Raw genomic sequence first — 57,671 nt, forward strand, 5'->3', positions numbered from 1 at the left:
TAGGTGATGCAAAAGCTACTAGTGCAAAAAAACAAAACATGTTTCAAAGGTCAATAAAATCTTTATCAGATGTTTTTGTAGATATTATTCCTGGATTATTAGCTGCAGCATTATTAATGGGGATAACATCATTGTTAAGTCAAAAGGGCATATTTGGAGGACAATCAGTAATTGAAGTGTATCCAACATTAGCAGGATTTAATAGATTTATTCAAATTTCATCTACAGGTATATTTACTATATTACCATTATTGGTTGCATATTCATCAACTAAGAGATATGGTGGCTCTCCAGTATTAGGGCTAGTTATAGGTGCAATAATGATACATCCAGATCTTGCAAATGCATATGCTGCTGCAAATGGATCAGCTAAACCAGAAGTAATTAATTTATTTGGTCTTAATGTACAATTAGTTGGATTTCAAGGTGGTATTATAATTGCCTTAATGATAGGCTTTGTTACAGCACAATTAGACAAGTTCTTTAATAAAAAAATTCCTGATATGATTAAATTATTCTGTGCTCCAATATTAACAGTAATAATATCAACATTCTTGTTATTTACAATAATAGGGCCACTTGGTCGTGGATTAGCTTATTTAGTTACATCATCATTACTATGGTCAGCCAATAATTTAGGTATATTTGGATATATGTTATTTGCAGGAATTCAACAAATCATAGTAATAACAGGATTGCACCATGTTATAGGAGCAGTTGAGGCACAGTTAATAGCAGATACTGGAAGAAACTTCATTATGCCGTTAATGTCAGTAGCATTAATAGGTCAAGGTGGAGCAGTATTAGGATTCTTAGCTTTAAATTGGAAAGATAATAAAGCAAAGCAAATTTGTATTTCGGCTTTTGGATCTATACTTTTTGGAATATCAGAACCAGCAATTTTCGGTGTGACTTTAAAAAATAAATTTCCTTTAATAGCAGGTTGTTTAGGAGGGGCTTTAGGAGGTGCAGTTGTGTATCTTACTAAAATTGCAGCAGTAGGCTTTGGAGCAACAGCTATACCTGGACTTACTATAGTTGCAGCTGAAAATAATGGACATGTAAATTATATAATAGCACATATAGTTGCATTAGTTTCAGGTTGTATATTTACTATTGTATACGGAAAATTAAAAAAGTAATTAATTAAAATTGGTAAAGGAAAAAGGTATAAACATGTATAAAGATCCTAAATATAAAACAATATTTGAAGCAACAGAAAAAGAATTAGAAATTTTAAAAAGTAAATCTGTTAATGATCCTTGGAAACCTATATATCATATACATCCAGAATGTGGTTTGTTAAATGATCCTAATGGACTAGCGTATTATAATGGAAAATATCATGTGTTTCATCAATGGTATCCATTTGGTGTTATACATGGAATGAAACATTGGGCACATTTAGAATCAACTGATTTGGCAAATTGGACAAGGCAATCAGTGGCGCTTGTCCCTATAGAATCATATGAATCTCATGGAGCATATTCAGGTAATTCTATTAAAGTAGGAGAAGATTTATACCTATATTATACTGGTAACATAAAATATGATGAAGAAAGAAGAAGCGCAACCCAATGTTTAGCTATTATGAATAAGCATGGAGAAATTAAGAAATATGAAAAAAATCCTGTGATTTCTCATATACCAGATGGATATACAGGACATGTGCGGGATCCAAAGGTATTTAAAAAGAATGGTATCTATTATATGATACTTGGAGCACAACGAGTAAATAGAACAGGAACATTTATTATGTATAAATCAAATGATGGTTTCGATTGGAATTTACTTGGAGAATTAAAAATGTTAAATTTCGATGATGAAGAGACTTATATGTGGGAATGCCCTGATTATGTAAATATTGATGGAAAAGATGTAATGATATTTTCTCCGCAAGGATTAAAGCCAGAAGGAGATAGATATAACAATATTTTTAATGTTGTGTATACAATTGGAACGTTAGATATAGGAAATTTAACATTTAGCGTGGAAAGTTGCCAAGAGTTAGATAGAGGATTTGATTTTTATGCAACTCAAAGTTTTAGTGATAAAAATGAGGGGAAAATTATGTTTGCATGGGCTGGTCAAGGAGAATTTAAATACCCTACCGACAAAAATATGTGGGCACATTGTTTAACATTCCCTAGAAGATTAAATTTAAAAAATGGAATTTTAATTCAAAATCCAAGCAGTGCACTTGAGTTATTAAAAGAAAAAACAACTCTTGATAAAGGTGCTTTTGAAGGCAAAAAAGTGATTAAAAGTGGAAATAATACCTACCATCTTAAAGCGATATTAAATATTGAAAAAGCAAATAAATTTGGATTTAATTTATTTTCATCAAATGAAGAAAAATTAATTATTGAATTTGATAAAGAAAATCAAAAGGTTAAATTAGATAGGAGTCAACTAAATAATAAATTTGCTGAAGACTATGGAATGATAAGACAAGCTGAGTGCAATTTTAAAGATACAATAGAATTGGAAATTTTGGTGGATAATAGTATTGTTGAAATATTTATAAATGGGGGGGAAGTAGTTATGACAACAAGAGCTTTTCCATTAGATAATTCCACTAATATAGAATTGTTTGGTGATTATGAAATTAAATATGAGTGCAGTAAAAGTACACTAAAGGCTTCTATAAAATAAAAGATAAAATAGGATATTACTAAATAAAATTTTAGATGCAAAGTAATTAAGTAAATATATTAAAATTAACAGATAATTTATAGAAATCTTATAATTAGTTTAAAAGTAGTATAGTTAAAAATTTGTTTGGTGGATTTCAGAAGTCACGCTTCGCCTCCACCATAAAATCCACGACCATTTGTATGCGGCTTAAATAGCTGATTACAGGTGGTCGTGTTTATTTGTTTTTACGGGGTAGCACTACAATAAAAAATACTAAAATTTAAAGCTTAGATTTTTATGGGTATGTTATTTTATAGAAACAATTTGTTGATTTGCTCTAAAAAATTTTCCATATCCTTTAATTCTTTCCCAATATCAATTTTGACTTGTTTTTTAAAGTGTTCTTATTAACTTTCGAAAATGGAGAGGTAAGATTGTTTGATATGAGCCCATATTTAGAAAAAGTTATATTTAGATTTAACGTATCAAAACATAATTTAAAGATAGGTTAGGTAAGCTCGAAATAAAGAAGAAAATAGAATAAACATTGAATTTGCTATGTTTAATATTTTTTCTACTTGGGATATAATATTAGGGTATAAGAGGTTTTGTTAGATGGAGGATGAAAAATGAAAAAATTATTTATACGGAAAATTTCTGCTGTTTTTATACTTTTACTTATGTTCATAAGTTTATTTGGATGTACAGCAACAAATAAAGCTGCTGTAAATAAGCAGCAGGATAACCCTGTGGAAACTACAAAATCAGAAGATAAAAAAATGGATTCTGGCCAAAATGGAGATTCAAAAAATAAAATAATAATTAATGATTTTCAAGGCGTTGCAGATTATATACATAAAAATGGAACTTTGCCTGAAAATTTTATAACAAAAGCACAAGCTGATAAACTTGGATGGAAGCCGGGAGACGATCTTAGCAAAGTAGCACCAGGTAAAAGCATAGGAGGAGATATTTTTAAGAATGCTGAAAAATCTCTCCCAGATGCTGCTAACAGAATTTGGTATGAGTGCGATATTAACTATAATGGAGGACATCGCGGAGATGATAGGATTCTTTATTCAAATGATGGATTAATTTACTCTACCTCAGATCATTACAAAACATTTAAAGTTTTGTATAAAGGAAAATAGTTTTTTATTTAAAAGGATGTGAATAGTTTGAATAAAGTAGTAATACAAGGCAGTAAGCTTACTGATAAAAATATTTTACACCAAATTTTAAAACAGGAATTAAAACTTCCTGCTCATTACGGTGAAAACTTAGATGCACTTTGGGATTGTCTAACTGCTGATATTCAATTGCCAGTTATAATTGAATGGGTTGATTTTCAAAAAAGTAAGGACTTATTAGGTGATTATGCTGAAAATACCTTGGAAATTTTTAATGAAGCTGAAAAATTTACTGGAGGAAAACTTAATATAATAATTAATAATTAATAATTAATAAAGAAACATTAATGTTTAATTTTAAAGGGTATGTGGTTCTTATAAAATAAAATTTCAAAATATTATTTATTAAAATTGCTCCTTTTATTTTATTGTGATAAAATTATCGCGTACCTTTATAACAATTTATTAAAAATATTTTTGCAAGTACGATTATTTTAATATATACTATCTTAAAATATACCAAGGAGTGTAAGCATGGAAGAAAACTTAAGCTTAGAAAATTTAAGTGCAGAAGAAATATGGCAAAATTTATATAACAAAGAATTAAATTGTAAGAAGAACATTTTAGAATATATAGATATTGCAAGGATACTAAAAAAGGGTGAAGCTGACCCAGAAAAGATTCAAGATACTTATAATTTTATCTATGATAATATTGAGAAGATGTCAGATAAAGTTAAACCGAACACTATTATGTATCTTCAGAATGAATTAAAAAATCAGTTTGGCAAATATGTAGTTGAAAAGGAGCCTAAAGAAGAGAGTGCCTTTATAAAATTCTTTAGGGAGGCATACCCTGCAAAAGATAGAAGAAAAGATTTTACTTGGGTTATAATGAATATTAATAATATAGTAGAAGAACAAATTTGGACTACATTAATTCACATTAACAGAGAATATATATGTAAAAGAATTAGATTAGAAGCTGAAGAAAAAGAAGCTATAATTAAAATGATAGAAAAGGTAATTGAAAAAAATAATAAAAAATATATTAACCAAATAAAAAGTTTGGATAAATTATTAAATAATTTAAATATTAAAATAGTAAATGACAAGGATAAATTCAAGGTTAAAATATTATAATTATGTAAAAAGAATTTTAATAATGCAAAAGAACATTGTTAAGATTCTTTTTTATTCTTTAGGAACTGTCCATGAATCGTAAAGAAGCAGAAGATAGTATAATGAGGTTAGATAATGTCGAGATAGCAAATGAAATACTAAAAGATAATGATAATGAAGAACGTGAGATACCTTTAGCGGAAGGAGTAATTACCATGAAGTATAGTGATGCAAGAAAAGTTTATAAAAATAAGTGGATACTATTTGAAGCTATTTATGCGTATTCAGAAGCAGGAAAAAGAATTGTAACTGATTTGGCAGTAATTAAAAGTTATGATAAAGGAAGCGAAGCATTAAAGGATTATGCAATTTATCATAAAGAAAACAAGCAAAAAGAATATTATGTGTATAATACAACACATGAAACTTTAGAGATAGAGGAAAGAGCTTGGATAGGAGTAAGAATAAATGGTTGATTTAGAATTTAAATATGGATTGCCATTTTGTAAGATAGAAATAATTCATAATAATAGAATACTTATATTAAATAATGTTCTTATAGATACAGGTTCTGGAGGCACATTATTAAAAATGGATAGGGTAGAAGAAATTAATATAACTATAGATATGAATGATTCAATTGAAACTATACATGGTGTAGGTGGAAGTGAGTTTGTATATAAGAAAATAATTGATGAAGCTAAGCTTGGTAATTTATGCAATAGAGATGTAAAAGTAGAAATAGGAATCATGGATTAAGGATTGGATATTGATAGAATAATCGGAATAGATTTTTTAAAGCAAGTTGGTGCAATTATTGATTTAGAGAAAATGAAAGTATATAGGAGAAGTGATGACGAAAAATAAATATGTTTGCCGATACTCCTCACGTTGAGACAGTTGTTAGGATAGTAAAGAAATAGCTTGGTATCAAAGGTTTAGCGGGTTTTCTTAATATTTACAAGTGTGTTTTATGTTCCCTCAAACTTCAGATTTGAGGGATTTTTGCTTATATGGGGGACAATAAATACGCAGAACTAGGGATTATAGGTTTTGCGTATTTGTTTATAGATGAATAGGCAAAAAATTAGGCTCTGTTAAAGAATAATGTTGAGAATAATATATAATTTTGTAAAAACACTTGACTTAGACATAACTCTAGGTGATAACATTAGTAAATAACACATAAAAGTTCATATTCAAGTAGTTAATAAAAATGTAAATGAAACAAAGAAAAGATGAGGAGGCTAAGATATGGCAAAGAAAGTTTTTATCACAGGAGCGAACAAAGGGATTGGTAAACAAATAGCACATGAAATGGGAAAAAACGGGTGGACTGTGTTAATAGGATCACGAGATGAAAAACGCGGACTTGAAGCGGTTAATGAACTTCTTAGTGAAGGCATTAAAGCAGCTTATATAAATATTGATTTGCAGAATCAAGAAACTATTATAGAAGCTGTAAACACAATTAAATCACAGCATTCTGATCTTGACATATTAATCAATAATGCAGCTATTCCAGGTGACATGAGAAAACCAGGCTATGAATTTACGTTGGATGAATTGAGAAGTGTCATGGAAACAAATGTATTTGGGCCATTCGAACTCATTCGACAGTTATTACCTACACTTGAGAAAAATGGCGGGCGCATTGTGAATATCACAATTCCTATCGGCATGACACCTTACTTTAATCCATTTTCCTATAAATCGAGCAAGGCGGCACTAAATGCCATGACACAAACCCTCGGTTTGAATTTCCAACAAGCTGGAAAATCACTTGAGATTTTTGGTATCATGCCCGGTGGAACAACAACTGATTTAAATGGCAACGCGACAGGACCACACATGAAGACAGCGCAGGAAGCTGGTAAGTTAATAACAGACATAATCCTTGATGGCAAAAATCATAATGGCGAGGTTATAAATTATAACGGTGCTGTTGCTGATTACAACTGCGGATTATTTTAAGAAATTAAACAATACGCTCATATCGGAGTAGCAAATCTGATATGAGCTTGTTTTACAATCTATGAAGTTTCTTTTTTAAATAAAGACATTTTTAATGAATTATCAAATTATGAACTAGAGAATCCACAAAATATTTCAATTGAAGAAGAAGATATGACTGATCTAATATAGAAAATAAAAAATAAAGGATGATTGCGTATATTTATCAAAGGAAATAAAATACAGATATATAGTTGAACACTTTTTGGAGGTTACCAAAGATGGCAATAAACCCACCAATTATATTTTAATCTTGGCTCATTCTTATTTCTCAATGATTTTTGAGGTATCTGATTGCATCTACTAGGTGGTATAATTTTCTTATCAAAATACGGGAAGTGATCAATGCAAACCGTCATATGATATATCGCGAAAGGCCGCGGTCATCCGAGCCTCAGATTAAAATGGGAGGAGAATATCGATGGGATTAAAAGATATAAAACTTTGGGAAAAAAATGTTCCTGATGCCGACTTAACTTCTACTATTGGGGACTTGAATAACGAAGGGTTACCTACTCTGACCCCTTATTTATTAAAAGGGGAGAAACTCCGCCCTGCAATTATTGTTTGCCCGGGTGGATCATTTCAATTTAGAGCGTCTAATGAAGGAAAACCAATTGCAAAATGGCTAAATCAAATAGGAATAAATGCTTTTGTTTTAAATTATCGGGTTGCTCCTTTTACTCCATTTACGTCAACCAAAGATGCAGTACGAGCGGTTAGGTATATTCGGTATCATGCCTAGAATTTAATATTGATCCGGAACGGATCGGCATGATAGGATTTTCAGCTGGTGGTTATCTCACCGCTTTTGTAGGAACTCGTTTTGATAACGGAATTATAGAACCGGATAGTCGAAATGCGCAAATTATGGCGATGCTTTTGGGAGAACCAGATTTTAACGATCCGATTGATCAAACGAGTTCTAAACTTAATGCGATCATTTTATGTTATGCTGAGACATCCCCCTTTTCTAAGGAAAAATTGCCGCCAGATTCTCTATTAACAAAAGATATTACAGTGGATGAATTTATAGACTTTACTTCAAATCATAAACATGTTACAGCGAAAACACCACCGACTTTTCTATGGATTACAGCGACCGATCACTGGAATTTTCAGCGCCAAAACTTACTTTTTGCTCAAGCTCTAAATGAGCTAAATCTACCATTTGATTTACATATATTCTCCAAAGGTCCCCATGGTTTAGGATTAGGTGAGGATGAACCTACGGTAGCAATCTGGCCAAAACTTTGTGAAAATTGGCTTCAAGGATTATAATATAGAGTTTTTTCAAAATATTATTGCAATATCAGTATCAATTGCTGGTAAGTTGTCTGCATTATATTAAAATAACCAATAAAAGCTTGAAATTAGGCTTTCATTGGTTATTTTAGTTTATTTATCTCTTACTAATATGCGAAGAAGAAGATTGAAATTTAATAAATACAAACAAGTATCTGGTTGTAAATTCTTATAGTATTTCTAGCACTTCAACTTTATACTTTTCCCCTGGCGCATCAACTTCAACTATATCACCAGCTTTTTTTCCTAATAATGCTTTCCCTAAATCTGATTCTATACTTATCAGCATGTTTTCAAGATCTAGATCCATAGTAGTTACAAGGGTAATGATATCTTCATCATCATCTTCAATAAATTTTATTCTTGCTTTACTATTAAGTCCGAGTGTTGACTTATCTACACTCGTATCATCTATTACTGTTGCTGTTGAAATCATAGTTAATAAGTATTGTATTCTATTATCATTTTCTCTATAGTTTCTACAAGCCTCTTTATATTCAGCGTTTTCAGATCTATCTCCATGAGCTGCAGCTATTAATTTTTCTTTTGCAATTTCAGCTCTCTTTACAGTCATTCTATAGTCTAATTCTTCTCTTAATTTTCTTATATTTTCTTCTGTTAGTTTATTATTCATAATAACTTAACCTCTCCCTACAAAATATTCTAGTAATATTATATAATAAATAGAAAAAAATAAAAGTTAATTTGATTAACAGTAAAAAAATACTATGGGAAAATTTTTCTTTAAATATGCTTTACATATGTTAAAATAATCTGTAAGAACTGTGAATAAGTAAGGGAGTGAAATTAATGCCCATATTTAAATTGACAAAAGAAATTGCTTTTCCAAGCCCGGAACTTTCTGAGGAAGATGGACTTTTAGCTATTGGGGGAGACTTATCCATAGAAAGGTTACTCTTAGCTTATTGTCATGGTATATTTCCGTGGTATAATGAGGGGGAACCAATTTTGTGGTGGTGTCCTAAACCTAGATTTATACTTAAGCCTAAGGAAATTAAAATTTCTAAATCAATGAAAAAAATAATCAAAAAAGGTGAGTTTAAAGTAACCTTTAATAATGATTTTGAAGGAGTAATTGGTAATTGTAAATTTTTAAGGGAAGTTAATGAAGAAGGTACCTGGATTACAAGTGAAATGAAAAATGCATATATAAATCTTTTTAATAATGGTTATGCCATGAGTGTTGAAACCTACTTAAGTGATGAATTAGTTGGCGGGCTATATGGCGTAAAAATAGGAAAATGCTTTTTCGGAGAAAGTATGTTTTCAAAGGTAAGCAACGCTTCTAAAATAGCCCTAATAAAACTTGCCGAGAAACTTAGAAATGAAGATTTTATATTTATTGATTGTCAAATGCATACAAAGCATTTAGAAAGCATGGGCGGAAAGTTTGCGGAATGGACTGAATTTAAGGCTTTGCTTAGAAAAGGTATAAATTTAGAAGAAGATTAAAATTATATAACATTAAATAAAAATAAGGTGTGTTGAAAAGATGGAAGATTTAAAGAAAGCAATTGATGAAATAATAAGAGAAGACATAATAAAAATAGTAATTAGTAATAAAATTAATAAGGATGTTGAATATAATAAGATAGTATTTGAATTAAAAGAAAAAAATAATAAACAATATTATCAAATAGAAAAATTCACAGATAAACAAGTATTTCATGAAAATATAGATAAGAATATTTTAGGTGATAAAATTTTAGAGTATATATCAAGTGATTATAAGCAGCTATCAGCTTGGTCAAACTCTAATAATTTAGATATAAAAATATCTAAAAAAGGCAAACTTTTATTTAGTAAGAAAAAAGCTGATAATGTTAAGCTTGTGAATAAGTCTCACAACAAAGAAAAAAATTATATTCTTAAAGAAGGAATGATTATTGAGCCACTTATTGATTTGGGAGTATTTACAAAAGAAGGGAAAGTAGTTAATTCAAAATATGATAAATATAAGCAAATAAATAGATTTGTAGAGATTATCGATGATGAGATAAAAAATAATAATTTTAACGAACTTACTATTTTAGATTTTGGATGTGGTAAATCCTATTTAACCTTTGTATTATATTATTACTTTGTTGAAATAAAAAAAATAAATGTAAAAATGATTGGTTTAGACCTTAAAGCTGATGTTATAAAAAAATGTAATGATATAGCTAAACGATATAATTATGAAAATCTACATTTTGAACTTGGAGATATTAATGGATTTAAATATAACAATAAAGTTGATATGGTAATTACACTTCATGCTTGTGATACTGCTACTGATTATGCATTATATAATGCAGTGAGGTGGAATACAAAAATGATATTCTCTGTTCCGTGCTGCCAGCATGAATTTAATTCTCAGATAAAGACAGATTCATTGTCTATTTTAACAAAGTATGGAATAGTACAAGAGAGAGTTGCAGCGCTTATGACTGATAGTGTTAGAGCTAATTTATTAGAAAGTGTAGGGTATAAGACTCAGCTTTTAGAATTTATAGATATAGCACATTCACCTAAGAATATATTAATTAGAGCTTCTAAAACCAATATATCAAGGGATAAAAAAGAAAAAGCCTTATTAGAAGTTAAGAATTTAATGGAGCAATTTAATCTTAATCCAACGTTATTTAATTTACTTAAAGATGATAAGTTAATTTAAGAATTATTGTAAATCCACGACAGTAAATTGACACTGTCGTGGATTAGCTATTTATTGCATTTTCTTTTTAAATGCAGTATGAGGAGAAGGATTATCTTCTCCAAAAGGGCTTTGTTCATGAGCCTTTTCTTTTAGATTTTTGTCATAACGACGAGATGCTGGATCGGATACAGTATTATCTGAATTAGAATATTTTTTATTTGTCATAGTAATGCCTCCTTATTGAAAATAATTTATTTTCTTATAATAGCTTATCCATATTTAAGATAAATATTATTTACTTATGATGCATATTATGTTTTCTATTGTCATTTTCATGTAGATTAAATTATTGAATATGCTAGATAAGTATGTAATAATAACAATTGTATTAGGAATAAATTGAAATATTTTTTCTCATTTAATGAAAGGAGGAAAATATAAATTGAAGAGAATTAACATATTAAATGAAGACACTGCAAATAAAATTGCAGCAGGAGAAGTCGTTGAAAGACCTGCTTCTGTAGTTAAGGAATTAGTTGAGAATTCCATAGATGCAAATTCTAAAAATATAACAATTGAAATAGAAGAAGGCGGAATTTCTCTTATTAGGATTATAGATGATGGAGATGGCATTTATAAAGATGACATTGCAAAGGCATTTCTTCCTCATGCTACAAGTAAAATAAAGGAATCGGAAGATATATATAATATACATACTTTAGGTTTTAGAGGTGAAGCACTTCCATCAATTGCTTCTGTTGGCAAAGTAAATTTAAAATCTAAACAGGAAAATGAGGAATTTGGTTATGAGATAAATGTAGAAGGCGGAAGGTCAAGTGAAATTACTGAGTGTGGTGTGAATAAGGGAACTATAATTGAAGTTCAAGATTTATTTTTTAATGTACCTGCAAGAAAGAAGTTTCTAAAATCTGTCTCTAAAGAAAGCTCTTTAATAAATGATATTATAACTAGATTAGCCTTAGCTAATCCTAAAATTAGTTTTAAATTATATAATAATCATAAAAAAATTCTGCACACCTTTGGTAATGGTGATTTGAAAGATGTGATAAGAACTATATATGGTAAGTCTATAACGGATAACATACTCTATTTTAGTGAAACATCTGACTTAATAACAGTGTATGGATATATTGGAACCGAAGAAATTGCAAGAGGTTCTAGAAATAATCAAAGCATTTTTGTAAACAAAAGATATATAAAAAACAGGGCCTTAGCAATAGCTGTTGAACAAGCATTTAAATCATTTTCTACAGTTAATAAGTTTCCTTTCTTTATATTATTTATAGAAGTTTACCCAGAACATGTAGATGTTAATATTCATCCAACTAAAGCTGAAGTTAAATTTAACGATGAGAGAACTATATTTAAAAAGATTTTTGGAGCAGTTCATACTGCATTGAAAAACGAGGTTTTTGAGACTTTTTCCATTAAAGAGGAGAAAGATTCAAAAAGTGCTTCAATTCCTTCTTTTGAAGAAATCACTTTTAAGATAAAGGAAGAAGAAGAAAAAGTCAAACTCGCTAGCTCTGCTGCTAAGACTCTAATAGATCAAGGAGTGGATCTTAAAGCCAATAGTAATTTTTATAGTTATGAGAAAACTGATGATATGTCGTATTCATCAATTAAAGAAGATGATTCTGGTCCATTATCAGGCACTACAGATGAATCTAATAAAACTATTGTAGATATTCCCATAGATCTTAAATCAAGTACAATTAGTGAAGAGAATATCGATTTTGATAACGAAGGTATAGAAGATGCTGACAATGATTTAGAAAACACAAATACTATTAATATTAAAGAACCAACACCGAAGTTTCCTCCAATAACTATAATTGGGCAATACAATAAAACGTATATATTAGGTGAACATGAGGGAACTTTATATATGATTGATCAACATGCAGCCCATGAAAAAATAATATTTGAAAAATACTTAAAAGAAATTGAAAATGGAACAATTATTATTCAGCCTTTAATGGTTCCAAGTATTATTGATTTAAGCATTGATGATTATTCATATTTTGAAGAAAACAAGGAAGTATTTAAAGAAGCAGGCTTTTTGTTAGAGGAATTCGGTGGTAACTCCTTATCCTTAAAAGAAGTTCCTTATTTTTTAGGAAAGCTGAATCCTAAAAGCTTATTTCTTGATATATTAGATAACCTTAAGAATTTAGGTAATGGAAAAACAAGTGAAGTAAAACATAATGCTATTGCTAGCAAAGCCTGTAAAGCAGCAATTAAAGGGAATGATAAACTAGAAATAAATGAAATGGTTAAATTAATTGAAGATTTAAGATTTATTGATGATCCATTTCACTGTCCACATGGAAGACCAGTGATAGTTAAATTTACAAGTATGGACATAGATAAGAAATTTAGGAGAATTATATAATGAAACAAAAGTTATTAGTAATTGGTGGACCTACCGCAGTAGGGAAGACTGATATTTCAATAAGACTTGCTCAGAAATTAAATGGAGAAATTATCTCGGCAGATTCAATGCAAATTTATAAATACATGGATATTGGTTCTGCAAAAGTAACAAAGGATGAGATGAAAGGGATTAAGCATTATTTAATTGATGTCATAGAGCCAGATGTGCCATTTTCTGTTGCAGATTTTAAAGAATATGGTGAAAGGGCATTAAGTGAAATTACAACTCATAATAAACTACCTATTATATCTGGAGGCACAGGACTTTATATTAATTCATTAACCTGTAATATGACTTTTACTGAAGCTGAAAAAGATGAACAATATAGAAATGAATTAGAGAATTTAGCAATTGAAAAAGGTAATGATTATATACATGAAATGCTTAAAGAAATAGATCCTATAAGCTTTGCAGAAATTCATCCTAATAACCGGAAGAGAGTCATTAGAGCATTAGAAGTTTATAAGCTTACAAATAAACCATTTAGTTCATATAATGCTGGAGATGATTTCTACAATAGTGATTATGACATATATTATTATGTCTTAACAATGGATAGACAAAAATTATATGAAAGAATTAATAATAGAGTTGATATTATGTTAGAAAAGGGTCTTATTGATGAGTGCATAAGGCTTAAGGAAATGGGGTATAATTCAGATATTCAGTCTATGCAAGGTATTGGATATAAAGAAATATTATATTATCTAGAAGGTAAAATTTCTTTGAATGAAGCTATTGATATGATAAAACAAGGTTCAAGAAATTATGCTAAGAGACAATTAACATGGTTTAGGAGAGATAAACGTTGTATTTTTTTAGATAAAGATATAATGAATGAAGATGAAATTTTAGAGAAAGTAATTAATGACATTAGATGAATCTAGCGTTATAATAAAAATAATAAGGCATATGAAAGAAGATCACAAGTCCAAATATGCCGTGGCTATTTTTCATCAGACAAGGAAGCAGATTGACTTCATAGTGAGGGCTATTAGGTCAATCTGCTGACACAGTATGATGGAAAATAGGCAGGCGGATTGACTTGTTATTTTCTTGATAATGCCTAGAGTTAATGTCACTTATGGAGGTGTTATATTTTGGTCAATAAAGCACAAAATAATTTGCAGGATATTTTTTTAAATAATGCAAGGAAAAATAAAATACAATTAATTATACACTTGTTAAATGGTTTTCAATTAAAAGGTATTGTAAAGGGCTTTGATAATTTTACGGTTATTTTAGATTGCGATAATAAGCAAATGCTTATTTATAAGCATTCAATATCAACTATAACGCCAGCTAAACCAATTTTATTTGCAGAGAATGAATATGATAGTTAGTAAATAGGCATTAACACTGCCTATTTCTTTTTGAGTTGTGTAATTTTGTATTTTATTATAATCTGTTAATTATTAACAATTAACTAAAATATATACTTTGGAGGATGGGACTTAGATATGCTTAAAAAGACAGAAGAATTATTAATGAGTAATTACAATATAAGCGAAAGGACATTTGAGATTTATAGACAGGCTTTAAATGATATTGCAGCTCAATTTGAAAAATATGATGAAATCAGAGAATATAATCAACTTAAGGTATTACAGGCCTTTCAGTTAGAAAAAATAAGTGATTCTCATTTTACTAATACTACCGGTTATGGACTTGATGATATAGGACGAGATGCTTTAGATAGAGTATATGCTAATATTTTCAAGACTGAAGCTGGACTTGTAAGACCGCATTTTGTAAGTGGTACTCATGCTATTGGATGCGCCATTGCAGGTAATGTACGACCTGGAGACAAAATACTTTGTGTTTCCGGACTTCCTTATGATACTTTACTTGGAGTTTTGGGATTATCTAAAAAGAAGAATCCGGGTTCTTTAGATGAGTATGGAATTAAAACAGAAATAGTCGACTTAGATACTGAAGGAAAATTTCAATTTGATAAAATAAAGGAAGCATTGAAGTCAGATTCAAGTATAAAGCTTATACATATTCAAAGAAGTACAGGTTACGCTTCTAGAAAATCATTTTTAGTTTCAGAAATTGCAGAAGTTATTAAACATATTAGAGAGGTTCGAAAAGATGTATTAATATTCGTTGATAATTGCTATGGAGAATTTATTGAAACAACAGAACCAACTGAATTTGGAGCTGATATTATGGCAGGGTCTTTAATGAAGAACATTGGAGGCGGAATTTCTCTTGGCGGCGGATACATAGTTGGAAAAAAGGAATATGTAGATGCAGCTGCTAATAGATATACAGTTCCTGGAGTAGGAGGGGAATACGGAGCTACTTATGGACTCATGAGAAGCTTATTTCAAGGATTATTCTCAGCTCCACATGTGGCTATTGAGGCTGTCAAAACTGCTATTTTTTGCGCCCGTGTAATGGAAATAGCAGGTTTTAAAGTTTTCCCTCCATCAAGTGATAAGAGAACTGATATAATTCAAGCAATTGAATTTGGAGATCCAAAAAAGTTAGTTAATTTCTGTAGTGGAATTCAAGCTGGATCACCTATCGATGCATTTGCTGTTTGTGAACCATGGGCAATGCCTGGTTATGATAGCGAAATTGTTATGGCAGCTGGTGCTTTTATTTCAGGATCTACTATCGAATTATCTGCTGATGGCCCTGTAAGAGAACCATACATAGCTTATATTCAAGGTGGTTTAAATTTTGATCATGGGAAAATAGGTGTTCTTATTGGCTTAAGTAAAGTTTTAGAAGTAGAATAAAGAAAAGTAAAAAAAGACTATTAAATTATCGGGTTTAACATAACCACTGTGATAATTTAATAGTCTTTTTATTAGTCAAAATAATATTTATATAAATATGCTGTTCTATTTAACTTGCTAAAAAGATCTAAAGATACCAACAAGCTTGCCTAAGACTTTACAGTCATCTACTATAATAGGGTCCATTGTATCATTTTCTGGTTGAAGTCTTATATGGTCTTTTTCTTTATAAAATCTTTTAATTGTTGCACTATCGTCAATTAATGCAACTACAATATCTCCATTATTTGCAGTTTGGGCAGTTTCAATAATAGCTAAATCGTTATCCATAATTCCTGCGTTAATCATGCTTTTGCCAGAAACTCTAAGCATAAAAAGTTCTTTATCATGCTTTATAAAATCTAAAGGTAATGAAAATGTATCTTCAATATTTTCGGTAGCCAGCATTGGAAGCCCGGCAGTAATTTTACCTACAATTGGAATATTAATCATTTCTTTTTTAGGCATTGATAATTCAGCTATTTCTAAAGCTCTTGGTTTAGATGGATCTCTTTTTATCATGCCCTTTTTTTCTAATCTTTTTAAATGGCCATGAACAGTTGAAGTTGACCTTAATGATACAGCTTCGCAAATTTCTCTTACTGAAGGTGGATAGCCTTTACTTTCTGTATAACTCTTTAAAAATTCGTAAATCTCTGATTGCTTATCTTTTTCATCTGACATTACAAACACCTCTCTATTCTTGTAATATTATAGCACATAATAAACTTTATAGCAAACTAACGTTCTAAAACTAGATTTAAGTTACAACATATATTTAAAGTGTATTCACATATCGAATAAAAAATAGTATTATATTCTTTGGTGTATTTAGGTAATTTTATTTAAATAGATTTAATAGATACACAAAAGTTTATGATTTGATTTTGCTAATTACTGTATGATAAGCCAAAATAAAAAACAGAAAAGGGGATAAGTATGTTTGATATAAAAGTATTTGAAGGTATGAGCATAGAAGATAAGCTAGAAAATATGCTAATTATGCTTGAAGGGCTGGTAGAAGGGGAAGAGGATTATCCAATTACAAAGTTATGCAATGCAACGGCTTTAATAAATGCTCTTATAGGAAGAATAAATTGGTGTGGATTTTATTTGCTAAAAAATGATTTTCTTGTACTAGGTCCTTTTCAAGGTATGCCTGCTTGTACAAAAATTGAAATAGGGAAGGGTGTGTGCGGAACAGCTGCTTTTAGAAAGGAAACTTTAATAGTAAATGATGTGCATAAATTCGAAGGGCATATTGCTTGTGATGCTGTATCAAATTCAGAAATTGTAGTACCTATTATTAAAGATAATAATTTAATAGGCGTTTTAGACTTGGATAGTGATGAATTTAATCGATTTACAAATATTGAAAAAGATTATTTAGAAAAGGCTGTAGTTGTATTAAATAAATATATAGACTGGGGAAAAATAATTTAATAATAGATATAAATCTCAAAGAGCAAATTATATTATTAAAATTTGATTTGAATATTTATTTTTGGTATAATTATAGTTCTATAATAGAAGAATGAGGTGTTACAGATGGCATATAAATATTCTGATGATGATTATTGTGATATTTACGAAAATAAAATTTGTGATAATTGTGGTAAATGTCTAGAGATTAATGGTATTGATACTAAGGCAATAAAAATCGAAGATATTGCAAAAACTCAAGAAGAAAATGAATTAATAGAAGAAGAATTTTTAAACGATCTAAAAGCTTCATTAACAGAAGATGAGCTTAATGAGATAATTGAGGATAAACTTGACTTAAAAGATATTTATAAAAAATTTGGAGATAAAATAAATAATATTGATAATTCAGATTTTGAAGGTGATTATGAAGATGCGTTCGATCATATAGCATATTTAGACGAAGTTGATTTAAATGATGATTTGAGCCTTGATGAAGCTACTGAAGAATTATATCCTGGAGTTAGAAGGTTAAGGAAAAAATAGAATACATGAATAGATTTTCGTTTTGCTTCACATAATAATCATGAAATATATTTCAACAGAAAGGATGATTTGTGATGAAGCGAAAATCAACTATAGCACTTATTTTAGCTGCGATTGTTATATTAGCCATTTCCTTAATTGGATGTGGTTCAAGAACTGGAACTAGAAATAACTCTGTACACATTCCTGATAATGGTGGTAACACAAGAGGAAATATGTATAATGGAATTGTTGGAGACGGAACAGGGCAAAATAGCACTGGTAATACAACAGGCGGAACAACAAATAATAATGCAAATACCAATGCTGGTGATGTGAATAATACCAATAGCGATACTAACACTAACAACGGCGCTAATAACAATAATATTTCCGACGCAACTAGAGACAGAATAAAAGCAACAGCTGATTCTATAAGATACTCTGCTTCAAATTTTACAAACGACATTAAAAATGCTGGTTATAATGTAACTGAGTCAGCTAATACTAAAAAGAATTATTTTAAAGGAAATGAAACAGATTATTTATTAGGTGGAGATGTAGTTAGGTTATACGAATATAATTCTCCAGCAGAGCTAGAAGGGGATATGAATAGAATTTCACCAAACGGTTTAACTATAAATGGAACAGATGCTAATTATACTAGAAGGCCTTATTATTATAGAAAAGGTAATACACTAATAGTATATGAAGGCAATGAACCGGCATATATAGACGAGTTTAGAAATATGTATGGAAATACGCTAAAATAACTTATTATATAAAAGGCTATCAGTTTATATTTTACTGATAGCCTTTTGTTTTGTGCTTGTACATTTTTTATTAATAATATGTGAGTGGGCTAGCTGTATATCTGAATGTATTTAAAAAACGAAATACATTTATAGTTCGGAAAGGGGATTTGATTTCACGGCGTCTCTTAAAGTATCATCGTCTACATGCGTGTAAATTTGAGTTGTAGATATATTTGTATGGCCTAATATGCTCTGTAAACTTCTAATATCAACATTGCCATACTTATACATAAGAGTTGCTGCAGTATGTCTTAATTTGTGTGGAGTATATTTATCATCAGTTAAACCTGCGTTAGTAATATGTTTTTTTATCATTATTTCAACGGTACGTTTATTTATCGGAACATTTCTTGATGATAAAAACAAAGATTTTTTATTGTCTAAAGTAGCCTTTGAATCATCTCTAACTTTTAAATAGTTATCTAAAGCTTTAAGACAAGCTTTATTTAAGTATACAGTTCTTTCTTTGTTGCCTTTACCTATAATAGTAAGTGTATCATCTCTAATTTTATCTATTTGAACGCTGCAAAGTTCTGAAAGTCTCATGCCACAATTTAAAAAGAATGTTAAAATGCAGTAATCTCTTGCATAATTTTTATCTTCCTTATCTAGAGATTCTAATAGATGAATACTTTGGTTTAAAGTAAGATATACAGGATGACGCTTGTTGATTTTTGGTGATTCTAATTCTAAAGCAGGGTTATCAGTTATGATTTTTGCTTTGCCAAAAAGAAATTTAAAAAATGATTTTAAAGTTGCTACTTTTCTAGCTCTAGCATAAGAACTGTTATCCCTGTATTTTTCCGTAAATGAAAGAAAGGCATATAAATCTCTGAGTTTAATATTTTTTAAAAATTCTGAATCGATGCCAGAAATATCTATATCTTCAAATTCAACCGAATCAGAGTTTACCTTGCCTTTATAAATCATCATGAATCTAAAGAATATTGTTAAATCTATCCTGTATCCATCAATGGTGTTTATTGATGTACTCTTAATAGTTTCTAAGTAATTCAAGAAATCAACTAAACTTTCTGGAAGATTATTATTTTGAAGGACTTGAATATCATATTTCATAAATTTCACCTTAATTATTTCATATTTTAAAATGAATGTGATAGCTTGTCTAAACTGAATAAATCAGCAAATCACTAAAACTTTATCTTAATTTAAAAATATTATACCAAATTTCATAAATTAATGCAATTATTTCGCTAAATGTATATTTAGCGAAATAATTATTGTGTATTTCTTTGAAAAGCTAAATATTTTATGATTATATTTTTAATGAATCTTCCTTATTTGTTATCTCAAACCCTCTAGAAATTTTTATTTTTGTTTGATTTAAACAAACAATCATTACCGACGCTGATTTGGTTTACTAAATTTAGAAATGATATTTTGAGAAAATGTCGAAAGTTTTGTTATTTGTTTTTAAGAATTTTAAAATGTATTTTGTTTATTTTATAAACATATTTATGCTAAATTAAGCTTATTTAATTATGAATAAATTATTGCTTTTGCATTAATAAACATTTTTATCGATAATTTTTATCATTATCTTATTTAAGATTAGACATTCTTTTATATATTTTTTACACTTCGATTCTGACAAAAAATTAAATTCGAACACAAATTAGTTTTATAAAAACCACTTTTGATAAAAACTTGAATTTATAATTAAAAAACTCAGTTTTACTATATAATCAAGATGAAATTATAAAAAATCATTATCAAAGATAATATTGCGAATTCAATTTTATGATATAATTTAGACAGTGCATTAAATGTAAATATTTAATATTCACTTTATATTTGAGGAGGAAATTTATAGATATGATCCAAGGAAAAACTAACGCTATGAGAATGTTAGATAGCAACCAAATTACATATTCGACTCATAGTTACGAAAACAAAGATGGAAAAATAGATGGTGTTGCAGTAGCAAATAAAATAGAAAAAGATGTTGATCAAGTATTTAAAACCTTAGTGACTCAAGGTCACTCTAAAGAATTTTATGTTTTTGTAATTCCTGTAGCTGAAGAATTAGATATGAAGAAAGCAAGTAAAATAGCTGGAGAAAAGAATATAGAAATGATTCACGTTAAAGATATAAATAAAATTACTGGGTATATTAGAGGTGGGTGTTCCCCACTTGGTATGAAAAAAGTATTTAAGACTTTTGTACAAGAAGATGCTTTATTATTTGATACAATTGTATTTAGCGGCGGAAAAATTGGAGCTCAAATCGAGATGGATCCAAATGATCTTCCTAAAGTTATAGAATGCGCTTTTGTTGATATAATCAAGTAGGAATATATCTTGGTTGCACTCATTCAATAAACAAATGAACATATGTTCAATGAGGGCGGAAACAGCATTTTCTTATTTTTTTGAATTCCTATTACACATTAATTTTAGGAGGCAGTTATTCATGTTAACAAAAAATTCTCAATTTATACGAAGTCTATCTTTAAATAGAAATAATATAAACTCTTTTGATGATTATCCTTTTAATTTACCTGCAATTCAAAATCTATCAACTTTAGATTTTCATCCAAGAGTTACATTTATAATTGGAGAAAACGGAACAGGAAAGTCTACTATTTTAGAAGCTATTGCAGTTGCATATGGTTTTAATCCTGAAGGTGGTACTAAAAATTTTAATTTCTCTACAAGAAATACGCATTCACAATTAAATGAGTATATTAGGTTAGTTAAAGGCGTTTATTCTCCAAAAGATGGTTTCTTTTTTAGATCTGAAAGTTTTTATAATTTAGCTAGCAGCGTAGATGATTTGGCTAAATCTGCTCCTGGAGGAGAATCATTTATGCAAAGTTATGGCGGAAATTCCCTTCATAAGCAATCTCATGGAGAGTCGTTCTTTTCTGTCTTTATAAATCGGTTTACTAAAAACAGTATTTATATCTTAGATGAACCTGAAGCTGCACTTTCACCCTCGAGACAAATTGCTATGATTAGAAGGATACATGAATTAGTACAAAGTAATTGTCAATTTATTATAGCGACCCACTCTCCTATTATTATGGCTTATCCTGATGCACTAATATATGAAATAAATAATTGCGGCATAATAGAAAAAGAATATGACGATACCGAGCATTACCAAGTTATGAGAACATTTTTTGATAATCCTAAAAGAATTATTGATATGATTACAGACGATGTACGATAAATAAAAAGTCTGTATAACTTTTAAGTTTTAGGTTCAATACTCTCTCCTACTTAAAAATTTATACAGACTATTTTAAAATATATTTTTTGTAATGTAAATTTTACTTAGCAACTTCTCCTATTAATGAGAACGAATTTGCCTTTACTATCTTTACGTTAACTAGTTTACCAATTAGCTCTTCCCCACCTTCAAAATTTACAAGTCTTCCATTTCTAGTTCTACCAGTAAGTTTTGATTCGTCATTTTTACTATGACCTTCTACTAATATCTCATATACTTTTCCTTCAGCTTCTTTATTGCCTTTTGCAATGCCAGCATTAACAATTTCCACTAGTCTATTAAATCTTTCGTGTTTAATTTCATCAGCAATTTGATTTTCCATTCTGTCAGCTGGTGTATGATTTCTTCTAGAGTAAATAAAAGTGAAAGCTGCATCATATTGAATTTCTTTTGCTAATTCTAATGTTTCGTTAAAATCCTCTTCAGTTTCTCCTGGGAATCCTACAATTATATCAGTTGAGAAGGTTACATCTGGAATTTCAGCTCTTATCGTTTTAGCAAGTTCAAGATATTGTTCTCGTGTATAATGTCTATTCATTTCTTTAAGAATTCTATTTGAACCACTTTGAACTGGTAAGTGTATTTGTTCACAAACCTTATCGCAGTCTCTTATGGCATAAATTACGTCTAAAGTTAAATCTTTTGGATGAGATGTCATAAATCTAATTCTTTCAAGACCTTCTATTTTATTAACTCTTATTAAAAGATCTGAAAAAGTTATATTTTCGTCTAACCCCTTACCATATGAGTTTACATTTTGTCCAAGTAAAGTAACCTCCTTATAACCATTCGCTACCATATCTCTAATTTCATTTTCGATATCTTCTGGCTTTCTACTTCTTTCTCTGCCTCTAACATGAGGTACTATACAATATGTACAAAAGTTGTTGCAGCCATACATTATAGTAACAAAGCCTTTAATATCGCTTTTTCTATCTATAGGAATTCCTTCAACAATTTCAGTTTCTTTATCAACTATTTCTTTTATTTGTACACCTTCAGTTTTAACTCTGTTTAAGTATTCTGGGAATTTATATGAATTATGAGTTCCAAATATTATATTTACATAAGGAAATCTTTTTAGTATTTCATCTGCCATTCCTTTTTGCTGCATCATACATCCACAAATTCCAATAACTAAATCAGGATTTTTCTCTTTTTGCTTTTTCAAAATTCCAAGGTTACCAAACACCTTGTTTTCTGCATTTTCTCTAACACAACAAGTGTTAAAGATTATTATTGATGCTTCGTCCCTATTTTCTGTGCTTTCATAACCCATTCTCTTTAGCATTCCTGAAAGCTTTTCCGAATCCTCTTCATTCATTTGGCATCCATAAGTTTGAATAAAGAAGAATTTTTTATCACCATTGATTTTATCGTTATTAAGTTTTTCTATATCAAAATTCATTATACATCCTCCGTTTAAAAACAAGTTCCATAGTATTATAACAAATAATAATTACAAATAAAAGAGTAGAATTTTTATATAGAATAAAGAAGCTATATTAATTTCAAAATATAGCTCCTTTATAATAATTTAATATATACTTTTTGACCATGTAACAAATGATTGATATTCCTTAAATCCTATTTTTTTATATAATGATAATGCTTTAAGATTATTTCTATCAACTCTTATATAAACATCTTTAATTGAATTCTTATGACAAAACTCAATCAGATAGTTTACCAACATTTCGCCAAAACCTTGTTGCCTATATTCGCTAAGTATACCGAGGTTTACTATAGTATAAAGTCCCTTATTAAAAATAATTTGACCATAGCCAACAGCTTGTCCTTCTCTATTGCAAATAAAAACTCCAAAATTATTTATATAGTATTCTTCTTTTTCCTCGTTGTAAACATCTTCTACAGTTAATGGAATCCGGTTCTTTTCATTAAAAACTGAATTTTGAATTTTACATCTTAATTCTTCGTCTTCGCCTTCTTTAAAGTGTCTAAAGAATACCCCACTGCTAAATCCCCTATGTTTATAACCATTTAAATTCAAATGCATTAATATATTTTTAGAATTTATATTAAATTTCAATTTTTGCATTATTTTTGACGATCTTGAATTATCCATCATTTCGAATTTAAAATTTTTTATATTAAAAAATGATAAAACTTTTGATGTGAGTAATTCAACGTACTCATCTTTCAAATAAATTGAATATATATTACTATATCCTCTTTCACATGGATTTTCATACCATATGTATCCAACATATTCATTGTCAACCTTAAACAATTTTATTTGTTTTCTTATTACATACTTTATTAAAAAAGATTCTTCATCATAAATTTCAAAAAAACTTCTGTCACAAATATAAGCATCTTCGTTTCTGTTATACAATTTTCTCAGATGATTTATATTAAATAATGATAATTTTTCTAATAAGACCATAAAACTTCCTCGTTTCCCCCTGATATAAGTAAATTATAATTCTTATAAATATGATAGTCAATTGTCAAAATTGTGTTAATTTATTGTATTGATATAAAGCTCTGGATAATATTTAAATTTTATTTGATTTATGCAATGTAATTATTTTAATGGGATTTAGCACATAAATAAAAAAATAGTTTCCTTCATTAATGATAATTTATTATTTTATCTTTATGAAGGAAACTTTACAATTTCATGCTTCAGTATATATATATAATTTTTTTATTTTTTTATTCCTTAACACCATCTACTTTTTGATTTGTGTGGATTCTCAATTTTATCTTCAAATCCTTTAACAGTATAATGTTCTGTTAATATGGTTGGATCATATGAAATGTATCCACCCTGATAGTCAATATAACCATCGTTCATTTTATCATCTTTATGGCCTTTTTCTTCACTCATAATCTCCACTCCCTTTTAATTAAAGTAAGTTGCTTTCAACACAATAACTTTATTTATGTGTGGATGTCCATTGATTATTTGTTGCAGATTTTTCATGTTTTTTAGTAGATTCTTCCTTGTCATAAGTAACTGGTACTGAGTTCCAATCGTTGTAACCCTCATTTTTACGTTCGCCACTACTATTTTCATTAGACTGAGAATTATTGCTTAAATTTTGTTGTTTGTTTGTTTCATCAGAACTTACACTATAAAAACTTTGAAGGTTATTAGAGTCACTCTTAGATCCTTTATTCATAATAAACACTTCCTTTCTACAACAATATATTGTCCACTAATGTGTTCTTTTATCCGTAATTTAATTATCCTCAATTTTCATTTTTATCATATTCTAGATCATTTAATATTTCTAAAAACATATTATACATTTCTACCTTCTTATCTTCATTAGATAGGATTTTAATTCCAAAAAGTAAAATTAACACAATATATATAATTACAAAAGCTGGTCCGAGTTTTTTTAGGTAATTATCCATGTATGAGAAAATACTACTTGCAGCTATTCCAGCAAAAAGTGAAGCTCCAATTCCACAACCACCGCTAGTACATGATCCAAGTTTTGATTTTATAAAGATTTTTTCCATGCTTATATTTATGTTTTTTTCAGCTTCATACCATTTCCAAACTTTTTTATACATTATATAATTTGTTTTTGTTTTATCATTAGTAATTTTAAGAATTCTATTAAAACAACTTTTGTATTTTTCAATCATTTCTGGAGTGCATAACTTAAAATTATTAAAATTTTCTTTAGAAGCAATCATTTTCTTTCTAGAATTTATATTCCTTAGTCTTGAAAGATTGTTACTCTCCATTTTGATGATTCCTCCAAATAACTTTATCATAATACAAAACGTATCTTTATATTATATAAACTATTCAAAGTATTTATATAAATTGCTTATGAATCTTATTGAAAATTTAACATTAGCTTAATAATTTTTGCTTATGTTGATCTAACCAGGGCTTATACAATGGATTTGTCCATAAAGTTCCATCAGAATATTCAACATTTATAACGCAGGCAATAATTGTTTTTAAACTTGTACTTTGGTCTAAACTCCAACCATAATCTTTTCCCCATACTTCATTGGGATTAAGATTAATATCGCTGCCGCTCCCTAAGAACTCATAGTCCTTTTCATTACTATTTTTTCCTTGTATCTGAGCGGGCTCGCCATTTTTATTAAATCCTAAAATACTAATTGTAAATTTGCTAATTGTTTTTTTGCTATTATTTTTTAATAAAACTTGCATTTGGTCTGGGTATACTACTTTATTTGTTTTACTATTTATTAGTATTACTGCTTTTTCTACACTAATGGGAGTTGAATTTTTTACAGTGTTTTCTATTTGTAACAATTTTGCTTGTGCTCTTTGATAATTAGCTGTATCAGCTTGTATAACATCGTAATAGGATTCATAGGCTAAATCATAGTTGCTATCCTTTTCTGCTCTCTCTCCGTCTAAGAAGGCCTTTTGCGAGTTCATTAATGAAGTGATTTCTTCTGAATTCTTATCTATAAAATCGTCCATATCATTGACAGACTTGAAATTTTGAATAGTAGCTATTGCTCGAGTTCCATCTACAGAACCATTTAAAAATTCTTGCTTAATTTCCAGTGTTTTATCTTTAAGAAGGTTGATGGCCTGTGTTTTATCCCCTTCATTTTGAATTTCATTAATAAGATTTACCGCATCACTATAGTCATTGTTATTTATATACTTTTGTATTCTTTCAAGTCTTGTTTGGCAGCTAATTAAGCTTAGGCTTATAATTATAAAAAAAATTAACATAGATACCTTGTTTATTCTACTCATTTATCCTCCTGAAACAGATATTAATAAGTTATTTATGATTTAAAAACTTCTTATAATTATTATATTCAATTTATAATTACTTATAATTATGAAAAAAGGAGTTTCTTCATCTTGAAAACACTCCTTTTTATCATATTATTTGATTTTTTTATGTTTATTTATTATTAATATTAGTTTTTAAAACTTTATTCGAAGGTGTCGTATTATCGTCACCTCTAAGCCATGCATTTAGTAATGTCTCAGCAGCCCTTGTAGCTTGTTCTTCAGTAAGAGTTATTTTCTTTTCCTCATTCCTTTTATCCATAATTAAACTCTCCTTATACTAAATTTTATATATTAAATTTTATAATATATTACAATCTACATATTTTGTATCAATCTTATGATATAGCTTAATGTGTGGAAGTCTCTATTAATTTCATATTTTATGTAATGTAACCCTTCCATTAAGGTTTCTTCATTGAATTTTTCTCTTAATATCATTAAAGTCAGTGTGTTGATATCACCATCTTTTGTATCAAAAATTCTGGATTTCTTAATAAATTCATTTTCCATAAGGCTTAAAATAAGCTCTTTTAAATCATCATTTATTTCTAATTCAGGCATTGATTCAAACACTCTAATACCTTTTGTGTTTTCACTTAAATTTTTTGCTTTACTTATATCACAAGATACAAATAGTGTATTTTTAAATTTAGCATCTATAAAGTCTGCACTATCTAAATTTGCTCCTTCAAATATAGTGTCCTCAAATTTAGCTTCCTTGAATTTACAACCTTTTAAGTTTGAACCTATGAACTCTGCTCCCTTGAAACTACATCTAAAAAAATTACATTTTTTAAAATGTGCCCCTCTTAAACTGGCATAATCAAAATTTGAATTTGAGAAATTACAATTATAACATTTACTTCTTTTAAGGTTTTTATAAATAAAATTTTTATTAGTTTTCTCAGCATTATCATAATAAAAACTTTCTGGTGCACTTCTGTTTACTGCCATTTAATCTGTCCTTCCATTAATTGAATTATTTAAGCTTAGATTTATATTTTACATATATATTAGCATATTTTTATAAAATTATATATAGTTACATAAATTTGATGATATTAGTGTTATAAAAAACTCTTTAAAATATTTAATTATTTTAAAGAGTTTTCCAATTTTAATATTTATTATTTATTGTAATATCTTTACCTCTTGAAACTCTTTTTGTTCTTAAATCGTCTCTCTCTCTTTCAACATAAGATTTTACTTTTGTTTGTGACATATCACCAGTTTTTAAAATTAATTTATCTTTCTTATTTTTTGACAATTACATCATCTCCTCTCTATTTTATATTATTAGAGTTCTTTTGATAGTTATGTATAATAATAAAAATATAATTTGATAAATTATGTTAATAGATGTAAAATATAAATATATAATTAATAGAGTTTGGTAAAGAGAAATAATTATTAGTAAAGAAGTATAATTTACCGAATTATGTTTAATTATATCTAAAGTAACATTTTATTGGGAGGGAAAAATATGTTAAGCGAGAAATTATTTAAAGCTTTAAATGATCAAGTTAATTTTGAAATTTATTCATCCTACGTGTATTTAGCTATGGCTTCTTATTGTGAGTCAAAAGATTTAAGTGGATTTGCTAATTTTTTTAAAGTTCAATGTCAGGAAGAATTATTCCACGCTATGAAATTTTATGATTACATATTCCAAAAAAATGGAGTTGTAACCTTAGAACAAATTGAAAAACCAAATGGAGATTATGATAGTATTGCTAGTGCTTTTGAAGCTGGATATGAGCATGAACAAATAGTAACCAGCAGATTATATAGAATTGCTGATATAGCTACAGAAGAAAAGGAGCATGCTACAATTAGCTTATTAAATTGGTTTATAAATGAGCAAGTTGAAGAAGAAAATACTTTTAATACTATAATAAAGAAAATAAGAAGATGTGAAAATAACCCTGCTGCTTTATATATGCTAGATGATGAATTAGCAGCAAGAGTATATACTCCACCAACTACTACAAATGCATAAAGTTATATTTGGTGATAAAAAAATAGAGGAAAATTTCCTCTATTTTGCTAATTCACCTTGTAACCAATTTATAAATTGAACTGCTGTTCTTGGAGATCGGGCATTATACCATCTAACCCACTTCAACGCTTCAGCATGAAGATATTCCTTATCAACATCTATTCCTCTAGATTCAGCAATACTATCTATAACTTGTAAATACTCTTTTTGATCAGGGGAATAGAATGATACAGTCATTCCAAATCTATCTGCTAAAGACAATTTTTCTTCAATTGAATCATGGGCATGTACTTCGTCTCCAGCCCTTTCGCTAAAGGTTTCCTTAACTAAATGTTTTCTATTAGTAGTTGCATATATTAATATATTATTAGATCTATTTTCTATTCCGCCTTCAAGAATTGTTTTTAATGCAGAGTAACTAGACTCTCCTTCTTCAAAAACTAAATCATCAACGAATACGATAAACTTTAAATTTTTATTTTTAAGGATTTTAATTATCTTAGTAAAGTCTACAAGCTTTTCTTTATCAACTTCAATAAGCCTTAAACCTTGAGAATAATATTCGTTTATTATTGCTTTCACTGTAGAAGATTTACCAGTTCCCCTTGACCCATATAATAAGATGTTATTAGCAGGATAACCTTTTAAAAATTGCTCGGTGTTTTTAATTATTACTTCTTTTTGATTTTCATATCCAGCTAAGTCTTTTAATCTAACAGGATCAGGAGCTTCAACTCCTCTAAGATAAGTTTTATCATCTTCATGCTCCCAAACAAAAGCTCTATATTCTCCGAATATTCCTGTACCATATTTTTTATAGAATTCTATTATATCGTCTATTAAATTATCCCAATTCTCAGAATTAATTATATTAGATTTTAATTTATCTATAGCTTTAGGTTCATTAAGACTTAAATTATTATCCACTTCAAAATCTATAAGCGAATTAATTATTTCAGCTTCAAAATTTTTTGCTTTACCTTTTAATATTATATAATCTTTAAAATCTTTAGATTTTATGCTCGTTATGTATTGCAGCGCTTTTAATTCATATTTTACTTGTTCTAAGATATGTTTATTATCTAAATTTTCACTATCAATCATACTTGTGAAAGCATTGTTATCTAGAAACAGTTTATCTAGTATGTATCTTTTTAATGATGTTATATTAGAAGAATTTAATAATTCATAGGTAAAATCATTATAAAAGCTTATAGCTTTTTCAATGGAAATCTCTTTTTTATTCAAGTATTTCAGTAAAGAACCATACTTTGTTAGTACACTATCTTCTTTTATTGAAGTAAAAATACATAAAGAACTTATCATAATATTTGCTTTTTTAATTTGTTCATATTCTGCGCACATGTTTATGCCCCCTTTAACATTTTGCATTTAGTAATATTCTACTACTATTACAGATTTTTTGCTATTATTTTCTTAAATAATGCTTATTGCTCAAATAATTTTCCCCCAAGTAAAGCAAAGCTTTGAAGAACTAAAAAGCATTTAATATCAAATTTTTCTTTGCTTTGAATAAGTTCCCTAGCCTCTTCCTGTGAAACTAATAACGCCTCAATACATTCATCATCTTCTAAATGCTCATCACTTATTTCGCCTTCGCAAGTGCAAAATACAAATGCTAAAGATTCATCGGTCATTCCAGCAGAGACATAAACTTTTTCTGATCCTTTACCTTTTATAATATCAACTAATTTAAGACCTGTTTCTTCCATTAATTCTCTTCCTATTGTGCTTTTTGCATCTTCACCTGGGTCAATAAGACCAGCTGCTAATTCATATACAAAATCATTTAAAGGAATTCTAAATTGTCTTATGATAACTAATTTCTTTTTCTCCTTATGGTATGCTGCAATTATTACTCCATCAGTTTTATCTTCTTTATTTTCAAAGAATTGTTTTTGAAGGGTATCATTATCCTTTCTTGAAGCTATAGTCCAAGTTCGAGTATTCCCAACTTTATTTTCATACTCTGCTTCATATAAGCTTAAATATCTTGTTTCTACTAAAGTTTTTAGCTTTGTAACTTTATTTTGTTTCATAAGTACGTTTCCTCCTGGTATAAATAGAGATTATTTTATTTATTACAAATATTTTCTTAAGATAAATTATACTTCAAATATATCATTTATTCATCTAGTTAAATGATTGAAATTTTGCATGCAAAAATAGAAGGAATTTAATTATTCCTTCTATTTTATGATTTAGATATCTTTTATACTTAAGCTTATTCTCTTATTTTCTTCATCAACAGCTAGTATTTTGGCTTTAATTTCTTGGCCAACCTTTAAAACTTCTGAAGGATGTTCAATTCTACTATGAGATATCTTTGAAATATGAACTAATCCATCTACACCTGGTTCTAATTCAACAAATGCACCAAAATCATTAAGTCTTACTACTTTACCAAGAACTATTGATTCTTCAGGATATTTCTCTTTAGCATTATCCCAAGGTTTTGCAATAAGCTCTTTCATACTTAGAGATAATTTCTTAGCTTCTTTATCAAGACCTATAATCTTAACATCAACAGTTTGACCTTCCTTTAATACTTCGCTAACATCTTTAATATGATTCCAAGAAACTTGAGATAAATGTAATAAGCCATCTATACCGTTGACTTCAACAAATGCACCAAAGTTTGTAAATCTTTTTACTTCACCTTTAACTACATCTCCAAGGTTAAAGCTTTCCCATGCTTTAGCATCTTCAGCATTCTTAGAATCCTCTAATAATATTCTTCTAGAAGCTACTACTTTTACAGGATTCTTTAAAGAAAAATCAATTAATTTAACTTCTAAAGTTTTGCCTACATATTCATTTTTATCTCTAGTAAATTTAATGTCAATTTGAGATGCAGGAATAAAGATTCTTACACCCTTATAATCTGCTACTAACCCTTTTTCCTTAGCTTCTTTAATAGTAACATCAAAAGTGCTTCCATCAGTGAAAAGCTGCTCAAGTTCCTTAAATGCTTCATCTCTCTCAGATTCTAATCTAGATAAAACTACATATCCATCACTATTTTGTAATTTAATTACTTTAGCTTTTATATTATCTCCTACATTTAACTTTTCAGAAAATTCAATAGGATCTTCCTTTGCACTTAATTCAACAAATGGAATAATTCCATCAGATTTATATCCTACAAGTGAAACTAAAACTGAATCCCTAGTTATTGAAAGTATTTCTCCTTGTACTTCATCACCAATAGCAAACCTTTTATCTAGTTCATTCATTAATGATAATTGATCTTCAAAATTATTATTTTCTGTATTCATAATATCTAGTACCTCCCTAATAATCCAATCTGGTGTTGATGCACCAGCTGTAACTCCTATTTTTTTTATGTTATTATTTTTAATAAAATCCATTGGCAGTTCTTTAGCATTTTCTATGTGTATAGTATTTTGGCAATTTTCTTTTGCTATTTGATATAACTTTGTTGTATTTGAACTGTTTTTTCCACCAATAACTATCATGGCATCTGTTTCTTTAGATATTTTATTTGTACTCTTTTGACGTACATCTGTAGCTGCACAAATAGTATTGAAGGCTAAAACTTCTTTTACAGAGTTTAAGTTCTTTAATGTATTTTCCCAATTTTTCATTTTTTCTGTTGTTTGAGCTACTACACAAACCTTTTGCGGGATGTCTTCTTCAAAAGTGCCATCTTTAGTAATTATGGCCTTATTATCGCACCAGCCGTTAATACCTATTACTTCTGGATGATTTTTATCACCTAATATTACTATATGATATCCTTCCTTTGAATATTTCTTAACCTTATTTTGAATATTAGTCACAAATGGGCATGTGGCATTAACAACAGTTAATTCTCTTTTCTCTAGTTCATTCAATATATTTTCTGATACTCCATGAGATCTAATAACGATAACATCGCCAGTTTTCAATTTGTTTATATCTTCAAATTCTATTGAAAATATATTATTTTCTTCTAAAAAAGTAACTACGTCATTATTATGTATTAAAGGTCCCAAGGTGTAAATTTTCGAGTTATATTCTTTTTGTATTCTAAGAGCTTCTTTTACAGCCCTTTGTACTCCAAAACAAAAGCCAGCATTTTTAGCTAAAATAACTTCACTCATTATAATCTCCTTGTTATTTTCCTTTTCTTATGTACTTTGTAATTACATCTACAACTTCGTCTATATCAAGGTTAGTTGTATCAATTTCGATAGCATCATCTGCTTTTTTTAGAGGATCAATACTTCTATTACTATCAATATAATCTCTATTTATTATATCCTTTAATATCTGATCATATGAGCATTCTATATTTCTTTCTTGTAATTCTTTGCATCTTCTTTTTGCTCTTTCTTCCGGACTTGCTGTTACAAAAAATTTAAAACTTGCATCTTTTAGCACTACAGTTCCAATATCTCTTCCATCCATAACAACGTCAAACTTATTTGACATATCCTGTTGAAGTTTCACAAGCATAGCTCTTACTTCAGGAATACTTGCATAGTTTGAAACTATGTTACTTATACTTGGTGTAGTAATTTGCTCTTGAATATTCTCACCATTAAGTATTAATTCATCATTTTCAAAATGCATTTCCATTTTACTTATCATATTGCAAATTTCATCAACTTTTTCTGGCGACAAATTGTTTTCCTTAGCTTTTAAAGCTACTGCTCTATACATTGCTCCTGTATTTATGTACATTAGACTATATTTTTTACCAACTAGTTTGGCTATAGTACTTTTGCCTGCTCCTGCTGGTCCATCTATTGCTACTGAAATTTTCAAAATTTTCTCCTCATTTCTATATCCCATAATTTTACGCCTTCTATAAGATTATATAATTTTTTAGTAATTCAAACAAGAAAATAATTTCCACTTATTAAATATTACTTCCAGCTATAAAACCAGTAGAAAATGCTATTTGTACATTATACCCGCCTGTAAACGCATCTACATCCATAACTTCTCCAGCAAAGGAAAGATTACAAATTAGTTTAGATTTCATTGTAGAAGGATCAATTTCTTTAATATCTATCCCGCCTGAAGTAACAATTGCCTCAGCTATTGGCCTTAACCCTTTAATTTCAAATGTTAAATCTTTTATTACTTTGACTAAATTTTTTCTCTCTTCTTTAGTAATTTCATTAACTTTCTTATTTTCTAATATTTCTGATCTTTGTATAATCAAAGGTATCATTTTTTGTGGTAATAATTCATCTAATGAGTTTTTAAAATCTTTATTTAAGTTCTTATTGAAATCCTTTTGAATGCGCTTATCTAACTCTCCTAAATTTAAAGCAGGTTTTAAATCTATATGCAAAGTATATTTTTTCCCTTTTTCTATATATCTACTACCACTTAAAATAAGTGGGCCTGATACACCAAAGTGAGTGAACAACATTTCTCCAAAGTTTTTATACATTAGTTTCTTATCATTTTCTTTTATTAGAACCTCAACATTTTTTAAGGATAACCCCATAAGTTCTTTTGTTTCACTATTTTCTATTTCTATAGGAACTAAAGCTGGACTTAAAGGAACAATGTTATGACCTAACATTTGTGCAAATTTTTGACCTTCGCCTCTCGAACCTGTTAGTGGATATGATGCACCACCTGTTGCCATAATAAAATAATCTCCGCTTAAAATTTCTTCGTTATTTATTTCAAGGGCTGTTATTATATTATTTTTAAATTTAATATTTGTTACTTTAGAATTTAGTCTAATCTTAACATTAGTTCTACTTAAAGCATTTGAGAGTCCTCTTATAATATCCGATGATTTATCAGACTCAGGAAAGACCCTGTCTCCTCTTTCTGTCTTTAACTTAATTCCTTCATTCTCAAAAAAATTAATTGTATCTTCATTTGTAAAACTATATAAAGAACTATATAAAAAATGAGGATTACCTGGTATATATTCGAAGAACTCAGATATATCTTTTGCATTAGTTACATTACATCGTCCTTTACCAGTAATAAATAGTTTTTTTCCAATTCTTTCGTTTCCATCTAATAATATGACATCGTGTTTCTTTGCAGCCTGCAGGGCAGCCATCATACCAGCTGGACCTGCGCCTATTACAATAACCTTACTCAATTTTAAAACCACCTTTTATTCAGTTAAGAGTTTAAGATGAAACCTCTGAAGAAATTTCAAAGAAGTATTATTATTAAGAAAAGTCGTAGACTTTTCCTCCATAACTCTTAACTCATAACTTTTAACTGTTAACTGATTCAATTATCTGTTATCTATTTTTTCTGGATACATATCATGATTCATCATTCTATAATTAGCCATTTCTTCGTATTTAGTACCCTTCATTCCATAATTACAATATGGGTCTATACTGATTCCGCCTCTTGGTGTGAATTTTCCCCATACTTCAATATATTTTGGATCCATAAGTTTTATTAAATCCTTCATTATTATATTCATGCAATCCTCATGAAAATCTCCATGATTCCTAAAACTAAACAAATATAGTTTCAAAGATTTGCTTTCAACCATTTTAATATTTGGAATATAGCTTATATAAATAGTAGCAAAGTCGGGCTGCCCTGTTATTGGACAAAGACTAGTAAATTCAGGACAATTAAACTTAACAAAATAATCATTATCAGGATGTTTATTTTCAAATACTTCTAATACATCCGGATTATATCCAAAATCATATTTTGTTCCTTGATTTCCAAGTAAAGTAATTCCCTCTAGCTCTTTTGATTTTCTTCCGCTTTCACTCATTGTTTTTCTCCTTTAATATTAAATTATACTGTAAATCAAATTTATTTATTAATTATTATTTTTCTTGCTTTCAAGGTAAGTTTCTAATCCCTTACTTCTAAGCTTACAAGCTGGACATTCACCACATCCATCTCCTATAATTCCATTATAGCAAGTTAATGTCTTTTCTCTTACATAATCTAATTTCCCGAAATCGTCTGCCATCTTCCAAGTTTCAGCTTTATCAATCCACATTAATGGTGTATGAACAACAAAATTATAATCCATTGCTAAATTTAGTGTCACATTTAAAGACTTTATAAAAATATCTCTGCAATCTGGATAACCGCTAAAATCAGTTTCGCACACACCAGTTACAATATGCTGAGCACCTTTAACTTTCGCTAATACTCCTGCAAAAGTTAAAAATAACATGTTTCGACCTTCTACAAAAGTTGACGGCAATTCACCATCTTCGCCTAGCTTAATTTCTATGTCATCTCTTGTAAGCGCATTAGGAGCCAATTGATTTAATAACTCCATATCTAAAATATGATGTTCAACACCTAATTCCTTAGCTATATTTGTAGCACATTCTATTTCTAATTTATGCTTTTGATTGTAGTTAAATGTAACTGCAATTACCTCGTCAAATTCTTTAAGTGCCCAAAATAAGCAAGTAGTAGAATCCTGCCCTCCACTAAATACAACAACAGCTTTCTTATTCATATCTAAACCTCCAAAATCATATATATCTATATTAAATTATTTCATAATTAATAAAGCTTCTTGCCTTAACATATCATTTGTTTGAAACTTTCCAATAAATGTAGTAGTTGTAGTAAAGGTCCCTGGTTTTTTTATTCCTCTTGAAGTCATGCAGCTATGTTCTCCTGTTATAAGAACCCCAACATCTTCACTACCAGTAGCCATTGAAACTATTTCTGCAATATCACTACCTATTCTCTCTTGAAGTTGAAGTCTTCTACCTACCATATCTGCTATCCTTGAAATCTTGCTTAGACCTATAATTTTTTCCTTTGGTATATATACTACCGTAACCTTCATATTATACATAAGTGCTAAATGATGCTCACAGTAACTATGTATAGGAATATCTTTAACTACAACCATATTATTGTGGCTTTCAGTAACGAACTCCTCATTTTCAAAAGTTGTTCCAAATTTTTCTGCTATTTCTTCATTTGTAAGAGTCATTCCTTCAAATACTTCTTCATACATTTTTGATACTCTTTTTGGTGTATCAAGTAACCCTTCTCTATCTGGGTCATCTCCTAATGCAATTATTATTTCTCTTATACATTCCTCAATTTTTTTAGTATCTATCTTCTTTGGCATCTCAAAGCCTCCTCATATTTATAAACCTATTTGATGGTATAACTAATATTTACATATTAAGATTTGATCAAACTCCTCTTGCATTTTTATCCCAAATAATTTTATGCAGCTGTATTTGTAACCTAACCTTGTTTAATTTTTTATCTTTCATGAATTCTACGATATTTTGCATATTTATTGTCCCCGAAACAGGACTTAAATAAACTAAGCATTTAGAGGTTAAGTCATGTTCTTGTATAACATCATAAGCCATTAACAGGTCTTCTGTACTGCCAATAACAAACTTGTATACATCATTTTTATCTACAACTTCTAAATTATTTAAATTCATTTCACTCATCATCTTACTGCTTGGCAATTTGTAATCCACAATATAGCTTATGTTATTTTTAGTATGTCTTTTCTTAAACGGTTCTATATCTATAGCACCATTGGTTTCTATGTGAATTTTTAAATTATCATCTTTATCTAGTAAGCTTAAAAGTTCATCTATATTATTTTGAATTAATGGTTCTCCACCAGTTAAAGTAACATTGGCTACCCCATTTTCTTTTATATAATTATAAATTTCTACAGAACTTAATACTTCACTAATATTATCAGTGCCCCAGGAATAAATTGTGTCGCACCATGAGCATCTTAAATTACATCCTTGAAACCTTATAAAGGTTGCAAGTTCTCCTGAACTAGGTCCCTCTCCATCAATTGATAAAAATTTTTCAATTATATTAAACATTTTTACCTCCAATTAATCTTCTGTATATATACAACTATTATTAGGAGTTTCAAATAACTCGACTTCGCATACAGATAATCCTTTTGCCTTTAGTTTATTAAAAATATCTCTTGACATTTCTTCAGCAGTAGGCCTGTAATTTACAAAATAAATATCAAAGTCATTTGGAACTTCAGCTAATTTTTTAGCTATATTACGTCCTTCCTCATTATCTTCAATAACTAGCTTATGATCAAAAATTTCTTCTATTTCCTTTAAAGCATCTTTAAAATTAGAAAAATCATCAACCATTCCTCTGAGCTGTCCATCTGAATGCAGAGTCTCAGACTTTAGCTTAACTATCAATCTATATCTATGCCCATGAATATTCGAGCATTTTCCTTTATATCCGCTTAAATAATGTGCTGTGTCAAATTGTACTTCACTTTTTATTTTAAACATATATTACTCCTTATTTTAATTATCATATTATTTATTTTATACTTTGCTTATATTAATAAGACTAAATGTAAATACTTAAATTAAGTTATTTTTGAACATAAAAAAAGTTAATTTTGTATAACTAAAAACTAGCACAACAAAATTAACCTTAAATTTTAAAATTTAAAATTAAAATGCCTAGTTTTGTTTAAGGACAGGATGGTCATAACGAACTGTCCATATGCAATTTACAAGGGTAATCATAACATATTTCATATTAATATGCAAACTTTCTGTTGTAATTCATATTAATATGTTATAATTAGCAAGAATAATTTTTTTATTTTTACATTTGAGGAGGTCTTTCTTTGAAAACCAAAATGGGATTTGGGCAGAAATTTGCGTATAGTTTTTATGATTTTGCTGCCTATAAAGAGTTCGTTATTCAAGGACTTGGAAAAGCGATTTTTTATACTTTTCTTGTTTCTTTGATTTTATCAATAATAACTAATATTAAAACAATAGATGAATTTAATTCTGAAATATCAAGTGTACAAGCAACATTTATACATAGTGCACCAAATTTTGAATTTAAGGACGGTATACTTTCAGTAAGTTCTGATGAACCAATTTATTATAAACATAATGACACGATGTTTATCGTAGATACAAGCGGCAAAACAACTAGTTCAGTTTTAGCTCCGTATAGTGATGGTATATATATAAATTCAGACACTCTTACCCTTAGGCAAAATTATAATACAGTTCAAACAATTAGTTTGTCAGAGTTTAATCAATTTGGTGACTTTGTTTTAACAAACAAAATTGTTCTTGATTTGTTTTCAGTTTCAAAATTGATAGTTCCAGTTTTATTACTTATATTAAATCCAATCATTTCATTTTTAGTGAATTTGGTTTCAATATTTGCAATATTAGCACCTTTCAGTTTGTCAATAAGCTCGCTTATGGAGGTAAATTTAAGTTATGTTAAAGCCTGCACATTAAGTTGCTATGCCATAACTTTACCTTTATTACTTGAAGCTTTACTATTTGTGGCAGGGATAAATATTCCTGAATTTTATATTATATTCTATTTAATTGGTGTAGTTTATTGTGGGCTAGCAATTAAAGAAATAAAAAAAACTGATAAGTCAAATTTAAATTATATGAACTAAGTTTTAAGTAAATATTTAAATTAAAGGAGTAGATCAATCTACTCCTTTAATTTAAATCTATTTTTGGGTAAAAGTAAAAATTGAAGTAATATGAAGAATATCAAGTAAAATAACTATATTGATGCAAACTAAAATTCCGCATAGAATATCTTCTAACTTTCCATTTGTTTTAAATTTGCCTAAAGAAAATTTCTTTTTGCTAAAAGGATAAAACCATGGTAACCCCCCAATAGTAAAACTATCCAATACTAAGTGAGATAATATTCCTAAAAAAATGCCCTTTATGCCTGACATTAATATCTTATTATTAGTAATACCAAAGCTCATTGAATACAAAAGTAAATATATAAGCGGACCATGAAATAATTTTCTATGTCCTGCAAATTTATTTATTGCACTTGAAACCACTTTTGTCTTTTTTCCAATATAACTATTTTTGTGGTCTATATCAGGTAATATACTTCCAAGAATTGCACCACCTATAAATGTTACGGTTGATATTACTGGCAAACCTGCCATTTGTGAACTTATGTATAATCCTGATAGTATTCCTCCATTTAAATGTGTTTTATAATTCATTTATGCACGCCTACTTTCAATTGTATATAATTTTATCTTTCGTTTATTATTTAAACAAGAAAATTCCACTAAAATAATAATTATTCTAGTGGAATCATATTTTAACATAAATTTCATAAGTAAAGCAATTATTTATAACTATTAGAACTTAAAATATAATTTTACCTAAATTCTATCTTGCATTATCGTTCTTATCTGAACATACTTTTTTTGCTTTACATCCATCGCATCCGCAATTACATTTTCCTTTTGAAGAGTTTCTCAATGATTTAAAAATTACATATCCAGCAAAACCTACTATTACAATCGTTACTAGTATCTCTATCATTTAAGTTTCACCTGCCTTAATATTGAATTTGAGATAATAATATAGTTTACACAAATTTTTAAAAGAATAAATGATTCATTTTCAAGTAAAAATATGCCAGCTTTATGATATACCCTCCAAGGTTATATACTAGAAAAGCAGCAATCCAAGCAACTACTAATTGGAAAAATATAGAAAATAAAGTTAGCTTAAGTCCATATTCTTTGTGCATAGTTCCTATTGTAGATATACATGGAGTATATAACAATATAAATACTAAAAAAGCATATGCAGAAATAGCAGTAAAATGACTTGGTAGAATAATTGATAAATCGCCTGCATATATTACTTGCATTGAAGCTAAAACTGACTCTTTAGCAAGTAGTCCTGAAAGAAGCGATACAGCTGATTGCCAGTTACCAAAACCTAATGGTGCAAATATTGGTGCAAGTACATTACCAATTGATGCTAATATGCTCTCATCCACTTTTTCAACCATTCCATAAAAATTGAAATTAGATAAAAACCATACAACAACACTCATAGCAAATATTATTGTTGATGCTTTTTGAAGAAAGCCCATAGCTTTGTCTAAAGTTTGTTTATAGATTGAAGAAATCTTAGGCATTTTATACTCAGGAATTTCAATAATAAAAGGTTCCTCATCTTTTCTGAAATATGTGTTTTTGAATAGAATCCCTAGTAAGAATGCAACTATAACTCCAAGTAGATATAGTGATGACACAGCTAGTCCTCTATGTGATTTAAAGAAAACTGCTGCAAAAACTGTATAAACAGGTAATCTTGCATTACAAGACATAAATGGCACTAGTAACGCTGTTAACTTTCTGTCTTTTTCACTTTCTAAGGTTCTGGCTGTCATTATTGCAGGAACTGTGCAGCCAAAACCTATGATCATAGGAATAAATGCTTTTCCTGAAAGTCCCATTTTTCTCATCAATTTATCCATCATAAATGCAACTCTTGCCATATAGCCACTATCTTCTAATATAGTAATACATATAAATAATACTAAGATTATTGGTAAAAGGACTAAGATGCCACCCACACCAGAAATTATTCCATCTATTATAAGAGAACTAAACCAATGTGAAGTACTTGAAAGTAAAATTCGTGCATATGGAATAAGATAATCATTAAGTGATGAATCCAAGAAATCAGAAATTGGTTGTCCAACCCAAGAAAAAGTCAATTGAAACATTAAAGCCATTAATACTATAAAAATTGGATATGCTAAAATTGGATTAAGAACAAACTTATCTAATTTTTCAGTAATACTTTCCTTTTTCGTTTTATCAAAGGTTACACATAAATTTAACACGCCTTCAATAAAACTATAAGCTTCCTTCTCAGATGAAAAATTAAATTTTTTATTGCTTAATGCTTTTTTAAAATTTCCTTGTTTCAATCTATCTTCAATTTTATCAATTCCTTGATTCTTTCCAGCTATTATTGGAATAACTTCAACATCTAATTCTTTTGCTAATTTTTCATAATCAATAGTTATTCCTTTATTCTCACAAACATCTATCATATTTAAAGCTAAAATTATTGGCTTATTAAATTGTTTTAGTTGAGTTGTTAAATATAAATTTCTGTTAAGATTTGATGCATCAACAATATTCAAAATCAAATCAACATTTCCGTCTTCTAAAAAACTTTTTGATACCTTTTCTTCATTTGAAAAAGTATCCATAGCATATATTCCTGGTAAATCTACAATTTTAATATCTCCAGAAAGAAAGCCTTCCTTTTTATCTACTGTTACGCCAGGCCAATTTCCTACGTACTGATTTGAGCCTGTAAGTGCATTATATAATGTTGTTTTTCCTACGTTTGGATTACCAAGTAAAGCTACGTTTATCATGAATTTAAGTCTCCCCCATTTGCATATAATAAGATTTTTCAGCTAAAGTATACCACTATTAATTATACTATATTTTCTTTAAATGTATATTTTTAGCATCATTTTTTCTTATAGCTAAATCAAAACCTCTAAAATTAATAATTATAGGGTCTCCTAGGGGTGCTGTTCTCCTAAGCTCTACCTCAGTACCTTCGATGCATCCTAAAGCAAATAACCTTTTAATCAGTTTCGAATCACCTTTAATAGATGTAATTATCCCTTTTTCTCCTGGACTTAAATTACAAATACACATAATAATAACACCTCCTAATTGAAATCATTTATCATATAATTAAGAATATCATTATTGTCTATATTTTTCAATATTAAATGGTATTTTTAGAACAATTTTATTCAATTCTCTCAAATTATTTTTTTATAGCATAAAATCCACATTGCATATGAGAATACCAAAAAACTTCATAAACATTAAATCCAGTATTCTTTAATAATTCTATATGGTCAAGGATAGAAATTGGGTAATACTCTTTATTGAATCGCGATTTATGATTTTCAATGGCTTGCTTAGTCCTTCCCATATTTTCTTGAAATGCTCCCCATCTGTTTAGTCCAATCAAGGTTCCATTATCAGTTAAGGGTTTTATATTTTCAAAGGTAATATATATTCCATCATCATTTAGTAAATCATAACAATTCCTAGTTGCAATTATTCTTTCTTCTTTGCTTAAGTAATGATGAACCTGTATTGCTGTAATTACATCTACTTTATTACTTATGTATTTACTTAATTCTTGTGAACAGCATTTTTGTATAAAATTTACTCTTTCCATTGATTTTTCTTTAAACTTTTGCTTTGCCTGCACAAGCATTTCCTCTGATAAATCTGATAATATAAATTTAGTATTTGGAAAAATATTATATGCCTTTTCAATAAAAGTTCCAGTCCCACACCCTATGTCTAACCATTTTCTGCTTTCTTTATTATAATTAAAAACTAAATCAATTGTTTCATTATGAAAGTTTTCGTAAAAGGGAATTGTCTTTATAATATTATCATCATATTCTATTGCTTTATGAGGTGTTGTATTATCGTTCTCCATTAGAACTTTATAAGTATTTCTGTTTTTTTCTCTATCAAAATTATATGTCACTTTAAATCTCTCCTTTTTTTATTCATTTTTAGCTGCTTATACTGTAATTTTATTCTAATTAATGTTATAATCCAAATATATATTTTTTATATTTATTATAACTATAGTTTATATCATATATTACAAATTTCAGAATTACTTTACATAATAAAAATTATAGTAACGGAGGATTATTGCATGATTTTAGATTTAAACCTGTATAAAGTATTTTATACAGTAGCAAAATATAAAAATATATCCCGCGCATCAGAGATTCTTTTTGTTTCTCAGCCAGCTGTAAGCAAATCAATTAAAACTTTAGAAAAAAATCTTGGGATAAAACTCTTTTTACGAAGTTCAAAGGGTGTTACACTAACTTCTGAAGGCGAAGTATTATACAATCACATTGAGAATGGTTTTGAAGAAATTCTTTTAGGTGAGAGATTGGTTGAAAAATTGAAAAACAAAGATATGGGAACTATCAACATTGGAGTAAGTACTGCCATAGGGAAAAATTATCTTGTTCCTAAACTTGAGAAATTTATACAACTATACCCTAACTTTAAAATTAATATATTAAATAGGCCTACCATAGATACTGTGCAATTAGTTGAAGAAGATAAATTAGATTTAGCTATTGTTGGGGCTCCTAATAGTGATGACAATCTGCAATTCGTAAAATTATCGATAATTCACGATATATTCGTAGCTAGTCCTAGTTATTTAGATAAATTAGCTTACACATCCTTAGAAGATTTGTTTAATCGAGGATCCTTTATGCTTCTCGAAAATCCTAATGTAACTAGAAGTCATATAGATAATTATTTCATTAGTCAAAATTTAAAAGTAATAACTGATATCGAAGCTAGTAATATGGATTTTTTAATTGAATGCGCCAAAATAGGGCTTGGAATTACTTCTGTAATAAAAGAATTTATTTTAGATGACTTAAATAACGAGAGATTAATAGAAATTGCTTTAGATACACCTATTCCTCAGCGTCATATTGGTGTAATATATAAAAATGCATCTAACCTTTCCATAGCATCTAAAACCTTAATAGAATTCCTAAAAAATTATATTAATTAAATATGAACATTTTAGCAAAAAGACACCAAACAATATATACCTATAAAGTTTGGTGTTATAAAATAATTTATTAATTTATATATACCAATAGCACTGCTGTAGCTCTTATTAAGTATTTCTTAATAAGGGAAGTATGGATAAATTGGATATGGTACAGGTGGTGCAATGTAAGGATAAGGTAATAAAGATAATGCTGCTAAAGAAGCTAAAGGAAAAGCTTGACGAACAAATCTTCTATACCTTATAGGACCTGGGCCTGGATGGTAATAACCTGGATATACTCTATATTGCTCTGAGTGACTTTCATTTTCACGAGCTAATACGTCTTCGCCAACTAAAATGATAATACGATCTGGGTCTACGTTTTCAATAATTCCATCAAAGGTTCTACCATCAGTTAAAGTTAATTTTGTATGATAATACATACATCTTTTGCATTTTTCATGAATATTTTGTAAGTCTCTGTAATTATCTTCTCTTTCTAATTCCATTTTTTTGAACATCTCCTTTCGAAAACATCATATTCAGTTTTTAGGAAAATCGTTCCATATTATAAAGGAAATGTTCAGAAAAATTATATTACTATTTTTAAAATGTTATTTTAAGTTCTTTACTCCTTCTTCTAATATCTCCATTTGAAGTAGAGTCTGCTCATCGGTAATAGTTTTATCTCCTCCATTTACAATTGCCTCATATAGATCATCATATACTCTTCCGTAGTCTCCATTAACAGTTTTCACTTTTTCTTCATGAATTATGCCTTCTTCATCAATATACGTTAGAACACCATAATGCTTTAATGTATCAACTCCAAAGTCTTCATTCTCAGGCATATAAAATAATTTCAAATGTTCTTCCTGGCGATCCTTTGTCTCTTTTACGAAACATCCTTTTGTTCCATATGCCACAAAACTTGGTCTTTCCTTGAGTCTAAAGTAACTAGATTTTACGGAAACTTTTAATTTCCCATAATACAAATCTAAATCGAAGTAATCGTTCATTCTTCCCGCTCCCAATAATTGTCTTACATCATAATGAATATTATCTGGCTTGCCAAAATAACTAATTACCTGATCTAAAGTGTGACAACCATGCCCATATAAATATGAATTTGAAGGAATAAAGCTAGTAATTGACAATGGTACTTCAGGACGGTAATAATCATAATTCATTTCTACTTCTAACAATTCACCTAATTTTCCATCTTCAATTACTTTTTGAACAGTTAAAAAATCACTATCAAAACGTCTATTTTGATATGCCTGAATAAACAAGCCTTTTTCCTTTGCTAATTCAAATATTTCTTTTGCTTGAATTGATGTTTCCATAAAAGGCTTTTCAACCAAACAATGTTTATTATGTTCCAATACCATCTTCGCATACTCATAATGACTATCATGTGTTGTACATACAACAATTAATTGAATTTCTGAGTCATTTAATAGTTCATCTAAATTAGATATATAATTTATCCCAGAAATTCTATTCCACTTCTCATGGTTTGGGTTTCTTTGATAAACTGTTTTTACTTTTATATTTTTTCTTTTAATAACAAATGGAAGATGATATCTGTTTGTACTTTTACCATTTCCAATATAACCAATTGTAAGCATGAGTCCTCCTAAATAATTTATCTTATGACATAAATTCTGAATGCACTTTTTTAAGTAATTCTGGAATTTGTAAAGATTGAGGACAATGTTGCATACAAAGACCGCAAGAAACACATTGGTCAGCTCCAGAACCTGCTGGCACTAAATTACTTTGGTACTGCCCTTTATCTACCCAATGAGATTTCATAAGTTGATGATTGTTATAGAGCTTGAATATCTCCGGAATTGTTACACCCTTTGGACATGGCATGCAATATCTGCAACCTGTGCAGCCAATACTCTTCTTTGCTTCATAAGCTTCACGAATTGTTTTAATTAAATTTAAATCTTCATCAGACATAACATTTGGAGATGCTTGATTAAATATTTTTAAATTATCCTTCAATTGTTGAAGAGTACTTGTTCCGCTTAAAACTAAAGAAATTTCAGGCATGTTATATAACCATCTAAAACACCATTCTACCAAAGTACGTTTTTCTGGATATTTATTAATGATATCGTGAACTTCCTCAGGTACTGTATTAAGTATATATCCTCCCCTTAGAGGTTCCATGATAACTACACCCATGCCTTTATCAGCTGCATATTTTAAACCTTCAACACCAACTTGCTGTGTTTCATCTAGTATATTAAGCTGAATTTGAGTCATTTCCCAATCAAAGGAATCTACAATTTCTTTAAACGCACTTAGGGTATTATGAATGGAGAAACCTTTATGAGCTATTTTTCCTTTTTGAATCATTTTATCTAAGAAAGTAAGACCATCAAATTTCTTTACTTTCTCCCAATTTTCGTGATTCATATTGTGCAAAAGATATACATCTATATGATCAGTTCCTAGTCTTATCAATTGTTCATCTAAATATTTTTCAAAATCTTCATGTTTAGTAATATTCCAAATAGGGCTTTTAGTAGCTAAATAAGTTTTATCTCGATAACCATCCTTTAGGGCTTTTCCCATTGTTACTTCACTGCCTTTATAGATATAGGCAGTATCTAGGTAATTTACGCCGTTATCAAGAGCGTAACGTACCATTTCAATAGCTTCTTTTTCATCAGAAGGAAATCTCATGCATCCGAGTCCAAATCTAGATACTTTCATTCCTGTTCTTCCATATTGGGTATATTCCATATAACTTCACACCTTTCTAAAATTAGATAATTTTAGTATACAACTTAGAGTGTAATCTAAGTCAATAGATTTTTTCATATCTCTTTTGTAAAATGAAATTAATGTAACATTAGCAAGCAAATGAATAAATTTTATAATAAAAGAAAATCTACTAATATAGAAATTAATACAAAATGCATGGAGGATTAAAATGAATATACTAAAGAAAGTAATATATATTACTATTATTTTTATCTTATTACATAGCACTAAAGGTACTGCATATGCTAGCTTAAATATTGTTCAAAATCCAGTCAAGGTAGCTGTATTCTTAAATAATTTTAATGATCCATTCATTTCTAATGTTAAAAAAAGCTTAGAAAATATTGAAAAAGAAAATGAAAAAAAAGTCCAGTTTACTTTTTTTGATGCAAAGAGTAATCAAACTATTCAAAATGAAAGTATTGTAAAAGAACTTAATGATAAAAATTTTGATCTTTTCGTAGTAAATTTAGTAAGTAACAAAATAAGTGACGTAGAAAGTACCTTTAACAAGATATTTCAGAATAATATGCCTCTAATACTACATTTAGCTCCTAGTTCAGAATTCGCTAATGTTATTAAATCTTATGGCAAAGCTGTCATTATAGGTTCAAACGAAGAGCAATCCGGCACTCTACAAGGGAAAATTCTTGTTGATGCATGGAATGCTAAGAAAGAAACTATAGATAAAAATAAAGACGATATTTTGCAATATGTTATACTAAAGGGGCCTGCTGACAGCATATCAACAATCTTTAGGACAAAATATTCCATTGGAGCAATTAATAACGCCGGAATAAAAACACAAGAACTTTTATCAGTCAATTGTAATTGGAATGAAGAATGTGCTAAAACCACAATAGAATCAGCCCTGCTAACACTTGATGGTAAAATTGAAGCTATAATATCAAATAACGATGCTATGGCAATAGGCGCTATCAAAACTCTTCAGAAATATGGATACAATAAAGAAGATAAATCTAAATATATTCCAGTAGTTGGGATTGATGCTTTGCCAGAAGCTCAAGCACTAATTAAAAAAGGAATTATGACAGGAACTGTTTTGCAAGATCCTCGTGAGCTTGCAACTGCAATATATATTGTAGGGATGAATATGATTTCTGGAAGATATCCTCTTGAAGGTACGAATTATAAATTTGATGAAACTGGAAATACAATTAGAATACCTTACCATCCATATACTAACTTACAATAAATCTTTAATTATGTATTTCAAGATACTAATGCCTATCTATCATCGTATAATATTTTATTTAGCTACCAAAGTTGAGACTCATGTACCGTGAGCCTCTCTTTAGGATTGAGTATATTAAGGTTCTACAATAACAACAATTGATACATTTTTTCTATATATCACTAAATCATCTTGTAAAATCTCTATAAGTGTAAAAACTTGCGGTTTCGTATTCATCTTGACTATTAAATTCTAAATATTTTACTTTAACTACTATCTTCATTACTTAACATCATTCCATTTTAGAATGGCGCATTGAAAAATCGCTAATTCAATCTTCTGAACTGCGATTTCACAATTAGTAATGTATCCTTATTGTATAATAATTTTTAATATAGATTATGCTTAATTTCTTAATTATCCATTTGATGCTCGTATTTTAATAAATTTAATTACATCTTCCAATGTCAATTTTTCTTTTACTTCTATCATAAGCCATTTTATGCCACGTAAACTTCCAGTATCAATATATAATTTTTGAATATATTTACTGCAGGTAGGAAGCATAAATTCAACCTCTTGCCGTTCTTTTTCCCCAATAACAATTAAAACAATGAAGTAATGTTCCATTGGATATAAAGTACATAAGGATTTCCCGGATTTTTTATATTTTATATTCCAACCTTTTTGCATGGAGCATTTACTATATTCCATTTTAGGTATTACAGAGTACGTATTTTCTACAAATGAGCAAAACTCATGAAACAATTCACTATTTACATACTCCTTAATATTTTTCCATGAAGGCTGGTTATCTTGTAAATATAAATTACTACACATAATGATCACCTCTTTTAAGTAGATATTTTAAACCAAGTTTCCATATAAGAAGAGTCTGGCGTTATATCAAAATAGAGTTCAACCATAAGAGCTTCTAGGGCAATTTTGTTATTAGGAAACCATATACTATACATATACTGTAAAGACTTACCAAGAGCGTTTGTTGTTAGTGCAAGAAAATTTTCTGCCTCAAAAGAACAAACAATATAGTATCCACTTGGCATTATAAATTGCTCAAAATTCTGGATGTTATCAGAATTATTTACTTCTGCTCCCACAAAATAATTAAGATTTTCTGGTACAGTGCCTGGCCTGCCAACGCCTATTTCATTACCGCCTTTTATAAAAATATCAGTAGAATTTTTCTTGCTGTGAAAATCATTCCATAATTCAGCCAAATAATTTATGCTTGGATTATTAGAGAGAAAGGTTTCCATTGATATCCCTGCAAATATACGGTCATTTGATAACTGTCTGCGACTAATTTCTAAAACCATCCCATCAGCTACAAGTGGAATATTTTCGCCAATCAAACGATATTTTAAAGAAATATCAGGCTTGTTAAAATGTTTTAATAGCCTTGGCTGCTTGCGGTATGCTTCTGGTGTCAATTTATAGGCTTCTTTAAAGTTACGTGTAAATGTTTCGTGATTCTCAAATCCAACTTTTACAGCAATATCAAGAATTTTACAATTGGTATTTTCCAAAAGCTCAGCAGCTTTTGCTAAACGTCTTAATTTTACATATTCCATTACCGATTTCCCGACTAATCGACTAAATAATCGTTGAAAGTAAAAAGGAGAAAGACATGCTATTTCCGCTAAATTGTTTATTTCGATTTTTTCCTCATAACTATTTTCAATATAATTTATAGTTCTTTGAATATATTCCCATGATTCCATGAGCAACACCTCCTGTAATCATAGTATCATCATTTTTAATATTTTTCTTGACGTACAATGCCTAATATAAATAATCTTATTTCATGCCTTCGTATTATCATACACCGATTATAGCATAAATTGTAAATATCACATTTTACGAATAATACTTTTAATTACTTTGGATCTATCTCTAATTCACCATCTCCAGCTATTACAATTATGTAACTAGGCAGTATAGGTACCATATCAGTTCTTTCTGAATTAGCTTCTATTTTTGTACTTTGTATTATGGCATAATCTTCATTAAAAACTAATAAGCGAATGTTGTTGTTTTTAGAAATATTTTTAATAGTATAAATACCGTCTTTTGAAGGCTTAAGATCATTTATAGTATAAATACCTTCCTTAAATGTATTAGCGATTGCAAATGCAGTTTTTAATCCAATTATATTAAATGATATGACAAAAAAAATTAAAAATAAAACCACATATTTCTTCATAGGGCATCTCCTTTTAGTTAAATTATTATGAAAAATATAGTATTAATCTTTTGGAAAGATTTTCACTTCTCCTTTACCAACAATTACTACTTTAAAATTATCTTTGACTGGTATTGTATCAATCTTTGGTGACTTAGGTAATAATCTTACACCTTCAATTACATTTAAATTTTCATCTAAAATTGTTACATAAACATTATCTTGAGATTGAATATTTTCAATGGTATAAATATGATTTTTCGACTTACCAAAATTAGATACTTTATAAATACCTTGAGTATAGATATTATCAGTTGCAAATGCCGATTTTAATTTAAATATACTAAATGATACACATAGAAAAATTAAGAATAAAATAATAGACTTCTTCATTATACCAACACCTTTCGGATCTTTTTTGTAACAGTTAGAATAATATCCCTGTGTATTTTAATTTATAAATGTGAACTAGCAAATATATTTATATAAAAATAACCTTTATGAGGAAGACGAATTGAAACTAGAGTACTATCAAGTGAATATTGCGTACCTTCAACAGGATTTTTTCCTTTAATCATATTCATTCCACAAGCATATAAAGCGTCAGCATAACCTCTAGCATCTTGATAAACTGAACCTAACATATATTCTTTTTCAATTAATTCTTTAGCCACTGGTGTTACATCAACTCCAATAATTGGTATTGTTTTATTTTTATCTCCCTTATTATATCCATATTCTTGTAACGCTCTAATAGCTCCAATAGCCATTGTATCATCATTTGAAATTATCACTTCTATTAAATCCTTATATTTATCAAATTCTGATTTTGTAGCATTATACGCTAAACCCTCATTCCAATTACAAATTTTAAGTGAAACTTGTTGAGTTTTTATTCCAGCTTTTTCAATTGTTGATACAGAGTATTTTGTTCTTTGAATTGCTTCAGTATTGTCCCCCTCACCTTCTAACATAAAATATTGCATTATATTATCCTTATTTTTATCAATATATTCTTTACTAGTAGTCCATGCATCAATAAGCATTTTTCCTTGAAGTTCACCGGCAGTTGCTGCATCTGTGCCTATATATAATGCTTTACTATAAGATTGAATCGGTACTGGTGTAAGTGGTTCTCTGTTAAAAAAAATTACTGGAATATTATGTTCTTTTATCCTATCTATAACTGTTTTTGAATATGCTCTATCAACTATATTCATTAATATAAGATCGGTTCCTTCTTGTAGCACTTTGTCAAGTTCTTCATATTGAACTGCTTGATTTGTTTTGCCATCATAGAATATAAATTCAACCTTTCCTTGGTTCTCTTTTTGAACTTCCTCTAAATTTTGACGAATTTCAGAGATGAAATCATCAGTGAAATCTAATAAAAAGACTGATACTTTTGCAGGTTTTATTTCTGCAAAAGCTGTACTTTCAAATTTTACTCTATAGTCAAATGATATACTATTTATAAAAGATATTATTAAAATTAGTGATAATATTCTTTTTAATATTCTCATTTTAGCCTCCTAAATTATTAAGAAAATTAGAAATTATTAGTTTAAAATTCTTTATAATATTATAGTTATCTTGAGTTAAATCAGAAAAATTTATGCAAAATATGCTTTATGATTATATTCTTGAAACCTAAGATATACTTAATAATTACAAACAGTGTTTTGAATAATATTTATTTAGAAATAAAATAAGTCTAACCTTGTGACATAAATTAGCACATGGTTAGACAATATATCTTTTATTTTCAGTTTTATTTCTAGACTTATTCAGTAGGTTTAGTCACATGAACTACGCCATGAGGATGCTGAGGTGGTGCATAGATAGAGTATACTTTAAGAGGCTTATTGCCTGTGTTAATAATATTATGCCAGGTACCAGCAGGTATCATGATTGCAAAGTCACCACGTGCTTTTGCTTGAAAATCTAAATTGTCTTTACTTAATCCCATTTTAACAACTCCCTGCCCGTCTTCAATGCGTATGAATTGATCAGTGTCTGGATGAATTTCTAAACCTATATCATCGCCTACTTTGATACTCATCAAAGTAACTTGAAGATGTTCTCCAGTCCATAAACCCGTACGGAAATTATTGTTTTGTTCGGTAGCTTTCTCAATATTAATTACTAGAGGCCGTGGACCGTAATCCTGTAAAACCATTTGGTTTTTGCCCATAGCTGATTGTGAGGTATCAGCTCTTGAACAGTTCTCCATTTCATCAAAAAGCGCAGTATATGGGACATATCTAAAATTAGAGCACGGATATGTCCAATTCTCATTGCATGTGTCATATGGATCATAACTTAATGTATCATTAGAATAATTATCCCCTGGATTCATTCTATAATTATACATATTTTATCTTCCTTGCTATAGTATTTTAGAATTATAATATGTTTCAGTTTTTCAAAATGTGCTGTATTAGTTGTAGCTAATTCGTATTTTTAATAATATTTCTAAGGCATAAAGTTATTATAAACAGCACTTATTTTCTAAAAATTCCGTATTTTCATATAACATGGAAAAGAAATTTGGACTTTTATTTTGGGGTAATACCAGCAGCTCTGTAACCAGGGGCAAAGTAAAAAGTCCTTAAAGGACTTTTACTTTTAAATTATCTATTTTATTTTTCTAGTAACTCTTTTACTTTTATATCAGTATCTGTTCCCGAAAAAGGAGTGTACACAATCAGGTTCAAATTAGAATTATCGGAAACATCAAAACTACTAAACTCAAAGATCATTGTCCCCACGATTGGATGTTCGAGTTTCTTATAAAATTCGTTTTTCTTTTGAACATCATGTTCTGGCCACCATAAACTAAATTCTTTGCTTCTTTTCTTAATATCTTCAATAAATTTAGAAAACCATGGATTATCAATATATTTTACTGTAGTTGACCGAAATCTTGCAAGCATCCCTCTTGCATGGAACTCCCAGTCTATAAATAGTTTCTTATAATCATCATGATTAAACATTATCCAAACCATATTTCTCTGGGACTCATCTATTTTATTAAAATCACAGAATACAACACTTGCTGCTTTATTCCATGAAATAATATTCCACTTTGTATCCATAATAAAAGATGGACTTAATATTAAATTATCTAGTACATGCTGTAGCATTGGACTTACAGATCTTTGCAATGGTGGAATATCTGCTGGAGGTACTTGTCTTACCAAATCGTAAATATAAATTCGTTCTTGTTCATCAAGCATCAATACTCTACATAAACTTTCTAATACTGCTGAGGATACTTTTATAGATCGTCCTTGTTCAAGCCAAGTTTACCAAGTTAATCCTATGCCCGCAAGAGATGCTAGCTCTTCTAGTCTTTAAAAAATCTCCTAGTGCTTTATAGTGGTGTCTCCAGCAATTTAACATTTTTATACACTAAGGGAATAAAAATCTCAAAATGGGGTACGGCAACGATTCGAAAAACAGCCACAAGACAGTATTTACCATTTAAAATAGAATTGGTACTACTATTTTGTGGCTGTTATGACGTTTTATTAGAAAATTACGTCATAACGTCTATTGACTAATATATGTAATTTTCTTAACCAATATCTTTTTATTATGATAGTAGTCTTGACAAAATATACAATAACGAATAATCTATAATTAGAGCTCTAATTATTAGAGGGGGTGAATATTATTAAAAGTTCTAGTATTCTTACAGAAAAAATTGCATGGCTTTTTCTGGAGTGGAGAAGATTTAACCAAAAAAGATTAGTTATCTATGATATTACTCTTCAACAAAGGGCACTCTTAAACGAGCTTAACAAAAATGAATTCCTGGCACCGAATGAAATAGCAGATTATTTGCATTGTGACCGTCCCACTGCCTCATTTATCATTAAAAACCTGGAAAAGAAAGGTTGGATTTATCGAAAGAAAGACGAAAAAAATGCAAAATATCATAAGATAATAATTTCAGAAAATGGTAAAGAGGTTTTACAAAGAGTTAATTCCTCAGTTCCACCGATTAAAATAAGCCCATTTGATGTGCTAACCTCTGAAGAAAGCAATCAACTATTTTATTTGCTAAAAAAATGTGAAGATAGAATGAAAGAAATAACACATTTAAAGGAGAATAACAATGAATAAAGTATTAGAAACAATTTATAGCCTACACGCTGTACACGGAAATTTCACATCCAAGCCCATTGAAGAAGAAAAAATTAGAACTATTTTAGATGCCTGTGTCAATGCTCAGAATGCCTCAAATAGACAAAGCTATTCAATTATTGTAATCAGAGGTGAAGAGAATGTGCAAAAGATTATTAGTTGTGGTTACAAAGCACCAATTGCACTCCTTTTCTGCGTTGATTTTAATAGAATACATGATATAGGAGAGTACCTGGGTTATCCAAGCGACAATGATAACTTATTTAGCTACCTGACTGCACATACTGATGCTGTTTTAGCAGCACAGACTGCTATTATGGCTGCAACTTCACTAGAACTAGGGACTCTTTGTACAAACAGTATACATACTTTATATCGTAAAAATCTTATTGATTTGTATAAAGAATTAAATCTACCAGATGAACATTTTTTCCCTGTAACTGCTTTATTGATTGGTTATGAAGATAAAACCAATGTCCCTAATTATAAAAACGGTAGACTTAAAGATGCTGGAATTGTACATTATGATACCTATAAGAAGCTTACAGCAGAAGAAAAGGAATCAATAATAGAAACTGTAAACAATCCAGAAAATCATTTTAGTACCAAAGGAAGAGAAAAAGGAAATTGTGATACTTACCTTGAATTTTACTATACTAAATGGGCACCACCTAAAAAAGCCGAAGTCATAGAAAAAATGGATGCTATGTTGTATGAAAAACTAACATCATTTATTAAAAAATAATTTTTAGGTTCCTTGGAATCAAGCATAGAATCCCTTATTAAATGGCCATTATTAATAGTCGACATGAATGAAAACAGACTACATTATGAAAGTAAACTCCATAATGTAGTCTGTTCTTATTTCATTATCAATTGGTAAACATTATCCTACATATAGGGGTAGTGGTAGCATCCGTGTCATGTACTGAAAAGATAACCGAATGTTTTTCTACAAGTATGAGTGCCAATCTCACCTGAAATTATGATTCCGGTTTTATCATCTATTTCAATAATTCCAACGTTCTGAAGCTTAAAAACTTTGACCCTGATTACACAGATGCTGGTATTACCCTATTTGGGAATAAGTCTAATAATTCTATCATCATTTACACTAGGATTTCCTCTACCATCTCTATTACTAGTCGTTAGGTAAATAGACCCATCTTTATTCTCCGTAACTTCACGTAAACGTCCATATTCATTCTTAAACAGTGATTCTATATTAATAACTTTAGTTCCATTTCCATTTAGAGATAGGGAAAGTAATTGTTGTCCACGTAAAGCCGCTACAAGCAAATTTCCTTTCCATGGTCCTTTTCTTACAAAGCTAATCCCTGATGGTGCCCAGGTTTCATCTCCACTTTGTATTAATGGTTTTTGAGTTTTAGTTTCTGAGGATTCTATATCTCCCTGCACAAGAGGCCATCCATAATTTGCGCCTGGCTTAATTATATTTATTTCGTCATGAGCTATTTGTCCATGTTCTGATTCATACAGGACATTATCTGAGTTCCAGGCTAAACCTTCTGGGTTTCGATGTCCTAGGCTATAAATTGGTGAATTAGCAAATGGATTATCAATAGGAATTATTCCATCTAATTCTATTCGAAGTATTTTTCCAGCTGTACTTGAGAGATCTTGAGCTAAAGAAGAATCTCCTGAATCTCCTGTTGTTATATATAATTTTTGATCGGGGCCAACCTTTATTCTCCCTCCATTATGAATTCTCCCTCCTGGAATTTTATCCAAAATAATTTTGTCTATGACTGCATTATTGTTATTTTCAATCAATCTAACTACACGATTAAACATAACCTCTCCCTGCCCATAAGAATGCATAACATACAGATAGTGATTTTGTGAATAATTAGGATCTAAAGCAATACCCATTAAGCCGCCTTCACCTTGGCTTATAAAAGGTGGTCCAAATGTTATTAGTGGCTGAGTTTGAAGTTTTCCATCTTTAATTACCCTAATTGTACCTGATCGTTCTGTAACATAAAGAACACCATCATCACTTATAGCTATGGCCCAAGGAACATATAAATTTTCTGCAATTAATTGTATTTCATAAGGAAATTGTCTTGAGGCAGATGCTTTTATTGGGATATTATTTTTACCGCGTTTATCAAAAATTTTATTGGATAAAATACTATTAAGAAATTGTTTCATCTTGTTATCCTCCAAGCTAAAATATACATCTACTTATAATATCAAAAAAATAACTAGTTTATTTAGCAAAAGTAATAATACCATAATTACATTAGTTAAAATGACCACTCTCCTACCACACGGTCATTTTCGCCTAGTGGCATTGCATCAAAACCATCATACATACTAACTATTTCATTTTCTGCAGAATCAATATCTGATACATTAATGTTTGTATCATTTTTCCGTTTTTTATTTCCTTTCGTTCTCTTTTTACTCTTTAAAACAATTGGAATATTGCTTTGAGGAATATTTTTAGCTTTTACGTTTCTAATATTATCATTTTCAATGCTTTTTATATTATAGTCATTTGATTTTTTCGTTACATTATTGCTTAATTTATTATCAGATGGTTTAGATTCATTATAAAAATCTTCTTTTAAAATCTCATCCTTTATTTTTATTTTATCTTTTTCTTCAATATACATATTTCTTTCCTTCACTTTGATATTTTGATGTTTAGCAAAATTTTTAACTCTATAAATATTGCCTTTGGTAATTTCAAGCATCTCTAAATCTATAAACACATTTATTGCTAATTTAATTTGCTCAACATCTCTATTAAACTCTACAGCTAGAGTTTCAATAGTATATGGAATATTCTTGGACAAGTATAAATCTCCCTCCAAATTAACCTTTCCAGCTAAAACTACAAGCCTAGTCCAAACATAATGAATAAGGTCCCTTTCAGGTTTTAAATCTATAATTTTAAATTTTGTATCATCAAACATATCAACCCTAAATTTAACGTATTTTCTTTCTTTCATATTCATCATTCTCCTTAAAATTTTATTATTTTTGAATTATTTTCATATAGGATA

Annotated in this window: 67 protein-coding genes (1 of these 67 only partly in view); 27 read left to right on the forward strand and 40 right to left on the reverse strand. The window is 28.9% G+C overall.

Annotation, left to right across the window (positions count from 1 at the left end):
• The 10 genes from COL3_RS09925 to COL3_RS29290 form a co-directional block, all read left to right on the forward strand.
• On the forward strand, positions 1–1,142 hold the 3' portion of the coding sequence (locus COL3_RS09925) for a PTS transporter subunit EIIC (protein ID WP_008424385.1). 274 nt of this gene lie to the left of the window's left edge; only the last 1,142 of its 1,416 coding nucleotides appear in the window; its start codon lies beyond the left edge, outside the window; it ends in the stop codon at positions 1,140–1,142.
• A gap of 10 nt (positions 1,143–1,152) precedes the next feature.
• The gene (locus COL3_RS09930; RefSeq protein WP_242982121.1) at positions 1,153–2,655 is read left to right on the forward strand and encodes a sucrose-6-phosphate hydrolase; all 1,503 of its coding nucleotides are present in this window, start codon (positions 1,153–1,155) and stop codon (positions 2,653–2,655) included.
• Between the two features lie 611 nt (positions 2,656–3,266).
• Positions 3,267–3,788 carry a ribonuclease domain-containing protein gene (locus COL3_RS09935; RefSeq protein WP_008424390.1) on the forward strand — a complete coding sequence of 174 codons (522 nt, stop codon included), beginning with the start codon at positions 3,267–3,269 and terminating at the stop codon, positions 3,786–3,788.
• 27 nt (positions 3,789–3,815) lie between these two features.
• Complete coding sequence (locus COL3_RS09940; RefSeq protein ID WP_008424392.1) at positions 3,816–4,094, forward strand: barstar family protein; 279 nt, start codon at positions 3,816–3,818, stop codon at positions 4,092–4,094.
• 207 nt (positions 4,095–4,301) lie between these two features.
• The gene (locus COL3_RS09945; RefSeq protein ID WP_008424393.1) at positions 4,302–4,910 is read left to right on the forward strand and encodes a hypothetical protein; all 609 of its coding nucleotides are present in this window, start codon (positions 4,302–4,304) and stop codon (positions 4,908–4,910) included.
• 71 nt (positions 4,911–4,981) lie between these two features.
• Entirely contained in the window at positions 4,982–5,365 is a 384-nt protein-coding gene (locus COL3_RS09950; RefSeq protein ID WP_008424395.1) for a hypothetical protein, read from the forward strand.
• Positions 5,358–5,648, forward strand: coding sequence for a retropepsin-like aspartic protease (locus COL3_RS09955; protein ID WP_008424397.1), 291 nt, complete (start codon positions 5,358–5,360; stop codon positions 5,646–5,648). The genes COL3_RS09950 and COL3_RS09955 overlap by 8 nt, the downstream gene beginning before the upstream one ends.
• A 495-nt stretch (positions 5,649–6,143) precedes the next feature.
• Positions 6,144–6,863, forward strand: a complete 720-nt coding sequence (locus COL3_RS09960) for an SDR family NAD(P)-dependent oxidoreductase (protein ID WP_008424399.1) — start codon at positions 6,144–6,146, stop codon at positions 6,861–6,863.
• Between the two features lie 460 nt (positions 6,864–7,323).
• A complete protein-coding gene (locus COL3_RS29285) occupies positions 7,324–7,647 on the forward strand; it encodes a hypothetical protein (RefSeq protein ID WP_008424402.1) in 324 nt (107 codons plus the stop codon).
• A 29-nt stretch (positions 7,648–7,676) separates the two neighbouring features.
• Positions 7,677–8,183, forward strand: coding sequence for a hypothetical protein (locus tag COL3_RS29290; RefSeq protein ID WP_008424403.1), 507 nt, complete (start codon positions 7,677–7,679; stop codon positions 8,181–8,183).
• Between the two features lie 193 nt (positions 8,184–8,376).
• Here the strand turns inward: COL3_RS29290 and greA are convergent, their stop codons facing one another.
• On the reverse strand, positions 8,377–8,841 hold the full coding sequence (greA, locus tag COL3_RS09970) for a transcription elongation factor GreA (RefSeq protein ID WP_008424405.1): 465 nt from the start codon (positions 8,839–8,841) through the stop codon (positions 8,377–8,379).
• 176 nt (positions 8,842–9,017) lie between these two features.
• Between greA and aat the strand changes: the two genes are divergently transcribed.
• Both aat and COL3_RS09980 read left to right on the forward strand, forming a co-directional pair.
• A complete protein-coding gene (gene aat, locus COL3_RS09975; RefSeq protein ID WP_008424407.1) occupies positions 9,018–9,680 on the forward strand; it encodes a leucyl/phenylalanyl-tRNA--protein transferase in 663 nt (220 codons plus the stop codon).
• 40 nt (positions 9,681–9,720) lie between these two features.
• A complete protein-coding gene (locus tag COL3_RS09980) occupies positions 9,721–10,884 on the forward strand; it encodes an SAM-dependent methyltransferase (RefSeq protein WP_008424409.1) in 1,164 nt (387 codons plus the stop codon).
• A gap of 51 nt (positions 10,885–10,935) precedes the next feature.
• On the opposite strand, the gene COL3_RS28675 is transcribed toward COL3_RS09980, so the two are convergent.
• Positions 10,936–11,091 carry a hypothetical protein gene (locus tag COL3_RS28675; RefSeq protein ID WP_008424410.1) on the reverse strand — a complete coding sequence of 52 codons (156 nt, stop codon included), beginning with the start codon at positions 11,089–11,091 and terminating at the stop codon, positions 10,936–10,938.
• A gap of 217 nt (positions 11,092–11,308) precedes the next feature.
• Between COL3_RS28675 and mutL the strand changes: the two genes are divergently transcribed.
• The 4 genes from mutL (at position 11,309) to COL3_RS10000 (ending at position 16,074) form a co-directional block, all read left to right on the forward strand.
• Complete coding sequence (gene mutL, locus COL3_RS09985) at positions 11,309–13,282, forward strand: DNA mismatch repair endonuclease MutL (protein WP_008424411.1); 1,974 nt, start codon at positions 11,309–11,311, stop codon at positions 13,280–13,282.
• Positions 13,282–14,205 (forward strand): tRNA (adenosine(37)-N6)-dimethylallyltransferase MiaA, encoded by a 924-nt coding sequence (gene miaA, locus COL3_RS09990; RefSeq protein ID WP_008424412.1) that lies wholly within the window; start codon positions 13,282–13,284, stop codon positions 14,203–14,205. The genes mutL and miaA overlap by 1 nt, the downstream gene beginning before the upstream one ends.
• 219 nt (positions 14,206–14,424) lie before the next feature.
• Positions 14,425–14,667, forward strand: a complete 243-nt coding sequence (gene hfq / locus COL3_RS09995) for an RNA chaperone Hfq (RefSeq protein ID WP_008424413.1) — start codon at positions 14,425–14,427, stop codon at positions 14,665–14,667.
• 117 nt (positions 14,668–14,784) lie between these two features.
• Positions 14,785–16,074 (forward strand): methionine gamma-lyase family protein, encoded by a 1,290-nt coding sequence (locus tag COL3_RS10000; protein WP_008424414.1) that lies wholly within the window; start codon positions 14,785–14,787, stop codon positions 16,072–16,074.
• A gap of 117 nt (positions 16,075–16,191) precedes the next feature.
• On the opposite strand, the gene lexA is transcribed toward COL3_RS10000, so the two are convergent.
• Positions 16,192–16,797 (reverse strand): transcriptional repressor LexA, encoded by a 606-nt coding sequence (gene lexA, locus COL3_RS10005; RefSeq protein ID WP_008424416.1) that lies wholly within the window; start codon positions 16,795–16,797, stop codon positions 16,192–16,194.
• A gap of 255 nt (positions 16,798–17,052) precedes the next feature.
• Between lexA and COL3_RS10010 the strand changes: the two genes are divergently transcribed.
• The 3 genes from COL3_RS10010 to COL3_RS10020 all read left to right on the forward strand — a co-directional run bounded on the left by COL3_RS10010 (position 17,053) and on the right by COL3_RS10020 (position 18,833).
• Positions 17,053–17,556, forward strand: coding sequence for a GAF domain-containing protein (locus COL3_RS10010; protein WP_008424417.1), 504 nt, complete (start codon positions 17,053–17,055; stop codon positions 17,554–17,556).
• A 105-nt stretch (positions 17,557–17,661) separates the two neighbouring features.
• Positions 17,662–18,081, forward strand: a complete 420-nt coding sequence (locus COL3_RS10015) for a hypothetical protein (protein WP_008424419.1) — start codon at positions 17,662–17,664, stop codon at positions 18,079–18,081.
• Positions 18,082–18,155: 74 nt separating this feature from the next.
• Entirely contained in the window at positions 18,156–18,833 is a 678-nt protein-coding gene (locus COL3_RS10020) for a hypothetical protein (RefSeq protein ID WP_008424421.1), read from the forward strand.
• Between the two features lie 129 nt (positions 18,834–18,962).
• Here the strand turns inward: COL3_RS10020 and COL3_RS10025 are convergent, their stop codons facing one another.
• Complete coding sequence (locus tag COL3_RS10025) at positions 18,963–19,952, reverse strand: tyrosine recombinase XerC (RefSeq protein WP_008424423.1); 990 nt, start codon at positions 19,950–19,952, stop codon at positions 18,963–18,965.
• A gap of 759 nt (positions 19,953–20,711) precedes the next feature.
• Between COL3_RS10025 and ybaK the strand changes: the two genes are divergently transcribed.
• Both ybaK and COL3_RS10035 read left to right on the forward strand, forming a co-directional pair.
• The gene (ybaK, locus tag COL3_RS10030) at positions 20,712–21,188 is read left to right on the forward strand and encodes a Cys-tRNA(Pro) deacylase (protein ID WP_008424425.1); all 477 of its coding nucleotides are present in this window, start codon (positions 20,712–20,714) and stop codon (positions 21,186–21,188) included.
• Positions 21,189–21,309: 121 nt separating this feature from the next.
• Positions 21,310–22,071: an AAA family ATPase gene (locus COL3_RS10035; protein ID WP_008424426.1), complete on the forward strand. Its 762-nt coding sequence runs from the start codon at positions 21,310–21,312 to the stop codon at positions 22,069–22,071.
• 100 nt (positions 22,072–22,171) lie between these two features.
• Here the strand turns inward: COL3_RS10035 and miaB are convergent, their stop codons facing one another.
• The 9 genes from miaB to COL3_RS28690 form a co-directional block, all read right to left on the reverse strand.
• Positions 22,172–23,539: a tRNA (N6-isopentenyl adenosine(37)-C2)-methylthiotransferase MiaB gene (gene miaB, locus COL3_RS10040; RefSeq protein WP_008424428.1), complete on the reverse strand. Its 1,368-nt coding sequence runs from the start codon at positions 23,537–23,539 to the stop codon at positions 22,172–22,174.
• 129 nt (positions 23,540–23,668) lie between these two features.
• On the reverse strand, positions 23,669–24,538 hold the full coding sequence (locus COL3_RS10045) for a GNAT family N-acetyltransferase (protein WP_008424430.1): 870 nt from the start codon (positions 24,536–24,538) through the stop codon (positions 23,669–23,671).
• 279 nt (positions 24,539–24,817) lie between these two features.
• The gene (locus COL3_RS28680; RefSeq protein ID WP_008424431.1) at positions 24,818–24,985 is read right to left on the reverse strand and encodes a hypothetical protein; all 168 of its coding nucleotides are present in this window, start codon (positions 24,983–24,985) and stop codon (positions 24,818–24,820) included.
• A 49-nt stretch (positions 24,986–25,034) separates the two neighbouring features.
• On the reverse strand, positions 25,035–25,280 hold the full coding sequence (locus COL3_RS10050) for a hypothetical protein (RefSeq protein ID WP_008424434.1): 246 nt from the start codon (positions 25,278–25,280) through the stop codon (positions 25,035–25,037).
• A gap of 70 nt (positions 25,281–25,350) precedes the next feature.
• Positions 25,351–25,857 (reverse strand): hypothetical protein, encoded by a 507-nt coding sequence (locus COL3_RS10055; RefSeq protein WP_008424436.1) that lies wholly within the window; start codon positions 25,855–25,857, stop codon positions 25,351–25,353.
• A 112-nt stretch (positions 25,858–25,969) separates the two neighbouring features.
• Entirely contained in the window at positions 25,970–26,863 is an 894-nt protein-coding gene (locus COL3_RS10060; RefSeq protein ID WP_008424438.1) for a DUF5780 domain-containing protein, read from the reverse strand.
• Positions 26,864–27,017: 154 nt separating this feature from the next.
• On the reverse strand, positions 27,018–27,167 hold the full coding sequence (locus COL3_RS28685; RefSeq protein ID WP_008424440.1) for a hypothetical protein: 150 nt from the start codon (positions 27,165–27,167) through the stop codon (positions 27,018–27,020).
• 56 nt (positions 27,168–27,223) lie between these two features.
• Positions 27,224–27,862 carry a pentapeptide repeat-containing protein gene (locus COL3_RS10065; protein WP_008424442.1) on the reverse strand — a complete coding sequence of 213 codons (639 nt, stop codon included), beginning with the start codon at positions 27,860–27,862 and terminating at the stop codon, positions 27,224–27,226.
• A gap of 163 nt (positions 27,863–28,025) precedes the next feature.
• Positions 28,026–28,175 (reverse strand): hypothetical protein, encoded by a 150-nt coding sequence (locus COL3_RS28690; protein WP_008424444.1) that lies wholly within the window; start codon positions 28,173–28,175, stop codon positions 28,026–28,028.
• Positions 28,176–28,391: 216 nt separating this feature from the next.
• Between COL3_RS28690 and COL3_RS10070 the strand changes: the two genes are divergently transcribed.
• Positions 28,392–28,907, forward strand: coding sequence for a ferritin (locus COL3_RS10070; protein ID WP_008424445.1), 516 nt, complete (start codon positions 28,392–28,394; stop codon positions 28,905–28,907).
• 39 nt (positions 28,908–28,946) lie between these two features.
• Here the strand turns inward: COL3_RS10070 and COL3_RS10075 are convergent, their stop codons facing one another.
• From COL3_RS10075 to COL3_RS10120, 10 genes are all read right to left on the reverse strand, one after another.
• On the reverse strand, positions 28,947–30,272 hold the full coding sequence (locus tag COL3_RS10075; protein ID WP_008424446.1) for an ATP-binding protein: 1,326 nt from the start codon (positions 30,270–30,272) through the stop codon (positions 28,947–28,949).
• 83 nt (positions 30,273–30,355) lie between these two features.
• Positions 30,356–30,967 carry an NUDIX hydrolase gene (locus tag COL3_RS10080; protein ID WP_008424447.1) on the reverse strand — a complete coding sequence of 204 codons (612 nt, stop codon included), beginning with the start codon at positions 30,965–30,967 and terminating at the stop codon, positions 30,356–30,358.
• A 162-nt stretch (positions 30,968–31,129) separates the two neighbouring features.
• The gene (locus COL3_RS10085; RefSeq protein ID WP_008424448.1) at positions 31,130–33,034 is read right to left on the reverse strand and encodes a bifunctional 4-hydroxy-3-methylbut-2-enyl diphosphate reductase/30S ribosomal protein S1; all 1,905 of its coding nucleotides are present in this window, start codon (positions 33,032–33,034) and stop codon (positions 31,130–31,132) included.
• Between the two features lie 13 nt (positions 33,035–33,047).
• Positions 33,048–33,701, reverse strand: coding sequence for a (d)CMP kinase (gene cmk, locus COL3_RS10090; RefSeq protein WP_035283515.1), 654 nt, complete (start codon positions 33,699–33,701; stop codon positions 33,048–33,050).
• Between the two features lie 94 nt (positions 33,702–33,795).
• Positions 33,796–35,013 (reverse strand): NAD(P)/FAD-dependent oxidoreductase, encoded by a 1,218-nt coding sequence (locus COL3_RS10095; RefSeq protein WP_008424450.1) that lies wholly within the window; start codon positions 35,011–35,013, stop codon positions 33,796–33,798.
• Between the two features lie 141 nt (positions 35,014–35,154).
• Positions 35,155–35,658, reverse strand: a complete 504-nt coding sequence (queF, locus tag COL3_RS10100; protein ID WP_008424451.1) for a preQ(1) synthase — start codon at positions 35,656–35,658, stop codon at positions 35,155–35,157.
• A 48-nt stretch (positions 35,659–35,706) separates the two neighbouring features.
• Positions 35,707–36,366, reverse strand: a complete 660-nt coding sequence (queC, locus tag COL3_RS10105) for a 7-cyano-7-deazaguanine synthase QueC (RefSeq protein WP_008424452.1) — start codon at positions 36,364–36,366, stop codon at positions 35,707–35,709.
• A gap of 36 nt (positions 36,367–36,402) precedes the next feature.
• Complete coding sequence (gene folE / locus COL3_RS10110) at positions 36,403–36,996, reverse strand: GTP cyclohydrolase I FolE (protein WP_008424453.1); 594 nt, start codon at positions 36,994–36,996, stop codon at positions 36,403–36,405.
• A gap of 67 nt (positions 36,997–37,063) precedes the next feature.
• Positions 37,064–37,732 (reverse strand): putative 7-carboxy-7-deazaguanine synthase QueE, encoded by a 669-nt coding sequence (gene queE / locus COL3_RS10115; RefSeq protein WP_008424454.1) that lies wholly within the window; start codon positions 37,730–37,732, stop codon positions 37,064–37,066.
• A 12-nt stretch (positions 37,733–37,744) separates the two neighbouring features.
• Positions 37,745–38,173: a 6-carboxytetrahydropterin synthase gene (locus COL3_RS10120; RefSeq protein WP_008424456.1), complete on the reverse strand. Its 429-nt coding sequence runs from the start codon at positions 38,171–38,173 to the stop codon at positions 37,745–37,747.
• A 347-nt stretch (positions 38,174–38,520) separates the two neighbouring features.
• Between COL3_RS10120 and COL3_RS10125 the strand changes: the two genes are divergently transcribed.
• On the forward strand, positions 38,521–39,327 hold the full coding sequence (locus COL3_RS10125; RefSeq protein ID WP_008424459.1) for a DUF1189 domain-containing protein: 807 nt from the start codon (positions 38,521–38,523) through the stop codon (positions 39,325–39,327).
• Between the two features lie 57 nt (positions 39,328–39,384).
• Here COL3_RS10125 and COL3_RS10130 read toward each other — a convergent pair whose 3' ends face one another.
• From COL3_RS10130 to COL3_RS10150, 5 genes are all read right to left on the reverse strand, one after another.
• Positions 39,385–39,906 carry a metal-dependent hydrolase gene (locus tag COL3_RS10130; protein ID WP_008424461.1) on the reverse strand — a complete coding sequence of 174 codons (522 nt, stop codon included), beginning with the start codon at positions 39,904–39,906 and terminating at the stop codon, positions 39,385–39,387.
• Between the two features lie 172 nt (positions 39,907–40,078).
• A complete protein-coding gene (locus COL3_RS10135; RefSeq protein WP_008424463.1) occupies positions 40,079–40,234 on the reverse strand; it encodes a type II secretion system protein in 156 nt (51 codons plus the stop codon).
• Positions 40,235–40,292: 58 nt separating this feature from the next.
• Positions 40,293–42,101 carry a ferrous iron transport protein B gene (gene feoB, locus COL3_RS10140; protein WP_008424465.1) on the reverse strand — a complete coding sequence of 603 codons (1,809 nt, stop codon included), beginning with the start codon at positions 42,099–42,101 and terminating at the stop codon, positions 40,293–40,295.
• A gap of 67 nt (positions 42,102–42,168) precedes the next feature.
• A complete protein-coding gene (locus COL3_RS10145) occupies positions 42,169–42,393 on the reverse strand; it encodes a ferrous iron transport protein A (RefSeq protein ID WP_008424467.1) in 225 nt (74 codons plus the stop codon).
• Positions 42,394–42,508: 115 nt separating this feature from the next.
• Positions 42,509–43,252, reverse strand: coding sequence for a class I SAM-dependent methyltransferase (locus COL3_RS10150; protein ID WP_008424469.1), 744 nt, complete (start codon positions 43,250–43,252; stop codon positions 42,509–42,511).
• 177 nt (positions 43,253–43,429) lie between these two features.
• Here COL3_RS10150 and COL3_RS10155 point away from each other — a divergent pair, with 177 nt between their 5' ends.
• Positions 43,430–44,320, forward strand: coding sequence for a LysR family transcriptional regulator (locus tag COL3_RS10155; RefSeq protein WP_008424471.1), 891 nt, complete (start codon positions 43,430–43,432; stop codon positions 44,318–44,320).
• Between the two features lie 119 nt (positions 44,321–44,439).
• Here the strand turns inward: COL3_RS10155 and COL3_RS10160 are convergent, their stop codons facing one another.
• The 3 genes from COL3_RS10160 to COL3_RS10170 all read right to left on the reverse strand — a co-directional run bounded on the left by COL3_RS10160 (position 44,440) and on the right by COL3_RS10170 (position 47,065).
• Positions 44,440–44,811 carry a hypothetical protein gene (locus tag COL3_RS10160; RefSeq protein WP_008424473.1) on the reverse strand — a complete coding sequence of 124 codons (372 nt, stop codon included), beginning with the start codon at positions 44,809–44,811 and terminating at the stop codon, positions 44,440–44,442.
• A gap of 105 nt (positions 44,812–44,916) precedes the next feature.
• Positions 44,917–45,933: an oxidoreductase gene (locus COL3_RS10165; RefSeq protein WP_008424475.1), complete on the reverse strand. Its 1,017-nt coding sequence runs from the start codon at positions 45,931–45,933 to the stop codon at positions 44,917–44,919.
• Positions 45,934–45,955: 22 nt separating this feature from the next.
• Positions 45,956–47,065 (reverse strand): aldo/keto reductase, encoded by a 1,110-nt coding sequence (locus COL3_RS10170; protein WP_008424477.1) that lies wholly within the window; start codon positions 47,063–47,065, stop codon positions 45,956–45,958.
• Between the two features lie 190 nt (positions 47,066–47,255).
• Here COL3_RS10170 and COL3_RS10175 point away from each other — a divergent pair, with 190 nt between their 5' ends.
• Positions 47,256–48,302, forward strand: coding sequence for a galactose ABC transporter substrate-binding protein (locus tag COL3_RS10175; RefSeq protein ID WP_008424479.1), 1,047 nt, complete (start codon positions 47,256–47,258; stop codon positions 48,300–48,302).
• A gap of 396 nt (positions 48,303–48,698) precedes the next feature.
• Here the strand turns inward: COL3_RS10175 and COL3_RS10180 are convergent, their stop codons facing one another.
• The 7 genes from COL3_RS10180 to COL3_RS10210 all read right to left on the reverse strand — a co-directional run bounded on the left by COL3_RS10180 (position 48,699) and on the right by COL3_RS10210 (position 53,723).
• Positions 48,699–49,121: a DUF3788 domain-containing protein gene (locus tag COL3_RS10180; RefSeq protein ID WP_008424481.1), complete on the reverse strand. Its 423-nt coding sequence runs from the start codon at positions 49,119–49,121 to the stop codon at positions 48,699–48,701.
• 14 nt (positions 49,122–49,135) lie between these two features.
• A complete protein-coding gene (locus COL3_RS10185) occupies positions 49,136–50,023 on the reverse strand; it encodes an AraC family transcriptional regulator (RefSeq protein WP_008424483.1) in 888 nt (295 codons plus the stop codon).
• A gap of 155 nt (positions 50,024–50,178) precedes the next feature.
• Positions 50,179–50,505 (reverse strand): hypothetical protein, encoded by a 327-nt coding sequence (locus tag COL3_RS10190; RefSeq protein WP_008424485.1) that lies wholly within the window; start codon positions 50,503–50,505, stop codon positions 50,179–50,181.
• 42 nt (positions 50,506–50,547) lie between these two features.
• Positions 50,548–50,877 (reverse strand): hypothetical protein, encoded by a 330-nt coding sequence (locus tag COL3_RS10195; RefSeq protein ID WP_008424487.1) that lies wholly within the window; start codon positions 50,875–50,877, stop codon positions 50,548–50,550.
• A 62-nt stretch (positions 50,878–50,939) separates the two neighbouring features.
• A complete protein-coding gene (locus COL3_RS10200) occupies positions 50,940–52,007 on the reverse strand; it encodes a galactose ABC transporter substrate-binding protein (RefSeq protein WP_008424488.1) in 1,068 nt (355 codons plus the stop codon).
• Between the two features lie 260 nt (positions 52,008–52,267).
• Positions 52,268–52,858 carry a cupin domain-containing protein gene (locus COL3_RS10205; RefSeq protein ID WP_008424490.1) on the reverse strand — a complete coding sequence of 197 codons (591 nt, stop codon included), beginning with the start codon at positions 52,856–52,858 and terminating at the stop codon, positions 52,268–52,270.
• 268 nt (positions 52,859–53,126) lie between these two features.
• On the reverse strand, positions 53,127–53,723 hold the full coding sequence (locus COL3_RS10210) for a hypothetical protein (RefSeq protein ID WP_008424493.1): 597 nt from the start codon (positions 53,721–53,723) through the stop codon (positions 53,127–53,129).
• Between the two features lie 430 nt (positions 53,724–54,153).
• Between COL3_RS10210 and COL3_RS10215 the strand changes: the two genes are divergently transcribed.
• Together COL3_RS10215 and COL3_RS10220 are read left to right on the forward strand one after the other, a co-directional pair.
• On the forward strand, positions 54,154–54,615 hold the full coding sequence (locus COL3_RS10215; RefSeq protein ID WP_008424494.1) for a MarR family transcriptional regulator: 462 nt from the start codon (positions 54,154–54,156) through the stop codon (positions 54,613–54,615).
• Positions 54,608–55,381 carry a nitroreductase family protein gene (locus tag COL3_RS10220; RefSeq protein ID WP_008424496.1) on the forward strand — a complete coding sequence of 258 codons (774 nt, stop codon included), beginning with the start codon at positions 54,608–54,610 and terminating at the stop codon, positions 55,379–55,381. The genes COL3_RS10215 and COL3_RS10220 overlap by 8 nt, the downstream gene beginning before the upstream one ends.
• 329 nt (positions 55,382–55,710) lie before the next feature.
• On the opposite strand, the gene COL3_RS10230 is transcribed toward COL3_RS10220, so the two are convergent.
• Positions 55,711–56,811, reverse strand: coding sequence for a PQQ-dependent sugar dehydrogenase (locus tag COL3_RS10230; protein ID WP_008424498.1), 1,101 nt, complete (start codon positions 56,809–56,811; stop codon positions 55,711–55,713).
• A gap of 95 nt (positions 56,812–56,906) precedes the next feature.
• Entirely contained in the window at positions 56,907–57,617 is a 711-nt protein-coding gene (locus COL3_RS10235) for a phage replisome organizer N-terminal domain-containing protein (RefSeq protein WP_008424500.1), read from the reverse strand.
• Between the last annotated feature and the right edge of the window lie 54 nt (positions 57,618–57,671).

Origin of the sequence: Clostridium sp. LS (genome assembly GCF_002760435.1) — a bacterium.
In the GTDB taxonomy this organism is placed as follows: domain Bacteria; phylum Bacillota; class Clostridia; order Clostridiales; family Clostridiaceae; genus Clostridium.

Coding starts and splice junctions, on each gene's coding strand:
- COL3_RS28675 (WP_008424410.1), bottom strand. CDS start 11,091: ATGACAAATAAAAAATATTCTAATTCAGATAATACTGTATCCGATCCA.
- COL3_RS10230 (WP_008424498.1), bottom strand. CDS start 56,811: ATGAAACAATTTCTTAATAGTATTTTATCCAATAAAATTTTTGATAAA.
- COL3_RS10180 (WP_008424481.1), bottom strand. CDS start 49,121: ATGTGTAGTAATTTATATTTACAAGATAACCAGCCTTCATGGAAAAAT.
- COL3_RS10055 (WP_008424436.1), bottom strand. CDS start 25,857: ATGGAGAGTAACAATCTTTCAAGACTAAGGAATATAAATTCTAGAAAG.
- COL3_RS10165 (WP_008424475.1), bottom strand. CDS start 45,933: ATGCTTACAATTGGTTATATTGGAAATGGTAAAAGTACAAACAGATAT.
- feoB (WP_008424465.1), bottom strand. CDS start 42,101: ATGATAAACGTAGCTTTACTTGGTAATCCAAACGTAGGAAAAACAACA.
- COL3_RS09955 (WP_008424397.1), top strand. CDS start 5,358: ATGGTTGATTTAGAATTTAAATATGGATTGCCATTTTGTAAGATAGAA.
- COL3_RS10220 (WP_008424496.1), top strand. CDS start 54,608: ATGAATAAAGTATTAGAAACAATTTATAGCCTACACGCTGTACACGGA.
- COL3_RS10035 (WP_008424426.1), top strand. CDS start 21,310: ATGTTAACAAAAAATTCTCAATTTATACGAAGTCTATCTTTAAATAGA.
- COL3_RS10135 (WP_008424463.1), bottom strand. CDS start 40,234: ATGATAGAGATACTAGTAACGATTGTAATAGTAGGTTTTGCTGGATAT.
- COL3_RS10045 (WP_008424430.1), bottom strand. CDS start 24,538: ATGGTCTTATTAGAAAAATTATCATTATTTAATATAAATCATCTGAGA.
- COL3_RS10020 (WP_008424421.1), top strand. CDS start 18,156: ATGAAGCGAAAATCAACTATAGCACTTATTTTAGCTGCGATTGTTATA.
- COL3_RS10155 (WP_008424471.1), top strand. CDS start 43,430: ATGATTTTAGATTTAAACCTGTATAAAGTATTTTATACAGTAGCAAAA.
- COL3_RS29285 (WP_008424402.1), top strand. CDS start 7,324: ATGGGATTAAAAGATATAAAACTTTGGGAAAAAAATGTTCCTGATGCC.
- COL3_RS10145 (WP_008424467.1), bottom strand. CDS start 42,393: ATGTGTATTTGTAATTTAAGTCCAGGAGAAAAAGGGATAATTACATCT.
- aat (WP_008424407.1), top strand. CDS start 9,018: ATGCCCATATTTAAATTGACAAAAGAAATTGCTTTTCCAAGCCCGGAA.
- COL3_RS09950 (WP_008424395.1), top strand. CDS start 4,982: ATGAATCGTAAAGAAGCAGAAGATAGTATAATGAGGTTAGATAATGTC.
- COL3_RS10210 (WP_008424493.1), bottom strand. CDS start 53,723: ATGCTTGATGAACAAGAACGAATTTATATTTACGATTTGGTAAGACAA.
- COL3_RS10015 (WP_008424419.1), top strand. CDS start 17,662: ATGGCATATAAATATTCTGATGATGATTATTGTGATATTTACGAAAAT.
- COL3_RS10075 (WP_008424446.1), bottom strand. CDS start 30,272: ATGTGCGCAGAATATGAACAAATTAAAAAAGCAAATATTATGATAAGT.
- COL3_RS10190 (WP_008424485.1), bottom strand. CDS start 50,505: ATGAAGAAATATGTGGTTTTATTTTTAATTTTTTTTGTCATATCATTT.
- COL3_RS10170 (WP_008424477.1), bottom strand. CDS start 47,065: ATGGAATATACCCAATATGGAAGAACAGGAATGAAAGTATCTAGATTT.
- COL3_RS10025 (WP_008424423.1), bottom strand. CDS start 19,952: ATGAAATATGATATTCAAGTCCTTCAAAATAATAATCTTCCAGAAAGT.
- COL3_RS10130 (WP_008424461.1), bottom strand. CDS start 39,906: ATGAATTATAAAACACATTTAAATGGAGGAATACTATCAGGATTATAC.
- COL3_RS09960 (WP_008424399.1), top strand. CDS start 6,144: ATGGCAAAGAAAGTTTTTATCACAGGAGCGAACAAAGGGATTGGTAAA.
- COL3_RS10050 (WP_008424434.1), bottom strand. CDS start 25,280: ATGAATAAAGGATCTAAGAGTGACTCTAATAACCTTCAAAGTTTTTAT.
- COL3_RS10175 (WP_008424479.1), top strand. CDS start 47,256: ATGAATATACTAAAGAAAGTAATATATATTACTATTATTTTTATCTTA.
- COL3_RS10065 (WP_008424442.1), bottom strand. CDS start 27,862: ATGGCAGTAAACAGAAGTGCACCAGAAAGTTTTTATTATGATAATGCT.
- COL3_RS28685 (WP_008424440.1), bottom strand. CDS start 27,167: ATGGATAAAAGGAATGAGGAAAAGAAAATAACTCTTACTGAAGAACAA.
- COL3_RS09980 (WP_008424409.1), top strand. CDS start 9,721: ATGGAAGATTTAAAGAAAGCAATTGATGAAATAATAAGAGAAGACATA.
- COL3_RS10200 (WP_008424488.1), bottom strand. CDS start 52,007: ATGAGAATATTAAAAAGAATATTATCACTAATTTTAATAATATCTTTT.
- miaA (WP_008424412.1), top strand. CDS start 13,282: ATGAAACAAAAGTTATTAGTAATTGGTGGACCTACCGCAGTAGGGAAG.
- greA (WP_008424405.1), bottom strand. CDS start 8,841: ATGAATAATAAACTAACAGAAGAAAATATAAGAAAATTAAGAGAAGAA.
- COL3_RS10235 (WP_008424500.1), bottom strand. CDS start 57,617: ATGAAAGAAAGAAAATACGTTAAATTTAGGGTTGATATGTTTGATGAT.
- COL3_RS10160 (WP_008424473.1), bottom strand. CDS start 44,811: ATGGAATTAGAAAGAGAAGATAATTACAGAGACTTACAAAATATTCAT.
- COL3_RS10010 (WP_008424417.1), top strand. CDS start 17,053: ATGTTTGATATAAAAGTATTTGAAGGTATGAGCATAGAAGATAAGCTA.
- COL3_RS28680 (WP_008424431.1), bottom strand. CDS start 24,985: ATGAGTGAAGAAAAAGGCCATAAAGATGATAAAATGAACGATGGTTAT.
- lexA (WP_008424416.1), bottom strand. CDS start 16,797: ATGTCAGATGAAAAAGATAAGCAATCAGAGATTTACGAATTTTTAAAG.
- COL3_RS10185 (WP_008424483.1), bottom strand. CDS start 50,023: ATGGAATCATGGGAATATATTCAAAGAACTATAAATTATATTGAAAAT.
- COL3_RS10070 (WP_008424445.1), top strand. CDS start 28,392: ATGTTAAGCGAGAAATTATTTAAAGCTTTAAATGATCAAGTTAATTTT.
- COL3_RS29290 (WP_008424403.1), top strand. CDS start 7,677: ATGATAGGATTTTCAGCTGGTGGTTATCTCACCGCTTTTGTAGGAACT.
- COL3_RS10205 (WP_008424490.1), bottom strand. CDS start 52,858: ATGTATAATTATAGAATGAATCCAGGGGATAATTATTCTAATGATACA.
- queE (WP_008424454.1), bottom strand. CDS start 37,732: ATGTTTAATATAATTGAAAAATTTTTATCAATTGATGGAGAGGGACCT.
- ybaK (WP_008424425.1), top strand. CDS start 20,712: ATGATCCAAGGAAAAACTAACGCTATGAGAATGTTAGATAGCAACCAA.
- folE (WP_008424453.1), bottom strand. CDS start 36,996: ATGCCAAAGAAGATAGATACTAAAAAAATTGAGGAATGTATAAGAGAA.
- COL3_RS10060 (WP_008424438.1), bottom strand. CDS start 26,863: ATGAGTAGAATAAACAAGGTATCTATGTTAATTTTTTTTATAATTATA.
- queC (WP_008424452.1), bottom strand. CDS start 36,366: ATGAATAAGAAAGCTGTTGTTGTATTTAGTGGAGGGCAGGATTCTACT.
- COL3_RS10085 (WP_008424448.1), bottom strand. CDS start 33,034: ATGAGTGAAGTTATTTTAGCTAAAAATGCTGGCTTTTGTTTTGGAGTA.
- miaB (WP_008424428.1), bottom strand. CDS start 23,539: ATGAATTTTGATATAGAAAAACTTAATAACGATAAAATCAATGGTGAT.
- queF (WP_008424451.1), bottom strand. CDS start 35,658: ATGAGTGAAAGCGGAAGAAAATCAAAAGAGCTAGAGGGAATTACTTTA.
- COL3_RS09945 (WP_008424393.1), top strand. CDS start 4,302: ATGGAAGAAAACTTAAGCTTAGAAAATTTAAGTGCAGAAGAAATATGG.
- COL3_RS10195 (WP_008424487.1), bottom strand. CDS start 50,877: ATGAAGAAGTCTATTATTTTATTCTTAATTTTTCTATGTGTATCATTT.
- COL3_RS10000 (WP_008424414.1), top strand. CDS start 14,785: ATGCTTAAAAAGACAGAAGAATTATTAATGAGTAATTACAATATAAGC.
- COL3_RS09935 (WP_008424390.1), top strand. CDS start 3,267: ATGAAAAAATTATTTATACGGAAAATTTCTGCTGTTTTTATACTTTTA.
- COL3_RS10120 (WP_008424456.1), bottom strand. CDS start 38,173: ATGTTTAAAATAAAAAGTGAAGTACAATTTGACACAGCACATTATTTA.
- COL3_RS10080 (WP_008424447.1), bottom strand. CDS start 30,967: ATGAAACAAAATAAAGTTACAAAGCTAAAAACTTTAGTAGAAACAAGA.